This is a genomic window from Cryobacterium zongtaii (assembly GCF_002909375.1).
Lineage (GTDB): Bacteria > Actinomycetota > Actinomycetes > Actinomycetales > Microbacteriaceae > Cryobacterium > Cryobacterium zongtaii.
Window position 1 is genome coordinate 113,574 of record NZ_PPXD01000007.1, and the last position, 56,494, is coordinate 170,067.

The 56,494-nt window shown below is 67.4% G+C and carries 53 protein-coding genes and 1 tRNA gene (2 of these 54 only partly in view); 24 read left to right on the forward strand and 30 right to left on the reverse strand.

What is annotated here, in order from left to right; genetic code table 11:
• On the reverse strand, positions 1-852 hold the 5' portion of the coding sequence (locus C3B61_RS05290; protein ID WP_103431829.1) for a tRNA (adenine-N1)-methyltransferase. It extends 150 nt beyond the left edge of the window; only the first 852 of its 1,002 coding nucleotides appear in the window; it begins with the start codon at positions 850-852; the stop codon falls past the left edge of the window.
• A complete protein-coding gene (locus tag C3B61_RS05295; protein WP_279628283.1) occupies positions 849-1,580 on the reverse strand; it encodes an HAD family hydrolase in 732 nt (243 codons plus the stop codon). The genes C3B61_RS05290 and C3B61_RS05295 overlap by 4 nt, the downstream gene beginning before the upstream one ends.
• A gap of 83 nt (positions 1,581-1,663) precedes the next feature.
• On the opposite strand from C3B61_RS05295, the gene C3B61_RS05300 reads away from it, so the two are divergent.
• Positions 1,664-2,605 (forward strand): proteasome assembly chaperone family protein, encoded by a 942-nt coding sequence (locus C3B61_RS05300; RefSeq protein ID WP_103459788.1) that lies wholly within the window; start codon positions 1,664-1,666, stop codon positions 2,603-2,605.
• A 20-nt stretch (positions 2,606-2,625) separates the two neighbouring features.
• Here the strand turns inward: C3B61_RS05300 and mshC are convergent, their stop codons facing one another.
• The 3 genes from mshC to C3B61_RS05315 are packed head-to-tail and all read right to left on the reverse strand — an operon-like array spanning position 2,626 to position 6,160.
• Positions 2,626-3,915, reverse strand: a complete 1,290-nt coding sequence (mshC, locus tag C3B61_RS05305; protein WP_088456205.1) for a cysteine--1-D-myo-inosityl 2-amino-2-deoxy-alpha-D-glucopyranoside ligase — start codon at positions 3,913-3,915, stop codon at positions 2,626-2,628.
• A gap of 13 nt (positions 3,916-3,928) precedes the next feature.
• Complete coding sequence (locus tag C3B61_RS05310) at positions 3,929-4,783, reverse strand: undecaprenyl-diphosphate phosphatase (protein ID WP_103459789.1); 855 nt, start codon at positions 4,781-4,783, stop codon at positions 3,929-3,931.
• Positions 4,784-4,834: 51 nt separating this feature from the next.
• Positions 4,835-6,160 carry a M20/M25/M40 family metallo-hydrolase gene (locus tag C3B61_RS05315; RefSeq protein WP_103459790.1) on the reverse strand — a complete coding sequence of 442 codons (1,326 nt, stop codon included), beginning with the start codon at positions 6,158-6,160 and terminating at the stop codon, positions 4,835-4,837.
• Between the two features lie 105 nt (positions 6,161-6,265).
• Between C3B61_RS05315 and C3B61_RS05320 the strand changes: the two genes are divergently transcribed.
• Positions 6,266-6,350, forward strand: a tRNA-Leu gene (locus C3B61_RS05320).
• Between the two features lie 134 nt (positions 6,351-6,484).
• Here C3B61_RS05320 and C3B61_RS05325 read toward each other — a convergent pair.
• Positions 6,485-6,922, reverse strand: a complete 438-nt coding sequence (locus C3B61_RS05325) for a hypothetical protein (protein WP_103459791.1) — start codon at positions 6,920-6,922, stop codon at positions 6,485-6,487.
• 250 nt (positions 6,923-7,172) lie between these two features.
• Between C3B61_RS05325 and C3B61_RS05330 the strand changes: the two genes are divergently transcribed.
• Together C3B61_RS05330 and C3B61_RS05335 are read left to right on the forward strand one after the other, a co-directional pair.
• On the forward strand, positions 7,173-9,644 hold the full coding sequence (locus C3B61_RS05330) for a glycoside hydrolase family 94 protein (protein ID WP_103459792.1): 2,472 nt from the start codon (positions 7,173-7,175) through the stop codon (positions 9,642-9,644).
• Positions 9,645-9,679: 35 nt separating this feature from the next.
• Complete coding sequence (locus C3B61_RS05335) at positions 9,680-10,396, forward strand: hypothetical protein (protein ID WP_103459793.1); 717 nt, start codon at positions 9,680-9,682, stop codon at positions 10,394-10,396.
• Positions 10,397-10,460: 64 nt separating this feature from the next.
• Here the strand turns inward: C3B61_RS05335 and C3B61_RS05340 are convergent, their stop codons facing one another.
• Positions 10,461-12,056 (reverse strand): ABC-F family ATP-binding cassette domain-containing protein, encoded by a 1,596-nt coding sequence (locus C3B61_RS05340; protein ID WP_103459794.1) that lies wholly within the window; start codon positions 12,054-12,056, stop codon positions 10,461-10,463.
• Positions 12,053-12,433 carry a hypothetical protein gene (locus C3B61_RS05345; RefSeq protein WP_103459795.1) on the reverse strand — a complete coding sequence of 127 codons (381 nt, stop codon included), beginning with the start codon at positions 12,431-12,433 and terminating at the stop codon, positions 12,053-12,055. Before C3B61_RS05345 ends, C3B61_RS05340 begins: the two co-directional genes overlap by 4 nt.
• A gap of 65 nt (positions 12,434-12,498) precedes the next feature.
• Between C3B61_RS05345 and C3B61_RS05350 the strand changes: the two genes are divergently transcribed.
• Entirely contained in the window at positions 12,499-13,389 is an 891-nt protein-coding gene (locus C3B61_RS05350; RefSeq protein ID WP_103459796.1) for a hypothetical protein, read from the forward strand.
• On the opposite strand, the gene C3B61_RS05355 is transcribed toward C3B61_RS05350, so the two are convergent.
• On the reverse strand, positions 13,386-14,312 hold the full coding sequence (locus C3B61_RS05355; RefSeq protein ID WP_103459797.1) for a J domain-containing protein: 927 nt from the start codon (positions 14,310-14,312) through the stop codon (positions 13,386-13,388). The two genes, C3B61_RS05350 and C3B61_RS05355, sit on opposite strands and share 4 nt — an antisense overlap.
• A gap of 125 nt (positions 14,313-14,437) precedes the next feature.
• On the opposite strand from C3B61_RS05355, the gene C3B61_RS05360 reads away from it, so the two are divergent.
• Entirely contained in the window at positions 14,438-15,085 is a 648-nt protein-coding gene (locus tag C3B61_RS05360) for a DUF1345 domain-containing protein (RefSeq protein WP_240632461.1), read from the forward strand.
• A gap of 28 nt (positions 15,086-15,113) precedes the next feature.
• On the opposite strand, the gene C3B61_RS05365 is transcribed toward C3B61_RS05360, so the two are convergent.
• The 3 genes from C3B61_RS05365 to C3B61_RS05370 all read right to left on the reverse strand — a co-directional run bounded on the left by C3B61_RS05365 (position 15,114) and on the right by C3B61_RS05370 (position 17,006).
• A complete protein-coding gene (locus tag C3B61_RS05365; RefSeq protein ID WP_103459798.1) occupies positions 15,114-15,962 on the reverse strand; it encodes an SMP-30/gluconolactonase/LRE family protein in 849 nt (282 codons plus the stop codon).
• Between the two features lie 62 nt (positions 15,963-16,024).
• Complete coding sequence (locus tag C3B61_RS19630; RefSeq protein ID WP_165789110.1) at positions 16,025-16,189, reverse strand: hypothetical protein; 165 nt, start codon at positions 16,187-16,189, stop codon at positions 16,025-16,027.
• 91 nt (positions 16,190-16,280) lie between these two features.
• Complete coding sequence (locus tag C3B61_RS05370) at positions 16,281-17,006, reverse strand: SOS response-associated peptidase (RefSeq protein ID WP_103431841.1); 726 nt, start codon at positions 17,004-17,006, stop codon at positions 16,281-16,283.
• A gap of 83 nt (positions 17,007-17,089) precedes the next feature.
• Here C3B61_RS05370 and C3B61_RS05375 point away from each other — a divergent pair, with 83 nt between their 5' ends.
• The 5 genes from C3B61_RS05375 to cspE all read left to right on the forward strand — a co-directional run bounded on the left by C3B61_RS05375 (position 17,090) and on the right by cspE (position 24,244).
• Positions 17,090-17,836 carry a hypothetical protein gene (locus C3B61_RS05375; protein ID WP_244285843.1) on the forward strand — a complete coding sequence of 249 codons (747 nt, stop codon included), beginning with the start codon at positions 17,090-17,092 and terminating at the stop codon, positions 17,834-17,836.
• Entirely contained in the window at positions 17,833-19,452 is a 1,620-nt protein-coding gene (locus C3B61_RS05380) for a DNA polymerase Y family protein (protein ID WP_103459799.1), read from the forward strand. The genes C3B61_RS05375 and C3B61_RS05380 overlap by 4 nt, the downstream gene beginning before the upstream one ends.
• Before the next feature lie 86 nt (positions 19,453-19,538).
• Entirely contained in the window at positions 19,539-22,940 is a 3,402-nt protein-coding gene (locus tag C3B61_RS05385; RefSeq protein WP_103459800.1) for an error-prone DNA polymerase, read from the forward strand.
• A gap of 10 nt (positions 22,941-22,950) precedes the next feature.
• The gene (locus C3B61_RS05390) at positions 22,951-23,790 is read left to right on the forward strand and encodes a DUF3097 domain-containing protein (protein WP_194087780.1); all 840 of its coding nucleotides are present in this window, start codon (positions 22,951-22,953) and stop codon (positions 23,788-23,790) included.
• Positions 23,791-24,040: 250 nt separating this feature from the next.
• On the forward strand, positions 24,041-24,244 hold the full coding sequence (gene cspE, locus C3B61_RS05395) for a transcription antiterminator/RNA stability regulator CspE (RefSeq protein WP_035840308.1): 204 nt from the start codon (positions 24,041-24,043) through the stop codon (positions 24,242-24,244).
• A gap of 183 nt (positions 24,245-24,427) precedes the next feature.
• Here cspE and C3B61_RS05400 read toward each other — a convergent pair whose 3' ends face one another.
• Both C3B61_RS05400 and C3B61_RS05405 read right to left on the reverse strand, forming a co-directional pair.
• Entirely contained in the window at positions 24,428-24,907 is a 480-nt protein-coding gene (locus tag C3B61_RS05400; protein ID WP_066595420.1) for an Lrp/AsnC family transcriptional regulator, read from the reverse strand.
• A 187-nt stretch (positions 24,908-25,094) separates the two neighbouring features.
• Positions 25,095-26,906, reverse strand: coding sequence for a DEAD/DEAH box helicase (locus C3B61_RS05405; protein ID WP_103460022.1), 1,812 nt, complete (start codon positions 26,904-26,906; stop codon positions 25,095-25,097).
• Positions 26,907-27,088: 182 nt separating this feature from the next.
• On the opposite strand from C3B61_RS05405, the gene C3B61_RS05410 reads away from it, so the two are divergent.
• A complete protein-coding gene (locus C3B61_RS05410; protein WP_103459801.1) occupies positions 27,089-27,916 on the forward strand; it encodes an SGNH/GDSL hydrolase family protein in 828 nt (275 codons plus the stop codon).
• On the opposite strand, the gene C3B61_RS05415 is transcribed toward C3B61_RS05410, so the two are convergent.
• Positions 27,913-29,136, reverse strand: coding sequence for a D-alanyl-D-alanine carboxypeptidase family protein (locus tag C3B61_RS05415; RefSeq protein WP_103459802.1), 1,224 nt, complete (start codon positions 29,134-29,136; stop codon positions 27,913-27,915). The two genes, C3B61_RS05410 and C3B61_RS05415, sit on opposite strands and share 4 nt — an antisense overlap.
• Positions 29,137-29,199: 63 nt before the next feature.
• The gene (locus C3B61_RS05420) at positions 29,200-30,003 is read right to left on the reverse strand and encodes a TrmH family RNA methyltransferase (RefSeq protein WP_103459803.1); all 804 of its coding nucleotides are present in this window, start codon (positions 30,001-30,003) and stop codon (positions 29,200-29,202) included.
• 162 nt (positions 30,004-30,165) lie between these two features.
• Between C3B61_RS05420 and C3B61_RS05425 the strand changes: the two genes are divergently transcribed.
• The gene (locus tag C3B61_RS05425; RefSeq protein ID WP_088456220.1) at positions 30,166-31,020 is read left to right on the forward strand and encodes a Sir2 family NAD-dependent protein deacetylase; all 855 of its coding nucleotides are present in this window, start codon (positions 30,166-30,168) and stop codon (positions 31,018-31,020) included.
• A 44-nt stretch (positions 31,021-31,064) separates the two neighbouring features.
• A complete protein-coding gene (locus C3B61_RS05430; protein ID WP_244285844.1) occupies positions 31,065-31,634 on the forward strand; it encodes a histidine phosphatase family protein in 570 nt (189 codons plus the stop codon).
• 71 nt (positions 31,635-31,705) lie between these two features.
• Here the strand turns inward: C3B61_RS05430 and C3B61_RS05435 are convergent, their stop codons facing one another.
• Both C3B61_RS05435 and C3B61_RS05440 read right to left on the reverse strand, forming a co-directional pair.
• Positions 31,706-32,791, reverse strand: coding sequence for a glycosyltransferase family 4 protein (locus tag C3B61_RS05435; RefSeq protein WP_088457998.1), 1,086 nt, complete (start codon positions 32,789-32,791; stop codon positions 31,706-31,708).
• Between the two features lie 20 nt (positions 32,792-32,811).
• On the reverse strand, positions 32,812-33,741 hold the full coding sequence (locus C3B61_RS05440) for an alpha/beta fold hydrolase (RefSeq protein ID WP_103459804.1): 930 nt from the start codon (positions 33,739-33,741) through the stop codon (positions 32,812-32,814).
• A 145-nt stretch (positions 33,742-33,886) separates the two neighbouring features.
• Here C3B61_RS05440 and treS point away from each other — a divergent pair, with 145 nt between their 5' ends.
• Positions 33,887-35,584 carry a maltose alpha-D-glucosyltransferase gene (gene treS / locus C3B61_RS05445; RefSeq protein ID WP_103459805.1) on the forward strand — a complete coding sequence of 566 codons (1,698 nt, stop codon included), beginning with the start codon at positions 33,887-33,889 and terminating at the stop codon, positions 35,582-35,584.
• Positions 35,585-35,649: 65 nt separating this feature from the next.
• On the opposite strand, the gene C3B61_RS05450 is transcribed toward treS, so the two are convergent.
• The 3 genes from C3B61_RS05450 to glgA all read right to left on the reverse strand — a co-directional run bounded on the left by C3B61_RS05450 (position 35,650) and on the right by glgA (position 38,039).
• Positions 35,650-35,901, reverse strand: a complete 252-nt coding sequence (locus tag C3B61_RS05450; RefSeq protein ID WP_066595443.1) for a type B 50S ribosomal protein L31 — start codon at positions 35,899-35,901, stop codon at positions 35,650-35,652.
• Positions 35,902-36,034: 133 nt separating this feature from the next.
• The gene (locus tag C3B61_RS05455) at positions 36,035-36,817 is read right to left on the reverse strand and encodes an ABC transporter ATP-binding protein (protein WP_103459806.1); all 783 of its coding nucleotides are present in this window, start codon (positions 36,815-36,817) and stop codon (positions 36,035-36,037) included.
• Between the two features lie 40 nt (positions 36,818-36,857).
• On the reverse strand, positions 36,858-38,039 hold the full coding sequence (gene glgA / locus C3B61_RS05460; RefSeq protein ID WP_088456225.1) for a glycogen synthase: 1,182 nt from the start codon (positions 38,037-38,039) through the stop codon (positions 36,858-36,860).
• Between the two features lie 81 nt (positions 38,040-38,120).
• On the opposite strand from glgA, the gene C3B61_RS05465 reads away from it, so the two are divergent.
• Both C3B61_RS05465 and serB read left to right on the forward strand, forming a co-directional pair.
• Positions 38,121-39,365: a glucose-1-phosphate adenylyltransferase gene (locus C3B61_RS05465; RefSeq protein WP_088456226.1), complete on the forward strand. Its 1,245-nt coding sequence runs from the start codon at positions 38,121-38,123 to the stop codon at positions 39,363-39,365.
• Positions 39,362-40,009, forward strand: a complete 648-nt coding sequence (gene serB / locus C3B61_RS05470) for a phosphoserine phosphatase SerB (RefSeq protein ID WP_103459807.1) — start codon at positions 39,362-39,364, stop codon at positions 40,007-40,009. Before C3B61_RS05465 ends, serB begins: the two co-directional genes overlap by 4 nt.
• A 54-nt stretch (positions 40,010-40,063) precedes the next feature.
• Here serB and fabG read toward each other — a convergent pair whose 3' ends face one another.
• Entirely contained in the window at positions 40,064-40,774 is a 711-nt protein-coding gene (gene fabG, locus C3B61_RS05475; RefSeq protein ID WP_088456228.1) for a 3-oxoacyl-ACP reductase FabG, read from the reverse strand.
• Positions 40,775-40,951: 177 nt separating this feature from the next.
• Here fabG and C3B61_RS05480 point away from each other — a divergent pair, with 177 nt between their 5' ends.
• Genes C3B61_RS05480 through C3B61_RS05490 form a run of 3 tightly spaced genes read left to right on the forward strand, consistent with a single transcriptional unit; the run spans position 40,952 to position 42,371 of the window.
• Positions 40,952-41,305, forward strand: a complete 354-nt coding sequence (locus tag C3B61_RS05480; protein WP_240632174.1) for a DUF3099 domain-containing protein — start codon at positions 40,952-40,954, stop codon at positions 41,303-41,305.
• Positions 41,302-41,532 (forward strand): hypothetical protein, encoded by a 231-nt coding sequence (locus C3B61_RS05485; RefSeq protein WP_103459808.1) that lies wholly within the window; start codon positions 41,302-41,304, stop codon positions 41,530-41,532. Before C3B61_RS05480 ends, C3B61_RS05485 begins: the two co-directional genes overlap by 4 nt.
• Positions 41,529-42,371: an SURF1 family cytochrome oxidase biogenesis protein gene (locus C3B61_RS05490; protein WP_103459809.1), complete on the forward strand. Its 843-nt coding sequence runs from the start codon at positions 41,529-41,531 to the stop codon at positions 42,369-42,371. Before C3B61_RS05485 ends, C3B61_RS05490 begins: the two co-directional genes overlap by 4 nt.
• A gap of 70 nt (positions 42,372-42,441) precedes the next feature.
• On the opposite strand, the gene C3B61_RS05495 is transcribed toward C3B61_RS05490, so the two are convergent.
• The 7 genes from C3B61_RS05495 to sufB all read right to left on the reverse strand — a co-directional run bounded on the left by C3B61_RS05495 (position 42,442) and on the right by sufB (position 49,140).
• Positions 42,442-44,040, reverse strand: coding sequence for an ABC-F family ATP-binding cassette domain-containing protein (locus tag C3B61_RS05495; protein ID WP_088456231.1), 1,599 nt, complete (start codon positions 44,038-44,040; stop codon positions 42,442-42,444).
• Positions 44,041-44,160: 120 nt separating this feature from the next.
• Positions 44,161-44,811 (reverse strand): TetR/AcrR family transcriptional regulator, encoded by a 651-nt coding sequence (locus C3B61_RS05500; RefSeq protein ID WP_165791123.1) that lies wholly within the window; start codon positions 44,809-44,811, stop codon positions 44,161-44,163.
• Between the two features lie 171 nt (positions 44,812-44,982).
• A complete protein-coding gene (locus C3B61_RS05505) occupies positions 44,983-45,312 on the reverse strand; it encodes a metal-sulfur cluster assembly factor (protein WP_088456233.1) in 330 nt (109 codons plus the stop codon).
• Between the two features lie 4 nt (positions 45,313-45,316).
• Positions 45,317-46,081 (reverse strand): Fe-S cluster assembly ATPase SufC, encoded by a 765-nt coding sequence (sufC, locus tag C3B61_RS05510; protein WP_088456234.1) that lies wholly within the window; start codon positions 46,079-46,081, stop codon positions 45,317-45,319.
• A gap of 84 nt (positions 46,082-46,165) precedes the next feature.
• A complete protein-coding gene (locus C3B61_RS05515; protein WP_088456235.1) occupies positions 46,166-46,492 on the reverse strand; it encodes a non-heme iron oxygenase ferredoxin subunit in 327 nt (108 codons plus the stop codon).
• 2 nt (positions 46,493-46,494) lie between these two features.
• Positions 46,495-47,721 carry a Fe-S cluster assembly protein SufD gene (gene sufD, locus C3B61_RS05520; protein ID WP_103459811.1) on the reverse strand — a complete coding sequence of 409 codons (1,227 nt, stop codon included), beginning with the start codon at positions 47,719-47,721 and terminating at the stop codon, positions 46,495-46,497.
• Entirely contained in the window at positions 47,722-49,140 is a 1,419-nt protein-coding gene (sufB, locus tag C3B61_RS05525; RefSeq protein ID WP_088456237.1) for a Fe-S cluster assembly protein SufB, read from the reverse strand.
• 285 nt (positions 49,141-49,425) lie between these two features.
• Between sufB and C3B61_RS05530 the strand changes: the two genes are divergently transcribed.
• Positions 49,426-50,367 carry a COX15/CtaA family protein gene (locus C3B61_RS05530; RefSeq protein ID WP_103459812.1) on the forward strand — a complete coding sequence of 314 codons (942 nt, stop codon included), beginning with the start codon at positions 49,426-49,428 and terminating at the stop codon, positions 50,365-50,367.
• 236 nt (positions 50,368-50,603) lie between these two features.
• Here C3B61_RS05530 and C3B61_RS05535 read toward each other — a convergent pair whose 3' ends face one another.
• Positions 50,604-51,527 (reverse strand): heme o synthase, encoded by a 924-nt coding sequence (locus C3B61_RS05535; protein ID WP_103459813.1) that lies wholly within the window; start codon positions 51,525-51,527, stop codon positions 50,604-50,606.
• Between the two features lie 294 nt (positions 51,528-51,821).
• Between C3B61_RS05535 and tkt the strand changes: the two genes are divergently transcribed.
• The 3 genes in view from tkt to C3B61_RS05550 are tightly spaced (at most 43 nt apart) and all read left to right on the forward strand, a layout consistent with a single transcriptional unit that may run on beyond the window.
• Entirely contained in the window at positions 51,822-53,915 is a 2,094-nt protein-coding gene (tkt, locus tag C3B61_RS05540) for a transketolase (RefSeq protein ID WP_088456240.1), read from the forward strand.
• A gap of 43 nt (positions 53,916-53,958) precedes the next feature.
• Positions 53,959-55,071, forward strand: coding sequence for a transaldolase (gene tal, locus C3B61_RS05545; protein WP_103459814.1), 1,113 nt, complete (start codon positions 53,959-53,961; stop codon positions 55,069-55,071).
• On the forward strand, positions 55,068-56,494 hold the 5' portion of the coding sequence (locus C3B61_RS05550) for a glucose-6-phosphate isomerase (RefSeq protein ID WP_103459815.1). It continues 181 nt past the right edge of the window; the window shows 1,427 of its 1,608 coding nt (coding positions 1-1,427); it begins with the start codon at positions 55,068-55,070; the stop codon falls past the right edge of the window. Before tal ends, C3B61_RS05550 begins: the two co-directional genes overlap by 4 nt.

Genomic DNA, 56,494 nt, shown 5'->3' on the forward strand with positions numbered 1-56,494 from the left:
TGAAGGGCGACGCTTGAGCTCGGGCAGGATCGTGTCCGGTGCGAGACGGCGGGCGGTGATGAGGAAACCGGTGTGACCGATCATCCGGTGGTCGGGGCGAACCGCGAGGCCTTCCACGTGCCAGCCGCGCACCATCGTCTCGTGTGAATCGGGGTTGGTGTAGTTGCCGGTGGCGCGGATGGCCTCCGCGACGCGGGACAGCTGGGTGACGGTGGCCACGTAGCAGAGCAGCACTCCCCCGGGCTTGAGCGCGTCGGAGACGACATCGATGCACTCCCACGGGGCGAGCATGTCGAGCACGACCCTGTCGACCGACTGGGCCGGCATGGTCTCCGGCAGCGTGTCGGCGAGGTCGCCGAGCGTGATGGACCAGTTCTGCGGGTCGCTGCCGAGGAAGGTGGCGACGTTGGCGCGGGCCACGTCGGAGAATTCCTCCCGGCGTTCGAAGGAGGCCAGGGTGCCGGCCGGGCCGATGGCGCGGAGCAGCCAGAGGGACAGCGCCCCGGAGCCGACGCCGGCCTCGACCACCGTGGCGCCGGGGAAGATGTCGGCCTGGGCGAGGATCTGGGCGGCATCCTTGGGGTAGATGATGGCCGCGCCGCGGGGCATGCTCATGACGAAGTCGATGAGCAGCGGACGCAACGCGAGGTGTTCGACGCCCACGTTGTTGGTGACGACGGACGCGTCGGGCAGGCCGATGATGTCGTTGTGCTCGAGGATGCCCCGGTGGGTGTGGAACGTCTTGCCCGGTTCGAGGGTGATGGTGTTCAGCTTGCCCTTGGGGCCGGTGAGCTGCACTCTGTCGCCGGCGCGGAACGGACCGCTGTTCTGGATGACCTGGTTGTCGCTCATGCGCGTGTTGCGTCCTCGGTGTGGGTAACGGTGCGGGTGGATGGGGAAGATCGTCGGTTCAGGTAGAGCTTGGTCAGGGTCGCCAGTGAGCTGCCGGTCAGGCTCTGCACCAGCGTGTAGTGCTCGCTCTCCTCGAGGGGAACCATGTGCGGAACCGCAACGACGACGGCGCCGGAGGCGACGGCCGCTGCGACGCCGGGCAGGGAGTCCTCGATCGCGACGGAGTGCCTGGGGTCGACGCCGAGGATGCCCGCAGCGGTGAGGTAGGCCTCGGGGTGCGGCTTGCTCTGCTGCACCATGTCGCCGGAGACGATGGTGGCGAAGGCGTCGAAGCCGACGAGGTCGGCGATCTGGCGGGCCATCCTGTGTTCGGACATTGTCACCAGGGCCATCGGCATCCCGGCGCCGTGCAGCTCGGTGAGCAACTCGTGGGCCCCGGGGCGCCACGGGATGCCGGCGGAACCGAGCTGCTCCTGAACCCGGGTGGTGAGCACCTCGACGATGGCCGCAGCGGCGAGGTTCACCCCGCGGTTCTGCAGGATGGCGGCGGAGCCGAGCAGGCCGGAGCCCACCAGGAGCATGGCGTCTGCGTGCGTCCAGACGCCGCCGAAGGACTCCACGAGCTCGTGTTCGGCTCGCATCCAGTACGGTTCGGTGTCGACCAGGGTGCCGTCCATGTCCCAGAGAACGGCGGCGGGTGGGGACGAGAATGCGGGGATCAGTGTCACGGGGTTCAAGTTTAGGGGGCACGGCCTATCCTTGAAGGAGGCCACCCAGTCGTGGTGGCCGGAATACACGAGGTTTCACTCAAGTGACAGACGGCAATGGGTTCCTCAGCGGACGTCTCCTGGTGGTCGCCTTCGAAGGGTGGAACGATGCGGGTGAAGCCGCAACGGGCGCCGTCAGCACGCTGAAAGAGCTCCTCGATGTCGAAGAGGTCAAGCGGATCGACCCCGAACTCTACTTCGACTACCAGTTCAACCGCCCCAGCATCTCCACCAATGAGGACGGCCACCGGGTCATCGAGTGGCCGAGTGCGGTCATGTACGGTCCCGTCGTTCCCGGGGCCAGCGGGGTTCCGTTGGCCGAAGACGCCCAGCTCAAGGTCAGCGGCACCAACGCCGGAAACATCTACCTGCTGGTCGGAACGGAGCCCTCGCGCAGCTGGAAGAGCTTCACGGCGGAGATCCTGGACTCCGTGCTCGCCGCGGATGTGAGCGGGATCGTTTTCCTCGGCGCGATGCTGGCGGACGTGCCGCACACCCGGCCGATCTCGATCTTCGTCTCGAGCGACAATCCCGAGGTGCGTGCCGAGTTGCAGATCGAGCGCAGCAGCTACGAGGGGCCCGTGGGCATCCTCAGCGTGCTGGCCTCGGCGGCCGAGACCGTGGGTATCCCGAGCCTGTCGATCTGGGCATCCGTGCCGCACTACGTGCACAACGCTCCGTCGCCCAAGGCCATGCTCGCCCTGATCGACAAGCTCGAGGAGATCATCGACGTTGTGATCCCCCGCGGCGACCTGGTTACCGACGCCTCCGAGTGGGAGACGGGCATCGACGCCCTCGCCGCCGAGGACGAGGAGATGGCAGCGTACATCGGTCAGCTCGAGCAGGCCAGGGACACCGTCGACTCACCGGAGGCCAGCGGAGAGGCGATCGCCCAGGAGTTCGAGAAGTACCTGCGCAAACGCGGAGACGGCGGCCGGGACGGCTGGGCCGACGGCCGTCAGGGCCCGGAGCCCCGCCAGCCCTAAGGTGGACCAGCCAGGGTGGGCTAGAGCTTGACGCCCAGGAGCGCGTCGATCGCCGCGGCGACGAGGGCACGGTCGTCCACGCCGGCCGCCACAGCAGCGTCCACAGCGTCCAGGGCACCCCGGGTGTCGAGATCGTCGACCAGCGCGGCGCGCATCCGCTCGACAACCGCCGCAGCGCTCTCGAACGCCGAGACTGCAGCGCCGGCCGCGGAGTCAACGGGGTCGACGGGGCCGAAGGCCGACGTCCACGCCGCCAGGCGAGCCTCTGCATCAACCAGCTGCTGCGCGGTCCACTCCCAGTCGGTGCGGTAGTGCTGAGCGAGCAGGGCCAGGCGGATGGCGCGTGGGTCGGTGCCGCCGGCCCGAAGGCGGGAGACGAGAACCAGGTTGCCCAGCGACTTGCTCATCTTCTCGCCCTGGTAGGCGACCATGCCGGTGTGGCTGTACACCTGGGCCAGCGGATGCCCGGACAGCGCGGCGGCGTGGCCGGCGCTCATGTCGTGGTGCGGGAAGATCAGGTCGCTCCCGCCGCCCTGCACGGTGAAGTCGGTGCCGAGCTCGGCGAGGGCGATGACCGAACACTCGATGTGCCAGCCGGGGCGGCCGGCCCCCACGGGTGACTCCCAGGAGGGCTCTCCCGCGCGGGCGGCGCGCCAGAGCAGCGGGTCGAGCCTGTCGCGCTTTCCGGCCCGGTCGGGGTCTCCGCCGCGCTCGGCGAACAGGGTGAGCATGGTGCTCTGATCGAGGTTGCTCTCCTCGCCGAGGGCCCACGGCGCCTGGCGCTCGGCCGCCCGGATGTCGAAGTACAGGTCGGCGCCGGGTCCGTCGGGCGTGGGCAGCGCATCCGGTGTCGGCACCTTGTAGGCCAGCGCGGACTGGCGCAGTGCCAGCACCGCGGCGCTGATGTCGTCGATGACGTCGGTCACGGCCACAAAATCGTCGGGCGGGATGATGCCCAGGGACTCCATATCGGCCCGGAACAGGTCGGTCTGCTCCACGGCGAGGTCACGCCAGTCGACGCCGGTCGCGGTGGCACGTTCCAGCAGCGGGTCGTCGACGTCGGTCACGTTCTGGGCGTAGTGCACCCGGTAACCGCCGTCACGCCACACCCGCTGCAGCGTGTCGAAGGCGAGGTAGGTGGCCGCGTGGCCGAGGTGGGTGGCGTCGTAGGGCGTGATGCCGCAGACGTACAGCCTGGCCACGTCGGTCGGTTTGGCTTCGACGATCGAGTCCGTCGCGGTGTCGTGCAGGCGCGGGGCCTGTGAGAGTCCCGGAATCGACGGGATGACGGGGTGTGACCAGGCGCGCATACTTCCAGCCTAACTACGCCGTGATGGTGTTCGTGCCCAGCAGGATCATCACGACGATGCCCAGCGCAATGCGGTAGACCACGAACGGCATGAAACTGCGCTTGGAGATGTAGTTCATGAAGAAGCCGATTACGAACAGCGCCACGACGAACGCCACGACGGTGGCGACGAGGGTTTCCAGCGGGCCGAACAGTTCGGGCGTGCAGTTCGCGGCGGCCACGACGCAGGGTTCCTTGATGGACTTGTAGACCTGGTAGAAGCCACTGCCGAGAACGGCGGGGATCGCGAGCAGGAACGCGTATCGGGCGGCGGCGGCCCGCTCGTAGCCGAGGAACAGGCCGGCCGTGATGGTGCCGCCGGAACGCGAGACCCCGGGGATGAGCGCCAGCGCCTGGGCGAAACCGAAGATGACGCCGTGCCCGACGGTGAGGTCGTCCAGTTTGCGGCGCTTGGCACCGACATAGTCGGCGACACCCAGGAGCACGCCGAACGCGATGAGCATGATCGCGGTGACCCATAGGTTGCGCAGGCTGGTTTCGATCTGGTCCTGGAAGAGCAGGCCCAGGATGACGATGGGCAGGGTGCCGAGGATGATCAGCCAGCCCATCCGGGCATCCGCGTCGCTGCGCGGTACCTTGCCGACCAGGGACTTCGCCCATTGGCCGATAATGCGCACGATGTCGCGCCAGAAGAAGATCACCACGGCCGCCTCGGTGCCGATCTGGGTGATCGCCGTGAACCGGGCGCCGGGGTCCTCACCGGTGCCGAGGAACTGACCCACGATGCTGATGTGGGCGCTGGAGGAGACCGGCAGGAATTCGGTCAAGCCCTGGACCAGGCCCAGGATGACCGCGTTGAGGAAGTCCACGTGATACTCGTTTCGCTTGTGCGGTGTGCTGGCCGCTAGCGCTTCAGCGGGCTAGTACGTCGTCAGCAGATCGGTCAAAACCGTCCTGCCAAACACTAATGCGTCCAGTGGCACACGCTCATCAACGCCGTGGAACAGCGCCGGAAAATCCAAATCGGCTGGGAGTTTCAGCGGGGCGAAGCCGTATCCTTTGATGCCCAGTTTGCTCAACGCCTTGTTGTCGGTGCCGGCAGGCATGAGGTACGGGAGCACCGGAGCGCCCGGGTCGTGGGTGCCGAGGGTCTGGACGATCCGGTCGATCAGCGGGCCGGCGAACTCGGTCTCCAGCCCCACGTCCTGGTGCATCACCACGATTTCGATGTCCGGGCCGACCAGCTCGGCCAGTTCGGCCAGCACGGCGTCTTCCTCGCCGGGCAGGGAACGCACGTCGATGAGGGCCTCGGCGCGATCGGGGATGACATTGTGCTTGTAGCCGGCTTGCAACACCGTCGGGTTCATGGTGGTGCGCAGGCTCGCCTGGATGAATCCGGATGCTGTGCCCGTCGCCAGGGCCAGCTCGTCCGGACCCATGGACTGCGGCTCCACACCGAGGATCCGGGCGATCTCCGAAAGCAACTGCCGGGTGGTGTTCGTCAGGCGGATCGGCCACTGCCGCCGCCCCACCTTGGCGACGGCCTCGGCGAGCCGGGTGATGGCGTTGTCCGTGACCAGCCGGGAACCGTGGCCGGCCGGGCCGTGCGCCACGAGCTTGAGCCAGATGAGAGCCTTCTCACCGGTTTGGAGCAGGTAGGCCCGCTGGCCGCCGATGCTGATCGAGTAGCCGCCGACCTCGCTGATGGCCTCGGTCGCTCCCGCGAACAGGTCCGGGCGGGTGTCGACGAGGTGGTGCGAGCCGTACACTCCCCCGGCCTCCTCATCGGCGAAGAACGCGATGACGAGGTCCCGCTCTGGCTGGCCACCCTGGTCGAGCACATCCGTGAGGGACGCCAGGATCATTGCGTCCATGTTCTTCATGTCGACGGCGCCGCGCCCCCACAGCATGCCGTCCTTGATCTCGCCGCCGAACGGATCCACCGACCAGTTCGCCGGGTCGGCGGGCACCACATCGAGGTGGCCGTGTACGACCAGTGCGCCCTTGCTGCGGTCGCGGCCGGGTACCCGGGCGACCACGCTGGTGCGACCCGGCTCCGAATCGAACAGCTCCGGCGCCAGGCCAAGGGCGCGCAGCTTCTCGGCGACGTACTCCGCGGCATCCGTCTCGCCGTTGGAGCGCCCCTCGCCATAGTTCGTCGTGTCGAACCTGATGAGGTCGCGGGCGATCTCGGTGGTGAGGTCGAGAGCATTGGCCGAAGCGGGGCTGGTGGCGGGGGCTGTCATGCAGTTCACGCTACCGGGCGTGGAACCCACCGGTGTCCGGAAGTGGTTTGGATCCGTGCTAAGTTATTCCCCGGCAGCAAAACATAACTGCGGCCAAAACATCCAGTCCGGGTGGCGGAAATGGCAGACGCGCTAGCTTGAGGTGCTAGTGCCCGTATAGGGCGTGGGGGTTCAAGTCCCCCCTCGGACACGGAGATTGTTGGTAAGACAACGATCAACGGGAACTGGTTGAGACAGTTCACGGGCCGGATCTTAGGATCCGGCCCTGTCTCGTTAACGCGCGTCAACAGGTTCTCCAGGGTGCCCCGGTAAAGGTTGACTGGATCAGTGGGACGTCGATCCGGATGGGTGCCCGAAGCTCGCCAGCGTGTAAATCACCCCGTCGAGTTCGACCCGGGCAAAGCCCTCCGGTCTGGAATCACCATCGTAAATATCACCGAAAACCAGAAGAGCTTCGGTGGCCAAAAGCTTGTACGTGCGCCGCTCGACAGGAGACGTGATCACGTACGGCGCTACACCCCTCAATCCGGCGGCCGGAGAGAGCCCGAAAGCGACGAACCGAGTCAGTTGGTGCGCGGCACCGTCCGCATCTTCGATGTAGTCGCGTTCGGTTTCAAACGGAATAACCGTCTCCCCGACGACCAGCTTGAACACGTGGCCACGGGATAGCCCCCGGGAGCCCAGGAACTGTATCCACACGCCCCGCTCGTCGTCAATGATCTTGTGATCACTCGCGCTAGCAGCTCTCTCGATACGGAACATGTTCTCGATTTCAGTGAATGGCGCCGGTGTTGACCTGCGAGGCGCACGCCTCTATCTGCTGAACCCTATCCACCCCCGCACGCCAGCGGCACGACTCCCCTAGCGTGTGGTGGCTCCGCGGTCCTGATGCTAGAGTCATCCCAGGCGCTCGTGAGAGCGCTCTCACAGAGACCAGGCCCGGCTGCGCCGGCGGATTCAGAACGATGAATTCCCCGCGACACCCGGTCCCTTGAACCGAAAAGGTGCACGCATGAAGTTCGGCCACTTCGACGATGAAGCCAGGGAATATGTCATCGAGACCCCGTTGACTCCCTACCCGTGGATCAACTATCTCGGCAGTGAGGACTTCTTCTCGCTGGTCTCCCACACGGCGGGCGGGTACACCTTCTACAAGGACGCCAAGATGCGTCGCCTGACCCGCTACCGCTACAACGACGTGCCCACCGACTCCGGTGGACGCTACTTCTTCATCAAGGACGGCGACGACGTCTGGACGTCCAGCTGGCTGCCGATGAAGAAGGACCTCGATTTCTTCGAAACCCGGCACGGCATGGGTTACACCCGCATCACCGGCGAACGCGGCGGCCTGCGGGTCTCCACGCTGTACTTCGTTCCACTCGGTGAGACGGCGGAGGTGCAGAAGGTCACGATCACCAACACGTCGGATGCGGTCAAGACCTTCTCCCTGTTCTCCTACCTGGAGTTCTGCCTGTGGAACGCCCAGGACGACCAGACCAACTACCAGCGCAACCTTTCCATCGGCGAGGTCGAGGTCGACGGCAGCGCGATCTACCACAAGACCGAATACCGGGAGCGCCGCGACCACTACGCCGTGTACGGCGTGAACGCCGAGATCGCCGGCTTCGACACCGACCGCGAAACCTTCGTCGGACTCTACGAAACCCTCGCGGAGGCCAAGGTCCCGCACTCCGGCGCCGCGGCGAATTCGATGGCCTCCGGCTGGTACCCGATCGGCTCCCACCAGGTCGACTCGACCCTGCAGCCCGGGGAAAGCCGTGACCTGGTCTTCGTTCTCGGCTACGTCGAGAACAACGCCGAGACCGGCGAGGAGAAGTGGGCCGACGACGCCAAGCAGGTCATCAACAAGACCCGGGCCCAGGCCCTCCTCGCGCGTCTGTCCACCACCGAGGCCGCGGATGCCGCCTTCGACGCCCTCGGGGTCTACTGGACGGACCTGCTTTCCGCGTACACGGTGACCTCGCCCGACGACAAGCTCAACCGGATGGTAAACATCTGGAACCAGTACCAGTGCATGGTGACCTTCAACATGAGCCGCTCGGCGTCGTACTTCGAGACCGGCATCGGTCGCGGCATGGGCTTCCGGGACTCGACCCAGGACCTGCTCGGTTTTGTGCACCTGATCCCGGACCGCGCTCGCGAACGCATCCTGGACATCGCCGCGACCCAGCTGCCGGACGGGTCGGCGTACCACCAGTACCAGCCCCTCACCAAGCGGGGCAACAACGAACTCGGGTCCGGCTTCAACGACGACCCGGCCTGGCTGATCATCGGGGTGGACGGCTACCTCAAGGAGACCGGCGACTACACGATCCTCGACGAGGTGGTGCCGTTCGACAACAACGACGCTCTCGCCGAGACCCTGTACACCCACCTGACCCGGTCGTTTGAGTTCACCCTGAACAACCTCGGTCCGCACGGGCTGCCGCTGATCGGGCGCGCCGACTGGAACGACTGCCTGAACCTGAACTGCTTCTCGACAACGCCGGGCGAGTCGTTCCAGACCACCGAGAACCAGGCCGGCGGGGTCGCGGAGTCCACCTTCATCGCCGCGCAGTTCGTGCTCGCCGCGGGCCAGTACGCCACCATAGCCGAACGCGGTGGGGACACCGTGCAGGCGAACAAGGCCCGCAAGGCCGCCGCCGACATGAGCCAGGCGCTGTTGACGCACGGCTGGGACGGCGACTGGTTCCTGCGTGCCTACGACTTCTACGGCAACAAGGTCGGCACGGCCGAGGATACCGAGGGTCAGATCTGGATCGAGCCGCAGGGCTTCGCGGTCCTCGCCGGCGTCGGCGTCGAGCACAACAGCGACGGCACCCCGGTCAAGACCAGTCCCGCGTTCCGTGCCCTCGATTCCGTGGACCGGCTGCTCGGCTCCGAGCACGGCCTGGTGCTGCAGTACCCGGCGTACAAGAGCTACCGCATCGAACTGGGCGAGGTCTCGACGTATCCCCCGGGCTACAAGGAGAACGGTGGCATCTTCTGCCACAACAACCCGTGGGTGATCATCGGCGAGACCGTGATCGGCCGCGGCGCGAAGGCGTTCGACCACTACCGGAAGATCACCCCCGCGTACCGGGAAGACATCTCCGAGGTGCACCGCACCGAGCCCTACGTGTACGCCCAGATGATCGCCGGCAAGGAGGCCTCCAGGCACGGCGAGGCCAAGAACTCCTGGCTGACCGGCACGGCGGCGTGGAACTTCGTGACCGTTTCCCAGTACCTCCTGGGCGTGCGCACCGACTACGACGGTCTCGTGGTCGACCCGCAGATCGGACCGGACGTCGCGGAGTTCACCGTGACCCGGCAGGCCCGCGGTGCGACGTACGTCATCACCGTGGCCAACTCGGGCCGTGAAGGCTCCCGCGCCAGCCTCGAGGTCGACGGTGTTGCCATCGAGGGGCGCACGGTTCCGTACGCGCCCGCCGGCGCAACAGTGCAGGTGCGCGCGACCCTGTAGGGGAACCAGTTGCGGCCGGCCGGATACTAGTGAGTATGGACGTCTACCGAACAGCCCGCGCACGGGCCTGGCAGCTGTGCGTCGCCGTTGCGTGCGTCGGTGTGCTGATCACCGGATGCGGCCACGGCGACGCCACGGCTCCGTCCGCCGCCGGCCCGACCATGGAGTCGGCGCCGGCCGGGCCCAGCGCTGACGAGGTCTTCACCGCGTGCGGCTCACCGGGGATCGTGGACTACGACCCGATCGAGTCACTGGCGGTGCTGGCCCGGGACAGCACCGTGGTGATCATGGGCGAGATCGCTCGGATCCAGGCGGGCCGCGACAGCACCTACACCGCATCGAAGGAGACATCGACGACGCGAAGCGCGGTGATCGTCGTGTCGAACGTCACGGTTGTGCACGGGACACTGGACCCGGCCGTTAACGGCAGCGTGTACATCGAATTCGCTTCGGCCGGCCCGGACGAGTGCTCGCGGATTGTGCCGGCCGGAACGGCCATCGTCGCTTATCTGGAGCCGGCCTGGGATGGCGCCCGCAGCTACGTCGACGAGGACCCGGCCTCCGAGTACACGGAAATCCAGGAGCCCGGCGCCGGGCGGCCCGCCGGCCAGCCGCTGTACCAGGCATCCGCGCTCGAGGGTCTGGTCTGGCAACTACCGGGCAGCGCCGAGGTGATCTGGCCGCTCTACCTGGGCACCGGTCCCGGGTCGATACGTGAGGCCCTCCCGGACGGCACCCTCGCCGGCCCCTAGCGATCCTGAGGGGTCGCAAGAGCAGCCCCACACCCGCGGGCCGCGCCGGCAGGCGGTCAGGCGGTCAGGCGACGGCGACCTCGACCTCGCCGGGGTCGGCACCGAGCTGTCCGAAGATCAGCCGACGGTTGGCGATCTTGTCGGTGAAGAACCTGTCGTGGCTGACCACGACCACGGCGCCGGGGAAGTGCAACAGGGCCCGCTCCATCACCTGGGTGCTGGACATATCCAGGTGGTTGGTTGGCTCGTCCAGGAGCAGCACCGACGCACCGGAGAGCAGGCACTGGGCCATGGCCACCCGGGCTTTCTGGCCGCCGGAGAGGTTGCCGATCTTCTGCTTGAGGTCGGCCTCGGAGAACTGGAACATGGTCAGGAACCGGTTCACCGACTTGCGGGTCGCCGTGAACGCCAGGCTGCCTTCGAGCGCGTTGACCGCGTGGCTGACGGTGTCGGTGTCGTCCAGTTCGGCGAGTACCTGGTTGTACGACACCATCCCGGCGCCCTTCGCCCAGTCGACCTCGCCGTGATCCGCGGATTCCTCACCCGTGAGCACCCGGAGCAGGGTGGTCTTGCCGCTGCCATTGGCACCGAGCACCACGATGCGGTTGCCGCGGCGGATTTCGAAGCTCAGGTCGTTGAAGAGCACCTTCTCGCCGTAGGCCTTGCTGAGCATCTCCACCCGGCAGAGCACATCCTTCACGTGCAGACCGCCGTAGATTTCGGTGATGATCTTGTCGACCGGCCGCGGCGTGCGGGACTTCTTGATGGTGGCCAGCTGGCTGCCGAGCTTGCGGCTGGCGTTCTTCTGGGCCTCGCGCCGGTCGGCGATGCCTTCGGATTCGAAAGCGAGCAGTTCGGACTCGTGCACAAACTGCTGCTCGAGGGTCTTCAGCCGGAACTGCTTCTGAACCACGTACTCGCCGAAGTTGCCCGGGTACTCGTGTAGGTGGAAGTTCTCCAACTCGATGATGCGGGTGACGACGGCGTCGAGGAAGGTGCGGTCGTGCGACACGATCACGGCGGCGCCCTTGAAGTCGCGGAACCAGCCCTCCAGCCACTCCACGCCGGCCACGTCGAGGTAGTTGGTGGGCTCGTCGAGCAGGAGCACGTCCGGTGCCTCGAGCAGGATCTTCGCCAGGGCCGCGCGGTTGCGCCAGCCGCCGGAGAGTTCGTCGATCGCACAGCTGCGGTGCGCTTCGTCGAAGCCGAGGATGGTCAGGGCAGCGTCGATCCGGCGCGGGTAGTCCCAGCCGTCCAGCCGGTCCATGTCCTCGAACAGTTCGGACTGGCGGTGGATCAGCCTGTCGAGCTCGGCGCTGGCCGAGGAGTCGGCGGCGATGGCAACGTCGATGGAGGCGAGTTCGGCCTCGACGGCCTTGATCTCCACGAACAGGGCGTCGAGGACCTCGGTGATGGTGGACTCGCCGTTCAGCTCGGAGAACTGGGAGAAGTAGCCGATCTTCACGCCGTCGTCGACGGTGACGGTACCGGTGTCCGGCGTCACCTGACCGAGGATCAGCTTGATGAGGGTGGTTTTGCCCGACCCGTTCCGGCCGATCATGCCGACCCTGTCGCCCGGCTCAAGCCTGAAGAAGGTCTCGCGGAGCACCTGGGTGTTTTCGAAACGCACGGTGACGTCGTTCAGCCGGATCAGGCTCATGAGTCCTGCTCCCCCTGCTCGGATGCGTCGACGATGCCGATGAACCGGCTGCCGATGCCGTCGACTTCGCGGCGGCTGAGGCCGGCCGCGGCGGCCGGGAGCTCGTCGTAACCGTGGTGGTCGCAGCTGAGGTAGGTGAACGTCGGCCACCATTTCTTCGGCCGCGCCGCCTCGGTGAACCCGCACACGCTGCAGGTGAGTTCGATCCAGACGGGCTTCTTGCCGGTGCGGTTCGCACGGGACTGCACGAGCCAGGCCGGCGGGTTCTTCTCGATCTCGGCGAGCTGGGCTTCGGTCATGCGGCTGGGAAGGTCGTGGCGCTGCGCCATCTCGAGGGGAATGTCGAGGCGGAGCGCTGCTTCTCGTCTGGTAATCATCAGGTTCAACGATAGGTGCTGCAACGGGCGCCAACGCCCCGGGGCGGGAACTGGTTCAATGAAGCATGCCTGAAACTGTTTCCCCGCTCGGCCTGCTGCTCGATGTGGATGGTCCGATCGCCAGCCCGGACACCCGCACCATCGCCACACCGAGCATCATCACCGACCTCATCACCCTGGCCGGCGCGAACGTACCCATCGGTTTCATCACCGGTCGGTCGGCGCAGTTCATCAGTGAGCAGGTGGTGGCCCCACTGGTCGCCGCGGGCCTGCCGCGCGAGATGCGCATGTACGGGGTCTGCGAGAAGGGCGCCGTGTGGTTCCCGATCACCCAGACCGGCATGGGCGAGGTCGTCGTCGACGCCAGCGTCGCCCTGCCTGACCCCGTCGTGAGCCGCATCCGCGAGCTGGTCGCCGCCGACTACGCCGACACCATGTTCTTCGACGAGACCAAGCTCGCCATGGTCTCCGTTGAACAACGCACGGATGTCGACCGGGCTGCCTACCACGCCGCTCAAGCGTCGTTCGAGGACGCCGCGTACACGATCATGATCGACCACGGACTGGGCGTGCGCTTCGGCGACAGGGTTTCCCCCGACGCCGAGGGAACGGTCCCGTTCCGCATCGACACCACCATCATTTCCACCGACATCGAATCGGTCGACCTTGACAAGGACCACGCCGCCAAGCGAGCCCTGGCCTTCTTCGCCGAGGGCGGACCGCTCCCCCGGCTGTGGCGCTCGGTGGGCGATTCCCGCAGCGACTACCTCATGGCCGACCACCTGCACGCCGCCGGCTACGAGGTGGCACACGTGGACGTGCGCCCGGCCGACGGCATCCTGGAACGGCCGTACCCGGTGATCGTGGAGGGCGACCTCATCCACGATGAGGCCGGCGCCGCATTTCTGGGCTACTGGGTGCAGAAGCTCGGTCTCGGCGCGGCCGCGCCCGCCTAGTCTTCGACGAAGCGGATGCCGTTCTGCAGGGTGCTGCGCAGCTCGAACACCTTCTCGAAGCTGCCCCGTTCCATCCCGGCGATGCCGTCACGCAGCACCCCGACCAGGCGGGACCGCGGGATCACGACCACCATCGGCCGCCTGCCCCGGCTCGGCAGCGACACGGGTTCTGCCACGAGCTGATCAGGCACTACCACGACCAGCGCGGTGAAGCGCACCCGTAGGGACTTGGCGAGGATGCGTGCCGCGGACGCGAACTCGTCCAGCGGCTCCTCGCCTGGCGCCAGGCCATCGCCGACGAGTTCGCCGCGCTTGAGTTGAACGGGCGTCCCCCAGTCCTCCGAGAGGATGGCGAATAGTCCGGCCGGGCCGAGAACGACGTGGTCGATCTTCTCGACGTCCTCGCGGGTGGCGATGTCGTGCCAGGCGGTGTAGCCGATGCCCAGGCCCGAGATCAGCTGGGCTGTGCTTTCCTCGGCGAGGGCCTTGGCCAGCCGGTGTCGGATCTCCCGTGGCGCCGATCGCACCAGATCGGGGGCGTACGGGTCATCGATGACGGTGCCGCGACCGGCCCATTCCCGCAGCATCGCGAGATAACGCTGGCGGGAGTGGCCGCCGGGGTGCCCGTGCATCCTGGCCTTCATCCCGGTCGAGGTGGGCCTGCTTGACGGGCGTGACGCGGTGCTCGCGCCGGAGTATGCGGTCTCCGGATAGCGGGCCCCGTCGTAGGCGGCCCGGGACTCCGGGCTTCCGATGCGTTCCCAGGCGATCTGCACGGCGTGGAAGGACGCCGCACTGCCGCCGACATCAGGGTGGGATTGCCGCAGCTTGAGGCGGTACGCGCGTCGCAGCTCTTCGTCGGTCACCGACGGGCTCACGCCGAGCACCTCGTAGGGGCTGGCTGCGGCCGGACTCTCTGACATTCGGGCGGTCTCTTTCGGCCTGGAACGGGTTGGGTCGTACGTCTCCCAGCCTAGCCAGCGTTGCTGGTATCCCGCCGACACCGTGTGGCGCCCGCGCAGCGATCGATTTGTGCAACGATCAGCGAGTGAAGACCTCAACTCCGGTTCCCCGGGTGCACCGATCGAGCACCCGGTTCATCGTCATGGTGACCGTCGGCATCCTCGCGGGTCTGGCGTCTGGCCTGCTGGGCAACTGGTTGCTGGCGCCGGCGATCGGCTGGGCGGTCGCGGCTGTGCTCTACATCGGCTGGGTGTGGGTCAGCGTCGCTCCGCTGGACGCCGCCACCACGGCAGCCCACGCCACCAGGGAAGACCCGTCGCGGGGCATCACCGACCTGTTGTTGATCCTGGCGAGTCTGGCCAGCCTCGGCAGCATCCTCATTGTGCTGGTGCAGGCACGCGCCGCTGAGGGGGCGGGCCAGGGCCTGCTCGCCGCGCTGGCGCTGGTCGTCGTCGCGCTGTCCTGGGTGCTCGTGCACACCCTGTTCGCCCTGCGGTACGCCTCGCTCTACTACGCGGATGATGACGGCGGCGTCGATTTCAACCAGCTGGAGCCGCCCAGGTACGCGGACTTCGCGTACCTGTCCTTCACAGTGGGGATGACCTTCCAGGTATCGGACACGTCACTGACGTCGTCGACCATTCGTGCGGTGGCCTTGCGGCACGCGCTGATGTCGTTCCTGTTCGGCTCGATCATCCTGGCAACACTGATCAACCTCGTGGCCGGCCTCTGAGCCGTGGCCGCGGCGCCGTGCCGGGCCGCTAACCGGCGAAGGGCGCTTCCGCCAGTCCCGCGACCCCGGGGGTCACCGTGAAGACCGAGCCGGCCAGCGGGTCCTCTTCGGGGGCGAGACCTTCGCGGGACGTGGTGATGTACAGCCGGCGAAGGTCGTCGCCGCCGAAGGTGCACGCCGTGACCCGCTGCGCGGCCACCTCGATGACCTCGTCCAGGGTGCCCTCCGGCGAGTAGCGGCGCACCGCCCCACCGGCGTACAGCGCGACCCAGACGCCGCCCTCGCTGTCCACGGTGAGGCCGTCGGGGTAGCCGTCGGCGGAGGGGATGTCGGCGAAGGGGCGCAGCCCGGTCAGTCCGGTCTCCGGGGTCCAATCGAAGACCCCGATCCGGCCGGTCGGGGTGTCGTTGTAGTAGGCCAACGAGCCGTCCGGGCTCCAGGCGAGACCGTTGGAGATCGTCACACCGGCCAGGGCCAGCTCCACGGAGCCGTCCGGTGCGAGCCGGTAGAGCGATCCGGCGCCGGTGCGCTGGTCATACGCCATCGAACCGCAGTAGAACGAGCCGTCCGGAGCGGCGCCCCCGTCGTTCATCCGCACGCTCGGATCCGCCCAGACCTCCGGCAGTCGGGTCAGGGTGCCGTCGGCGTCCTCGAGGGCGAAACCGCGTTCGAGGGCGATGACCGCACCGCCGCCCACGCGCGGTCGCAGGGCCGCGGCGATGCTGTCCACGTGCCGCCGGGTGACCGTGCCGTCGGCGGCCAGGGACAGAACGTCACCGGCGAACAGGTCGACGAGGCGCAGTCCGCCCCAGGACTGTGCGAAGACCGGACCCTCACCGTGAAAGGTGATCGGGTCGGTGAGCTGTTCGGCGCGCATGGGTTCCTCGTGGCTGGGCTGGGCTGGTCGGGCCGGGTGCCGGCCCGGCATCATCGGGCGGGCTAGTTGCGCAGTGCCCGCATCGGGATGGCGACGGCCGCGCTGACGGCCAGGATGCCGGCGAAGAAGATCGCGCCCTGCCAGGCGGTCACGGTGAAGGCCAAGCCGAACAGCCACAGGCCCAGGACGAAAACGGCCATCGCGACGACGAAGGTAAGAATGGGCATGGAATGTTCCTCTCAACGGTGCCGCGAAAGCATATCCGGGCTCATTTCGAGAGTACTAGTTCGCCGGGCACGGCGTGGAGCTGCGGGCCGGTCAGGCGCTGTACCCGACCTCACGCTCCGGGCCGAGCGGGTCGATGAGGTCCGGCGCATCACCGGAGACCGGCGCCACCTGATAAAACGCCAACCCGGCAGCCGCATCCGAGGAGGCCTCTACCGCCGCGTCGACGAGGGCCTGATCGCCATCGGCGTGCGGGTCCAACCAGCGGTCCCAGCACTCTTCAGGCAGCACAACGGGCATCCTGTCGTGGATCTCGGCGAGGGCGCCCTGGGCGGCTGTCGTGAGGATGGTGGCGGTCAGCACCCATCGGGCCGGGTCGTCGGGACCGAGAGCGGGATTGCGCCACCACGAGTACAGTCCGGCCAGCGCCAGTGGCAGGCCGTCTTCGGAGTGTACGAAGTACGGCGTTTTCGTGGTTCCCACGGTGTGCCATTCGTAGTAGCCGGTGACCGGCACGATGGCCCGGGTTTTGGCCAGGGCGGTGCGGAATGTCGGCTTCTCGGCGACGGTCTCGGCCCGTGCGTTAAAGGTGGCGAACGCGGCGGTCAGCTCCGGAGAGAATGTCGGCACCAGCGACCAGCGCGCCGGTTCCAGCCGGCGAACGACCGGATCGGATTTCATCGATTCGAGCACAATGGCGATCTGCTCGGTCGGTTTCACGTTCCAGGACGGCTCCGGCAGCTCTCCGGCCTCGTGCTCGATGTCGAACATGGCGGCGAGGTCAGGCGCCGAATCGGTAATGATGAATCGCCCACACATAGGCTCAGGTTACCGTGCCCCGCAGGAGGACCCGGTTATCCACACGGGTTGACGAAATCGAATCTATGTTCGAAAATTAGAGGGTGTCCATTCCGTTGACCTCCGTAGCGCACGCAGCCGGCGCTCCCGCCGCCTCCGCGGCCGAGCGGGTCAGCGAGCTCCAGGCGCGCATCCACGGAATGCAGCGCGACCGCTGGGATGCCGGTGGGCGGCCCGTCTCCGGGGTCCTCGCCGGGCTGCTTCCGGACGGGATCCTGCGCACGGGTGTTGTCTACACGGTCGACAACTCGACGTCCCTGATCATGGCCGTGCTGGCCGCGGCGACAGTGGACGGCGGCTGGGGCGCCGTGGTGGGTCTGCCCGATTTCGGCGCGGAGGCGGCGATCGGGTTCGGAATCGACCTCGAGCGAATCGTGCTGGTTCCCTCCCCCGCCGATCAGTGGTTGGCCGTGACGGCGGCGCTGGTGGATGTGCTGCCCGTCGTTGTCGTGCATCCTCAGCGCGCGGTCGGCGACGCGGAGGCGGCCAGGCTCGCCGCGCGGCTGCGGCAGAGCGGCTGCACCCTGATCGTCGCCGGGACCTGGCCCCAGGGTGAGGCCGCACTTCGGGTCACCGACACCCGCTGGGACGGCCTGGGCGCCGGACACGGCTACCTGGCAGGTCGAGATGTGACGGTACACGTCTCCGGGCGGAACGGCTCCGGGCGACGGCGTTCCACGCTCGTGCACCTTCCGGAGGTCGCCACCCCGGGCGAAGCCGCTGGCCCGCGCCTGGACAGCGGCCGAGGCGGCCGGGCCCGGGCCGGCATCCGGCAGCGGGCTCAGTCATGAACCGCGAACGCACCATCGTCGTGTGGTGCCCGGACTGGCCGGTGCTCGCCGCTCGGTCGGCCACCGGTCTGCCCGAGGACGCCCCGCTGGCTCTCATCGAGCACGGGATGGTGTTCGCGTGTTCGCCCGAAGCGCGCCGTCTGGGCGTCCGGCGCGGACTGACCGTTCGGGAGGCCCAGTTCCGGTGCACAGACCTCGTCGTGCTGCCCTATGACCACGCGCTGGACCGGCGGGCCTTCGACCCGATTCTGGATGGCCTGGAGGACATCACGCCCGGTGTGGCCGTGCTCCGGCCCGGCACCTGCGCGATCCGCGCCCGCGGACCGGTGCGGTACTACGGCAGCGAGGCCGCCGCGGCGCGGGCCATGCTCGGATACCTGCACGCCGCCGGACTTCCTGAGGCCAGGGTCGGAATCGCCGACGGCCCCTTTGCGGCCGAGCAGGCGGCGCGGGCGGTCGGTCCTGGTGGTGTCGGGCCTGAACCTCGGGTTCACATCGTCCCGCCCGGCGCCTCCGCCGCGTTCCTGGCACCGCTACCCGTGTCGGCAGTGGCTGAGGCCGGGCTCGGCACCCTGCTGGCCCGGCTCGGGGTGCACACCCTCGGCCAGCTCGCCGCCCTGCCCGCCCTGGACGTGCATCGTCGTTTCGGTGCTGCTGCGGCGCAGGCGCACGCCAGGGCGTCCGGGCACGAGCACGAGGAGGTCGTGCCCCGTACCCCCACCCCGGTGTTCGACCGCGGCCAGGAGTTCGAACCGGCGCTGGATCGCATCGACCAACTCGCCTTCGCGCTGCGCAGCACCGCCGACGCCTTCGTGCAGGGTCTGCGGGAGCAGACCCTGGTCTGCACGGCCGTCTCGATCCTGGTCAGCACCGAGGACGGTCTGTTGACCGAACGGACCTGGCGGCATCCCCGGTGGTTCTCTGCCTCCGAGCTGATCGACAGGGTGCGGTGGCAGTTGCAGGGTGAGGGGCGGGCCGACTCCGGCCTGGCCGCCGGCGTCGTCCGGGTGGTCTTCTCCCCCGATCGGGTCGACGCAGTGGCGAACCACGAGGACGGCCTGTGGGGAACGGGGCCCGACGAGCGGATCCACCATGCCCTCACCCGGGTGCAGGGCCTGGTCGGCCACGCGGGCGTCGTCACGGCGGCCATCGGCGGTGGGCGGATGCTCGCCGACCGTCAACTTTCCGTGCCCTGGGGCGATGACGGTGCCGTTTCGTCGGGCCGTGGTCTGAGCAGCAGTCCAGGCGGCAGTCCGGCCGGTGCCGCCAGGCCCTGGTCGGGAAGTCTCGACGGGCTGCTCCCCGCCACGGTGTACCGGGAACGCCATTCGGTCGCCCTCGTCGCCGACGACGGCCGGTCCCTGCGCGTCGATGACCGCGGCGCGTTCGATGGTGAGCCGGCGCGGTTCTCGGCACCTCGGTTCCTCGAGGGCCCCAGCGGGGCCCAGCCGAGTCGGGTGCTGGCCTGGGCCGGCCCGTGGCCGGTGCGAGAACGCTGGTGGGACTCGGCGGCCGCGCGCACTGTGCACCGGGCGCAGATCGTCGACGAGCGCGACGGCGCGTGGCTGCTGGCACTGGACGAGGACGGCTGGCGCGCCGAGGCCCGATATGACTAGGCCCGATATGACTAGGCCCGGCATGACTCGGCCCGGGCAGACCACGCCCGGGCCGACCAGCAGAACAGAGAGGACGGGCCACCCCGATGGGATTCAATAACCCGCCCATTCCCTGGTCGGAACTGGAGCGCCGGCTCTCTGACCGGCGCCCCGGCGGCCCGCCCCCCGAGGCCGACGGCGGCGACAGCCCGGCCTGGTCCAGGCACCGCCAGCCCTACGCGGCCCAGACCCCGCAGCGTCCGCCGGCCGAGACTGTCGTCGGCTACGCGGAGCTGCACGCCCACTCCAACTTCAGCTTCCTCGACGGCGGAAGTTCTCCGGAAGACCTCCTCGAGGAAGCCGGTGCGTTGGGCCTGCACGGCCTGGCCCTCACCGACCACGACGGATTGTACGGGGCCGTCCGGCTGGCCGAAACCGCGGAGAGCTACCCGGACGTCCGCACCGTCTTCGGCGCAGAACTGTCCCTCGGGCTGACCCGTCGGCAGAACGGGGTGCCAGACCCAGAGGGAAGCCACCTCGTGGTCCTGGCCAGGGGCCAGGACGGCTATCACCGGCTGGCGGCGGCGCTCACCCACGGTCAGCTCGCCGGCGGCGAGAAGGGGCGACCCGTCTACGACCTCGAGGAGCTCGCCGAGGCATCCGGCGGGCACTGGAGCATCCTGACCGGGTCTCGGTCCGGCGCGGTGCGCCAAGCCATGCAGCAGGATGGTGACCTGGCGGCGGCCCGGGAGCTCGACCGCCTGATCGCCCTGTTCGGCCGTGACAGTGTGAACGTCGAACTGGTCGACCACGGCCGACCGCAGGACTCTGTGACCAACGACAGGCTGGCCGCACTGGCCGAACGGGCAGGCCTACCCGTGCTCGCCACCAACAACGTGCACTACGCCCAGCCGGCCGACTTCCGGCTGTTCTCCGCGCTGGCCGCCGTGCGCGCCCAACGCAGCCTGGACGACATGGACGGCTGGCTGCCCGCGGCGCCCACCCAGCACCTGCGGAGCGGCGCCGAGATGGCCGCCCGATTCAGCCGGTATCCGGGGGCTGTCGCCCGAACGGTGCCCCTCGCTGACGAGCTCGCCTTCTCGTTGCGCCGGGCCAGGCCCCGGCTCCCCCGTCAGCACGTTCCGGACGGGCACACGCCCATGAGCTGGCTGCGTCAGCTGGTCTGGGACGGTGCGGAACGCGCGTACCCCGGCTACAACGCGAATGTGCGGGAGCGCCTCGAGAAGGAGCTCGCCGTAATCGAGGCAAAGGACTTCCCGGGCTATTTCCTGATCGTGCACGACATCGTGCAGTTCGCCCGGCGTTCGGGCATCCTCTGCCAGGGCCGGGGGTCCGCAGCGAATTCGGCGGTCTGCTTCGTGATCGGCATCACCGCTGTGGACTCGATCTTCTATCGCCTGCCCTTCGAGAGGTTCCTCTCCAGCCTGCGGGAAGAAGAACCCGACATCGACGTGGACTTCGACTCGGACCGGCGGGAGGAGGTGATCCAGTATGTCTACGAACGCTACGGTCGCCTCAACGCCGCCCAGGTGGCCAACGTGATCACCTATCGGCCGAAGTTCGCGGTTCGCGACATGGCCAAGGCCCTCGGCTACAGCACCGGACAGCAGGATGCCTGGTCCAAACAGGTGGAACGCTGGGGTTCAGCGGTGTCGAGCCCCGATCACGACATCCCCGACCAGGTCGCCGACCTCGCGTCTCAGGTACTCGGATTCCCTCGCCACCTCGGCATCCACTCCGGCGGCATGGTGCTCACCGACCGACCCGTCGGCGAGGTCTGCCCCATCGAACACGCCCGCAAGGAGAACCGGACGGTTCTGCAGTGGGACAAAGACGACTGCGCCTGGATGGGCCTGGTCAAGTTCGACCTGCTCGGCCTCGGCATGCTCGCCGCCCTGCAGTACACCTTCGACCTGGTCAAGGACGCTCTCGGCGAGGATTGGAGCCTGGGGAGCATCCCTCGGGAGGAAGCCGGGGTGTACGACATGCTCTGCCGCGCCGATTCCATCGGTGTCTTCCAGGTGGAGAGCCGCGCCCAGATGGGGACCCTGCCGCGCCTGCAACCGCGCCGCTTCTACGACCTTGTGGTCGAGATCGCGCTCATCCGTCCCGGCCCGATCCAGGGCGGTGCCGTGCACCCGTACATCCGACGCAAGCTCGGCCAGGAACCGGTCAGCTACCTGCACCCCAAGCTCGAGCCGGTGCTCGAACGCACCCTGGGTATCCCCCTGTTCCAGGAGCAACTCATGCAGATGGCCATGGCCGTGGGCGGCTGCAGCGGCGAGGACGCCGATCTGCTCCGCCGGGCGATGGGCTCCAAGCGCGGGGTCGAGAAGATCTCCTCCCTGCGCGCCACCCTGTACGAGGGCATGGCCGGCAACGGCATCACCGGCGACCTGGCCGACGAGATCTACGAAAAGATCGAGGCCTTCGCCAACTTCGGCTTCGCCGAGAGCCACTCGATCAGCTTCGCCCTGCTCGTTTACGCCAGCGCCTGGCTGAAGCTGCACTACCCCGGCGCCTTCCTCGCCGCGTTGTTGCGCGCCCAGCCGATGGGCTTCTACTCGCCGCAATCCCTGGTCGCGGACGCCCGCAGGCACGGTGTGCAGGTTTTGCGCCCCGATGTCCAGCTCTCCGGCACCGCCGCGTTGCTCGAGGCGCTGGCCGACGGGTCGGGCGAGCCTGCGGGCCGCCCGGGCTGTCTGGATCACGAGCAACCCGCGGTGCCGGACTACGACAGGACCCTGCCCGTGGATGATCGGGGCCACCGCAGGGACGGCGCCCTCGCCGTGCGGCTCGGTCTCGCCGATGTGCGCTCCATCGGCCAGGCGGTGGCCGAGCGGATCGTCGCCGACCGGGACAGATTCGGGCCGTTCCGGTCCATGAACGACCTGGCCCGGCGGGCTCGGCTGAACACCGAACAGCTCGAATCCCTGGCCACCGCCGGAGCCTTCGACGGGCTGGGCCTCGAACGCCGACAGGCCCTGTGGTCGGCCGGGGAGGCGGCCCAGGAGACCGACGCCCACCTGCGCGGCTCCTTCGAGACCGTGCAACCACCCCTCCTGGCCCTGATGACGCCTGTCGAGCAGGTGGCCTACGACCTCTGGGCCACCGGGGTTTCCACCGACGACCATCCGATCCGACACGCCAGGCCGGTCCTCGCCGCCAGGGGCGCGCTGGCCGCGAACCAGCTGGCCACCAGCGAGAACGGTCGCCGGATCGAGGTCGGTGGTGTGGTCACCCACCGGCAGCGACCGGCCACGGCGAACGGTGTCACCTTCATCAACCTGGAGGACGAGACCGGCAACGTCAACGTCGTGGTGAGCGTCGGGGTCTGGACCCACTTCCGCCGGATCGCCCGGGAATCCCCCGCCCTGATGATCCGCGGCATCCTCGAACGTTCGCCGGAAGGCGTCGTCAACCTCATCGCCGATCGATTCGAACCCCTCACCGTGGCGGCCCACACGTCGTCGCGGGACTTCCGCTAGCGTCGATCCAGTGAATGAAGACCGATACTCCAATGACGTGCTCGCCGCCGGATGGCGGGAGGCCGGCCGCCGTGTCGTCCCCCAGCAGGAAGCCGTGCGGGACCTGGTTGTCGAGGAGGTCGCCACCGGGTTCTGCGGTGCGGTGATCAGGGTCGAGAAGAAGGTCGTCACCCTGGAGGACCGGCACGGGAAGCTCCGGCTGTTCCCGCTCGGCGGTGGATTCCTGGTCGACGGCGAGCCCGTCGTCCTGGTGCCGCCCCGGGCAGCCGCCCCGGCCAGCCGGGGACGCACGGCGTCCGGGTCTCTGGCGGTGGCGGATGCGCCGGCGCGGGTGGCCAGGGCCAGCCGCATCTTCGTGGAAGGCCGCCACGACGCCGAGCTCGTCGAAAAGGTCTGGGGCGCCGACCTCCGCATCGAGGGTGTCGTCGTGGAGTACATCGAGGGTGTGGACAACCTCGCCGAACTGCTGGCGGAGTTCAAGCCGGGTCCGACACGCCGCGTCGGTGTTCTCGTCGACCACCTGGTACCCGGATCCAAGGAGAGCCGCATCGCCGAGGCCGTCGCCCGCGGTCCGCACGGCCGGCACGTCCTGGTGGTCGGGCATCCCTACGTGGATGTCTGGCAGTCGGTGAAGCCGGCCCGACTGAATCTGCCGGTCTGGCCTCAGATTCCGCGCAACATCGAGTGGAAGCACGGCATCTGCGCTGCCCTCGGCTGGCCGCACGACGACCAGGCCGACATCGCCAGGGCCTGGCAGCGGATCCTGGGCCAGGTGCGCACCTACGCCGATCTTGAGCCGGCATTGCTGGGCCGGGTCGAACAGCTGATTGATTTCGTCACCGTCGATTAGCGCCGTCACCGGCACACTTTGAGCATTTCTGTCAGAATTCGTAACACTTTGATCGTTTTTTCGCACAGATCTTCACGCAGACCGAGCGATGTGGGCTAGTGTTGTCGAAGTAGTTGTAGTGCTTGCACGTCTAAAAAACGTATCGACCCCGGTCGGTGCGGGCTTATTCCTTTCGGAAGCGGACGACGAATACCGCGACGAACGGCCTCGAAAGTCGGGGCCTTTCTAACACTCCTGGAGGAGTTTCATAATGGCAACAGGTACCGTGAAATGGTTCAACGCTGAAAAGGGCTTCGGATTCATCGCTCCCGACGACGGAAGCGCCGATGTCTTCGCGCACTACTCCGCGATCGCTTCGAACGGCTACAAGTCGCTCGACGAGAACCAGAAGGTCGAGTTCGAGGTAACCCAGGGCCCCAAGGGTCCCCAGGCCGAGAACATCCGCGCCCTCTAAATAGAGCTGCGGCAGCTCTCTAAAGCTGCTAACAACGCCCCCGCTTCGGCGGGGGCGTTGTTTTTTTAAGCCGCACACCCAACACAACTGTTCCCCATCCGGACACGTGCGCCCGGCATAACGGGTGCAGTTGTCCGCACGGGGAACAGTTGGTGCGGTTGGGCGGCGAAGCGGGCCGTCGTGCTACTTGACCAGGTCCTGCCAGCCGTCACCGTCGACGTACTCGAAGATCAGGTTGGTCTCGGTGTGCGCCACCGCCGGATGCTCCGCCAGGTGCTCGAGGACGAAGTCGCGCAGGTCGGAAGCATCCGCCGCGGCCACGTGCAACAGGTAGTCGTCGGCGCCGGCGGTGTGGAACAACCCGATCACGCCGGGCCAGTGTGGCGCTGCGCTGCGGAAGTCATCGATCTGCTCCCGAGCGTGCTTCGCCAGCCGCACCGAAATCAGGGCCTGCAGCGAAGCCCCCAGGGCGGCCAGATCGATATTGGCCCGGTAGCCGCGGATGTGGCCGAGCTGCTGGAGCCGGCGCAGCCGGAGGGACACCGTGGACTCGGCAACGCCGATCTCGGCGGCCAACGCGGCGCCGGACGCGCGAGCGTTGACCGAGAGCGCGCGGAGCAGCGCCCGGTCGACGCGGTCCAGGTCGGCTTTCTTGGAATCCATACACGCTCTCTTTCGTTTGAGCGCAAGTTTATCGACCGATCTTCGACAGCGACACCCGCCCCTGCATCAACTGCGTCACAGTGGGGTTTCCGGCCGATGACGCCGGTGAAGCTGCGACCCGGCCGTGAGCCTCCGCACAGCGGCGGTCGAGCGCGTTGTCAGCTGCGGCGGATCAGCTGCGGCCGGGTCAGCTGCGGCCGAGGCGGCGGCGGAGCAGGTCGATGCGCTTCTGGATCTGGGTGACGCTGGCCTGAGCGACCGCGGGCCCCCCGCACAGGCGGCGCAGCTCGGCGTGCACCATCGCGTGCGGCTCCCCCGCCAGCTTCGACCACATGCCCACGAGGCTGCCCAGCAGCGCCCGCTGCTCCTTGAGCGTGCGATACAGGGGTATCGGCTCCTCCGGTGCCCCCTCGACCGCGGCGGCCGCTGTGCGCCGCTCAGAGCCGCGCTTGGCCTGGCGTTGCTGCCGCTGGCGCAGCAGTTCGGAGACCTGCTCGGGCTCGAGCAGCCCGGGGATGCCGATGAAGTCGAACTCCTCGTCCGTTCCGGGTTCGGCCAGTTCACCGAACTCGTCACCGTTGAACATCACCATGTCGAAGGTGGCCTGGGAGTCCAGCGCCTGCCAGGTGAATTCCTCTTGGCCGAGGTCGTCCGAGGCCTTGTCGGACTTATTGGCGGCCGCCACCATGGCGTCCTCGGGGTTGTACATACCGTCGTCGCCGTCGTCACGGTTGCTGCGATCCAGCGCGTGGTCGCGTTCGAGTTCCATCGCATTGGCGAGGCTCAGCAGTCCGGGAACGTTGGGCAGGAAGATCGAGGCGGTCTCACCGCGACGTCGGGCGCGCACGAACCGGCCGATGGCCTGCGCGAAGAACAGCGGCGTTGAGGCGCTGGTCGCATAGACGCCGACGGCCAGGCGGGGAACGTCGACGCCCTCAGACACCATCCGCACCGCAACCATCCAGCGCCGGGTGTTGTGCGAGAACTCGTCGATCCGGTCGCTGGATTCCTTCTCGTCGGAGAGCACCACGGTGGCCGGTTCGCCGGAAATCTCCTCGAGGATCGCTGCGTAGGCCCGTGCCGTGGTCTGGTCCGTGGCGATGACCAGGCCGCCGGCATCCGGGATGCCGTGCCGCACCTCGGTGAGGCGAGCGTCAGCGGCCCGCAGGACAGCGGGAATCCACTGACCGCTGGGTTCCAGCGCGGTCCGCCAGGCCTGTGAGGTGATGTCCTTGGTATTGCCCTCGCCGAGCTTGGCTTCCATCTCGTCGCCGGTGCGGGTGCGCCACTTCATGTGCCCGGCGTAGACCATGAACATCACCGGGCGCACGACGCCGTCTTCCAGCGCCCTGCCGTAGCCGTAGTTGTAGTCGCTCTGGGACAGCCGGATGCCCTGCTTGTCCGGCAGGTAGGTCACGAACGGGATGGGTGAGGTGTCCGAGCGGAACGGGGTGCCGGTGAGCGAGAGCCGCCGGGTGGCCGGGTCGAAGGCCTCGCGGATGGCGTCGCCCCAACTCAGCGCGTCACCGCCGTGGTGCACCTCGTCGAGGATCACCAGGGTGCGGCTGGCCTGGGTGAGTTCGCGGTGCAGCGCCGCGCGGGTGGCCACCTGTGCGTAGGTCACGGCGATGCCGTGGAAATGGCTGCCGTAACGGCCGTGGGCGTTCTTGAAACCGGGGTCCAGGCGGATACCGGCGCGGGCGGCCGCGTCCGCCCACTGGCGTTTGAGGTGCTCGGTCGGCGCGACCACGGTGATGCGGTCGATCACCCGGCGGGCCCGAAGCTCGGCGGCCAGGCGCAGCGCGAAGGTGGTCTTGCCGGCGCCCGGGGTGGCCGCGGCGAGGAAGTCGCGGGGCTGGTGCTGGAAGTACGCCTCGAGGGCCTCGGCCTGCCAGGCGCGGAGCTTGCTCGCGGTGCCCCAGGCGGCCCGTTCGGGGAAAGCCGGGGAGAGGTGCTCCGCGGCGCTGGTGCCTGCAGGCCCTCGAGCCGGCCCGAACACGGGCGGGGTATCGACGGTGTCGGCGAGAACGCTGTCACGGTCAGGCAGGGCGAACAATCCGGGTTCAGTGGTCTCCCGGTGCGAGGGTTCCCGGAAAGCGGATCCGAAGTCAGGTGGAGTAGTCACTTCATAAGAGATTACCAACTCGCGCCGACATCTGCCCGACGGTGCAGACTGACAGCATGTCGAAACAGCAGCATCCGTGGTCTCGCTACGTCGCTCTCGGCGACTCCTTCACCGAGGGTGTCGGTGACCCGGAACCGGCCAGCCCGGGCGGAAACCGCGGCTGGGCGGATCGTGTCGCCGAGATGCTCAGTCTGGGCTCAGACGAATTCGCGTATGGCAATCTTGCGGTCCGCGGCAAGCTGATGAACCAGGTCCTGGCCGAACAGGTGGGTCCCGCGTTGTCCCTGCACCCTGATCTGGTCACGATCTCTGCCGGCGGCAACGACGTGCTGCGGCCGGGCAGCGACCCGGATGCCATCGCGGCGCGGCTCGACGACGCGGTCAGCCTGCTCGGGTCCGAGGGCGCCACGGTGGTGGTCTTCACCGGAACCGATGTGCGCTTCTCCCCCGTGCTGCGGGGTCTGCGAGGCAAGGTGGCCATCTACAACGAGAACATCCGCGCCATCGCCACCGCCCGAGACGCCATCGTGGCGGACATGTGGTCCCTGACCGAGATCCAGGACGCCCGGATGTGGGCCCCCGACCGTCTGCACCTCAACCCGCTCGGCCATCACACGGTGGCCAGGATGGTGCTGGACGCGCTCAACGTGGTCAATCCGCTCGAGCCGCAGCTGCCGGAGCCGATGCCCGGTATCACCTGGCGCCAGGCGCGCACCGAAGACCTCGCCTGGGCGAGGGAGTATCTGGTGCCCTGGGTGCTGCGCCGGGTGCGTCACCAGTCCTCGGGAGACAACATCCTGCCCAAGCGTCCGGACGCGGACCCGGTGACCAGACTCGACCAGGCGGCGGAAACCGAACCCGAACCCGAACGCGGAATCGGTTAGATCTCGCCGGGGTTCGTCCAGCGCCAGAGCGGCCCCGGATCGGTGATGGTCTGATCGAGGACAAGCGGAACCGAGACGGTGTTCGTCCCGACGGTCACGTCGACGCTGCCGACGGAATCGCCCTTCTCACCCAGGGTCACCGGTGCGACATCGGCGGTGCTCTCGATCGGGGTGTCCGACCACACCACGGCGGACTCGGACGTCTCGGCCACAGCCTGCGCCGACTGGCCCCAGGGGGTCGTGTAGGTACCGAAGGGGGTGCCGGCCTCGACCAGTGTCACCGTGCGAAATCCGGGGCTCACGCTCTCGATGAGGCTCAGGATGCTCTCGTTGAGTTCGCTGTGAGTGTCCCCGCCGAGCACGACGCCCACGAGGGTGACCGAGGTGTCGCCGACCGGCACGTCGACCGCGAAGAGCAGGCAGGCTCCGGCCTCGTCCGTGGTGCCGGTCTTGATGCCGTCGACGCCGTCGACGCCGAGCAGCTTGTTCGTATTGGTCACGGTGCCCACGGTCGGGATCACGGCGCTGGGCATGGCCACGATGCTCGCCAGAGCGGGATCGGCCATCACGAGCTTGCCGATGGTCACCAGATCGGCGGGACTGCTCACGCTCTGGGCGGAGATCCCGCTGGTGTCTGCGACGACGGTGCCGGTCAGGCCGTTCGCGGCCAGGTAGTCCGCCGCGGCGACCAGGTACGCGTCAACGGAACCGAACGCCCACACGGCCAGGGAGACGCTGTAGTTGTTCGCGGACGGGATCAGCATCGTTTCGAAGGCTTCGCGCTGGCTGAGCACCTGACCGGCTGAGACGGGCGCCACGGAGCCGTTCTCCGCGATGGCGTCGTAGTAGATGTCGACGTCATCGTCGGTGAAGGTGATGTCGGGACCCGGCTCGTCGCCGGTCAGCGGCTTGGCCTCGAGGATCACCAGTGCGGTGACCATCTTGGTGATGCTGGCGATGGGCATCGAGGCCTGGTCACCGGTGGAGCCCAGAACCCCGTCAAAGCCGACGGCGCCGATGGCGCCGGCCCCCTGGCCGGGCCAGGTGGGTTCGACGGCCGCCTGGCTGAGCGCGGGCGGCTCGGTGAGGGTCGCGGCCGTACTGGAGACGGGGGCGAGGCCCGTGCTGGTGAGGTAGGCGCCGGATGCGAGGATGACGGCGAGCACGCCGAAGAAGGCGAAACGCCGACGGCGGTAGACCTGGCGACGGGAGTTAGACATTCGATGATTCTAACCACGGCTGCCGTGCCGGGTTGGCAGGGTCGCCGCGCGCCAGTGAAACGTCTAGGCGCGCAGCGCGTACAGGGCCACGGCGCTGGCCGAGGCCACGTTCAGCGAATCCACTCCGTGCAGCATCGGGATCGTGACCACGGTGTCTGCCGCGGCCAGCGCGGTGTGGCTCAGCCCGTCGCCCTCGGTACCGAGAATCAGAGCCACCCGGTCCGGCGGGTCGTTCGCGAAGACGTCCAGGGAGACGGCATCGTCGGCCAAGGCCAGCGCGGCCAGGTGGAAGCCGTGCTCGTGCAGAACCGTCGCGGCCTCGTCCCATTCGGGCAGGCGGGTCCAGGGCACCTGGAGCACGGTCCCCATGCTCACCCTGACGCTGCGCCGGTACAACGGGTCGGCACAACGTGGGGTGATCAGCACGGCGTCGGCGCCGAGCCCCGCGACCGACCTGAAGATCGCGCCGACATTGGTGTGGTCGACGATGTCCTCGAGTATCACGATGCGCCGGGCACCGCGGATGATGTCGGCCACCGACGCCAGGTCGGGGCGGTGCATGGCCGCCAGGGCGCCACGGTGCAGGTTGTAGCCGGTGAGCTGCTCCAGGAGTGCCGCCGAGCCCACATAGATCGGGACATCCGGCCAGTCCGCCAGCAGACGCTGGGCATCCGGCAGCCACTGCTCCTGCACGAGAACCGAACGCGGCCGATGCCCGGCGGCGAGGGCCCGGCCGATGACCTTGGCCGATTCGGCGATGTACAGGCCGTTCGCCGGTTCGGACACGCGGCGCAGGGCCACGTCGGTCAGGCGCGAGTAGTCGGCGAGGCCGGGCGCATCGAGGTCGGTAATCGGGACGATCTGCACGAAAGTCGCCGCCTTTCTGGGTGTTGTCTGATGCCGGCTGCCGGCGTCGGAACCTCGAACCGTAACACAGCCGAAAACTGACCAGTTTAGACTCAGAGGACATCGGCGCCACGCCAGCTCCCCCGGGGCCCGGCCGGCGGCGACGGACGAGGATGGAGCATCATGACGGCCGAGACTGTCCTGACGACGTCGGCGGCGGCCGGAGAAGACCTCGACGCCGTGGCCGCGATCCTGCGCGGCCGGCGCACGGCGGTCCTCACCGGAGCCGGGGTGAGCACCGATTCCGGAATCCCCGACTACCGCGGGGCGGGCGCCCCGGTGCGAGTGCCGATGACGTTCCAGACCTTCCTCGCCGACGAACGGGCGCGCAAGCGGTACTGGGCCGGCAGCCACCTGGGCTGGCACCGGTTCCGGGCGGCCGAACCCAATCTGGGGCACCGGTCCCTCGTCGCCCTCGAAACGGCCGGCCTGGTCAGCGGCATCATCACCCAGAACGTCGACGGCCTGCACACCCGAGCCGGGTCCCGGCACGTCGTCGACCTGCACGGATCCATGGACCTGGTCGTCTGCCTCTCCTGCGGGCAGGCCTTCGGCCGGGACAGCATCGCCGCCCGCCTGGAGACCCACAACCCGGTGCTTGCGGACCCTGACCAGGTCGAGATCGCACCGGACGGCGACGCCATCGTGGTTGACATCGACAATTTCATCGTGCCTGACTGCTCGGTGTGCGGCGGACTGCTCAAACCCAATGTGGTGTTCTTCGGTGAGCTGGTCCCGACCGGGAAGTTCACCGCGGCGGCCGCGTTGGTGCGGGCGGCGGACGCCCTGATCGTGGCGGGCTCCTCACTCGCGGTGAATTCGGGGATCCGGCTGCTCGAGCAGGCCAGGCGCCGCAAGCTGCCCATCGTGGTGATCAACCGCGGGCCGACCAAGGGCGACGGGCGCGCCCTGGTTAAACTGGAGGCAGGCACGTCGGAGACGTTCGCCGGGTTGGTGAGCAGACTCACCGACCTCTAGCCGGCCAGCCGCCGAGCAGCACCCGTCCAGCAGAAGGCAGCGTTGTGATCACCAAGTTCGCGATTGTCAGGCACGGCCAGACCGACTGGAATCTCGAAAGACGGATCCAGGGCAGCACTGACATCCCGCTGAATTCTACGGGCCGGGCTCAGGCGGCGGAAACCGGTCTGCGGCTGAGCCGTCGCCACTGGGACGCTGTCGTGACCAGTCCTCTGCTGCGTGCGCACGAAAGCGCCAGGATCATCGCCGGTGAGCTGGACCTCCCGGCGCCGCTCGTTGTTCCCGAGCTGACCGAGCGTCACCACGGCCAGATCGAGGGGCTGACCTTTGCCCAACGCCAGGCGCGGTTCCCGGACGGTTCCTCGGTGCCGGGACTCGAAACCCGCCAGGCCGTGCTCGACCGGGTGCTGCCGGCGTTGGAAGACGTCGCCCAGACCTACGCTGGGCGGGAGGTGGTCGTGGTCTGCCATGGCGGTGTGATCGGCACGCTTCTCCGCTACGCCACGGAGGGCACCAGGCCGGCCGCGGGTGAGCTCATCCCGAACGGTTCGATTCACGAGTTCCGCTGGGAGAGCGGCCGGCTCCAGCTTGAGGACGTCGTTTCGGCGCGCTGAAAGACCGCGCTGGGAGACCGCGCTGGGAGACCGCGCTGGCAGACCGCGCTGTACCGCGCCGTAAACCGCGGTCAGCGTCGGCGGGAGGCCGCCTGGGTGCTCTGCAGCACCCGGAGCAGCCGTTCGGCGGACTCGGCCCAGGTGAAACGCCCGGCCTGAATCACGGAGAGCCGTGAACGGCTCAGCCACTCCCCCGGCGCCTCGAGTCCGCGCACCGCGGCCGCCAGCGCATCCGGGTCCAGCGGCGGGACATAGCCGGCCGCATCGCCGCCGATCTCCCGGAAGATGGGGATATCGCTCACCAGCACCGGAATGCCCAGGCTCATCGCCTCGACCAGGGGGATGCCGAAGCCCTCGTCGAGGGACGTCGTCACCAGGGCCGTGGCGCTGGACAGCAGGGAGACGTATTCCTCGTCACTGACTCCGTTGTGGAAGACCAACGTCGCCTGAGGGGCGAGGGCGGTCAGCCGGGCGCGTTCGGCGTCACCGACGCGGCTGAGCAGGTGCAGCTCATACCCGGGCAGGGCCGCGGCTGCTCGCACCAGGGTGTCCACGTTCTTGTAGGGCATGAACGAACCCATGTAGATCAGGCGTGTGGTCTCCGGTCCGGATCGCTCACTCGGCGCCGCCGCCGCGGCGACGGAATCGGCCGCGTTGGGCACCACGGAGACCGGCCGGCGGGTGAGCCGGTGGCGGTTGATCAGCGCGCCGGTGGTTTCGGACACCGTCACGACGCCGTCGGACCGGTTCAGCAGCATCCGTTGGGGCACCCAGGACAGGTGGTACAGCCGCCAGAGCAGGCGGATACCGATGGAGAAGTCTCGCGGCGGGGTGCGATTGCGGTAGTAGATCAGGTCGTGCACGGTCAGCACCAGCTTGTAGCGCCTGCCCCACGAACCCATTGTCTGCATCGGGCTGAACACGATGTCGGGGGCCAGCCTGTTCACGGTCAGGGCCACCAGCGGTTCCAGCAGGCTGGTGGGCGAACGCACGAGTTGCCACGGCAGCGCCGGCAACATTGCCAGCTGCCGGTGGTCGCTGATCAGCATCGTCACCGGATGCAGTCGGCCCAGTTCGGTGACCAGACCGGCGGTGTACCGGCTGATGCCGTCGTGCCGGTCGATCCGGGTGTAGCGGCAGTCGAAGACTATCCGCAGGGGGCGAGAGGCCGAGGCCGTCACGACGCGGCTGCTTCGGGTGCGCCGGCCGGGCGGACCGGATCGAGGAAGGCACGCAGGGCTTGCGCCGCGTCCTCCGGAACCTCGTAGTGGATGAGGTGGCCTACCCCGGGCAGGACGTGCAGCCGGGCATCCGGGAACTGGGCGCGCAGCCGAACCTGGGCGGGCACCGGGGTGATGTCATCCTTCTCGGCGGCGATCAGCAGGGTATGGGTATCGATGGCGGCGGCGTATTCGCTGACGTCGTGGCTGACGGATGCCGTGAACGCCTCCAGCACGACCGTCCGGTCCGCGAAAGCGGAGAAGTACCTGTCGTGCTGGTTGTGGATCCAGCGTCGCCGTTGCCGACTCCGGGTTTTGGCCATGGTGATGCTCATCACCCGCACGATCACCCGGTTGCGCAGGAGCGCGAACCCGAGCCGTTCGGGAAGCTTGGACGCCAGCCAGTAGTAGAAGACGGCAAGCCGGGTCAGGATGCCCCGGGGCCCGGACAGGGCGGGGGCGGCGATCGGGTTGACCAGTACCAGTTCCTGGGCGGGCAGGCCGCCTGGTGCCGCGGCGGCCGCGGCGGCGACGATCGACCCGAACGAGTGGCCGAGGACCACGACCCGGCCGGGCAGCGCCAGGAGGCGCAGGAACTCGGCCAGCCAGGCGGCATAGGAGTCGATGGAGTGCGGTGCCGTGTCGAATGCCGCCGATTCGCCGAAACCGGGTAGGTCCGGCGAGATGATGCGCAGGCCCTGGAGCTGGGCGACGACGGCTTCAAGGCCGTGGTGGTCGCCGCGGAACCCGTGCACCATCACGATTGTCGTCGGGCTTCTGGGGTCTCCGTACTCCCAGTAGCGGGTGTCGCTGCCCAGCACGGCGAGGGTGTGGGCGCGCGCGTCCATGAGGGTGAGCAGGTCGGCGTAGGGCGAAGGAACGATCATCGCTCCCAGTTTAGGCTGGCGGCGAGCGAGTGGCCCGACCGAAGTTGCACCGATCGACCTAGAATCGGTCGTATCTGCACCATCCACATCCGCGTCGGGTGGTGGCCGCCCCGGCCACGGCCGCGTCAGGGACGGAAGGAACGCCGTGAGCTTCACCGCACCCATCCAGCTGCCCGGGTTGACCCTCGATCCAAGGTGGTACCGTCGCGCGGTGTTCTATGAGGTGATGGTCCGGTCATTCCTCGACAGCAACGCGGATGGCACCGGGGACCTGTCCGGGCTGATATCGAAGCTGGACTACCTGCAGTGGCTGGGTATCGACGCGCTGTGGATCCCACCGTTCTTCACGTCCCCGCTGCGTGACGGCGGCTACGACGTGGCCGACTACCGCACGATCCTGCCTGAGTTCGGCACACTCGACGAGTTCAAGGAACTCGTCACGAAGGCGCACGAGCGCAACATGCGCATCGTCATCGACCTGCCGCTCAACCACACCTCCGACCAGCACCCGTGGTTCCAACAATCCAGGCAGCAGCCCGACGGAGAGTTCGGTGACTTCTATGTGTGGAGCGACGACGACGGCAAGTACCCGGACATCCGGATCATCTTCACGGACACCGAGGACTCGAACTGGGCTTTCGACTCCGTCCGGCGTCAGTTCTACTTCCACAGGTTCTTCTCCCACCAGCCCGACCTGAACTACGACAACCCGGCCGTGCACGACGCAATCCTCGGCGTGGTCCGGTACTGGCTGGACCTGGGCGTTGACGGGTTCAGGTTGGACGCGATCCCCTATCTGTACGAGTCGGACGAGGGCAACGGCGAGGGCGAGCCGCTGACGCACGAGTTCATCAGACGGCTGCGGGCCATTGTGGACCGGGACTATCCGGGGCGCATCATGATCGCCGAAGCCAACCAGTGGCCGCGGGAGGTGGCCGCCTTCTTCGGTACCGAGGATGAGCCGGAGTGCCACATGGCCTTCGACTTCCCGGTGATGCCCAGGATCTTCTATTCGCTGCGCTCCCAGCGCGCCGATGAGCTCGTGCGGGTGCTCTCCGAAACGACCGACATCCCCGAGGGCGCCGGCTGGGCGGTATTCCTGCGCAACCACGACGAACTCACCCTGGAGATGGTCAGCGAGCAGTACCGGCAGGCGATGTACGGCTGGTACGCCTACGACCCACGCATGCGCGCCAATATCGGTATCCGCCGTCGCCTGGCACCGCTGCTGGACAACAGCCGCTCGGAACTCGAACTGGCCCACGCCCTGCTGTTCTCCCTGCCGGGGAGCCCGTTTTTGTACTACGGCGATGAGATCGGGATGGGCGACAACATCTGGCTGCCCGACCGGGACAGCTCCCGCACGCCGATGCAGTGGACACCGGACCGCAACGGCGGGTTCTCGGCGGCGGACCCCGGCAAGTTGTACCTGCCGGTTGTGCAGTCACTGGTCTACAACTTCGGCCAGACCAACGTCGAATCCCACCTCGCGCAGTCCGGTTCGCTGCTGCACTGGATCCGCAACGTCATCCACGTACGCACCAACCATCCAGCGTTCGGGTTGGGGTCGCTCACCGTGCTGTCCACCGATCACGAGTCCATCCTGGCGTTCACCAGGGTGTACGCCGGTTCGGGGTCGAGCTTCGGCGACCAGCCGGAGACCCTGCTCTGCGTGTTCAGTTTCGCGCACAACCCCGTCGCGTTCCGGATCCAGGAACCCGACCTGGCGGGCACCCGGCTCTACGACATCTTCGGCGGGGCCGTGTTCCCCTCCTTCGACGAGGAGGGCGGGCTCACCCTCACCCTGGGTGCGCAGAGCTTTTACTGGTTGCACTGCGGCTGACCGGAGGGCGCAAAAAAAGGGCGACCTGCCTCAGCAGGTCGCCCTTCAGGCGTAATGCGGCGTGGTTACTTGCCGAAGCCCTTGTAGCGCGAGTTGAACTTCTCCACGCGTCCGGCGGAGTCCATGATGCGCTGCTTGCCCGTGTAGAACGGGTGCGACTCGGAGGAGATTTCCACGTCGATGACCGGGTACGTGGTGCCGTCTTCCCACTCGATGGTCTTCGAGCTGGAGACCGTCGAACGGGTAAGGAACGTCGCACCCGACGCGAGGTCGCGGAAGACCACGGGAGCGTATGTGGGGTGAATGTCAGACTTCATGGAGACTTCCTTGTTGCGTTTCGATGGGTGGGATCTGGCTCGCCGGTTGCGGCAGAAAAGTGTATCGGTCACGAGGACCAGCTACCGAGTTTAGCAGAATCTTGAGGCCGGGAGTGGCCAGACGCTGGAAAGCTCAGATTGCGCGTGCCGCGTAGCGTCCGTCGGTCTCGGTGAGTTCGATCGGGAGACCGAACGCCTCGGTGAGAGTGTCGGAGGTCAGCGCCTCGGCCAGGGGGCCCGCGCTGACGACCTTGCCGCCGGCAAGCAGCAGCACGTGGGTGAATCCACGCGGGATTTCCTCCACGTGGTGGGTGACCATGATGATGGCCGGGGAGTTGGGCTCGCTCGCGTATCCGCTGAGCAGGCGCAGCAGTTCTTCCCTGGCACCGAGGTCGAGGCTGGCGGCCGGTTCGTCCAGAAGCAGGATCTCCGGGTCGGTCATGATGGACCTGGCGATCTGCACCCGCTTCTGCTCGCCGTCGCTGAGGGTGCCGAACTTACGGTCGGCGAGGTGATCCAGCTTCCATTCGCCGAGGACGCGCTGGGCGCGACGCTCGTCGATCTCCTCGTATTCCTCGTTCCAGCGGCCGGTGACCGAGTATGCGGCGGTCATCACCACGTTCAGAACGGTCTCACCGGCGGGCACCCGGCGGGCCATGGCGGTGGACGCGAAGCCGATCCGCGGACGCAGTTCGAACAGGTCGCTACCGCCCAGCGGCTCTTCGAGGACCTCGGCCGTTCCCTGGGAGGGATGGATGAGCGCGGCCGCGATCTGCAGCGTGGTGGTCTTACCGGCACCGTTGGGGCCCAGGATCACCCAGCGCTGATCGCCGTCGACGCTCCAATCCACTGAGTCCAGGATGGTTGTGCCACCCCGGACGACGGAAACTCCGGTGAAGTGAAGAACGTTGACCATACAGCCATGTTATCGGGCGCCGCCCGGGCCCCCGGTCACGCTAGAGCAGCGCGGCGTAAATCTCCCGAGTGCTCGCGGCGATCTGACCCCAACTGAACATTTCCTCAGCACGCACTCGGCCGGCGCGGCCCATCTGCGCCGCCAGGGCGGGGTCGGCCAACACCTCGGTGAGGGTCCGGGCCAGATCGGACACGAAGATGTCAGGGTCGGTCGGGGTGCCGGTGCCGTCGGTGAGCTGGTTGATCGGTACCAGACGTCCCGTCACGCCATCCGCCACGACCTCGGGGATGCCGCCGGTTGCGGTGCCGACGACGGGCAGACCGCAGGCCATGGCTTCAAGGTTAACGATGCCCAGCGGCTCGTACACCGACGGGCAGACGAAAACGGTTCCGGCGGTGAGCACGGCCGACAGTTCGTGCTGCGGAAGCAGCCTGTCGATCCACACCACACCGGAACGTTCGCGTTGCAGAGCCTCGACCAGCTCGGTCACCTCGGCGAGGATGCCGGGGGTGTCGGGGGCGCCGGCACACAGCACGAGCTGCACCTCCGGCGGCAGCAGGGCGGCCGCACGCAACAGGTACGGCAGACCCTTCTGGCGGGTGATCCGGCCGACGAACACGACGGAAGGCCGGTCGGGATCGATCCCCAGGGCGCGAACGACGTCATCGTCGGTGGTCGGCTTCCACCGGTCGAGGTCGATGCCGTTGTAGACAACGTGCACCCGCGACTCATCCAGCGCCGGGTAGCTGCGGAGGATGTCGGCGCGCATTCCGCCGCTGACAGCGATGACGGCATCCGCCGCCTCGAAGGCGGTCTTCTCGATCCAGCTCGACACGCGGTAGCCGCCGCCGAGCTGCTCGGCCTTCCACGGGCGCAGCGGTTCGAGGCTGTGCGCCGTGACGACGTGGGGCACGCCGTGCAGCAGCTTGGCGATGTGGCCGGCACCGTTGGCGTACCAGGTGTGCGAGTGCACCACATCGGCGCCCTGCACGTCCTGGGCCATCTGCAGGTCCACGCCGAGCGTGGTCAGTGTGGCATTGGCGTCGGCGAGTTCGGCCGGGACGCCGTAGGCGACGGTGTCGGCTTCGGCCCGCTGAGCACCGAAACACCGCACGGTGACATCGATGTCGGTACGGAGGGCCTTGACCAGCTCGGCGACGTGGACGCCGGCTCCTCCGTAGATCTCGGGCGGGTATTCCTTGGTAAGCAGATCGACGCGCATGCAGTAAAACTAGCGCAGGCTGAACGACGGACACACCCCCACCCGCTGGTCGTTCCCCCCGTATGGCCCTACTGTGAAGGTATGAAGGCCAAGAAGATCTTTGGAATCGTTCTCGCAGGCGGCGAGGGGAAACGGCTGATGCCGTTGACCGAAGACCGCGCTAAGCCAGCTGTACCGTTTGGAGGGCATTACCGTCTGATCGACTTCGCGCTGTCGAACCTGATCAACTCCGGTGTCACCCAGATCGTCGTGCTCACCCAGTACAAGTCGCACAGCCTCGACCGCCACGTCTCGCAGACTTGGCACGTGTCCGGGGGCCTGTTCAACTCTTACATCGCCTCGGTCCCGGCCCAGCAGCGGCTCGGTAAGCGCTGGTTCAGCGGCTCGGCCGACGCCATCCTGCAGAGCCTGAACCTCATCCACGATGAGAAGCCCGACATCGTCGTCGTGGTCGGTGCCGACCACGTCTACCGGATGGACTTCTCACAGATGATCGAGGCGCACATCGCGTCCGGTGCGCAGGCGACCGTCGCCGCCATCCGCCAGCCGATCGGCCTGGCCGACCAGTTCGGCGTCATCGAAGTGGATGCCGCCACCCCGGACCGGATCAAGGACTTCCTGGAGAAGCCCAAGGACGCCGTCGGGCTCGCCGACGCGCCGCACGAGGTCTTCGCCTCGATGGGCAACTACGTCTTCAACGCCGATGCCCTGATCGAGGCCGTGCGCCGCGACGGCGAACGCACCGATTCCAGCCATGACATGGGTGGCGACATCGTTCCCGACTTCGTCTCACGTGGTGAGGCCGGTGTATACGACCTGCAGCGCAACGACGTGCCGGGGTCGACCGACCGCGACCGCTATTACTGGCGCGACGTGGGCACCATCGACTCGTTCTTCGAGGCCCACCAGGACCTGATCTCCGCCCTGCCGGTGTTCAACCTGTACAACCAGAGCTGGCCGATCTTCAGCCAGCAGCTGAACTCTCCGCCGGCCAAGTTCGTGCGCGACAGCAAGGGCTCCCTCGGTACCGCCATCGACTCCATAGTGTCGCTGGGCTGCGTCATCTCCGGCGCGCACCTGGAACGCAGCGTCGTCGGCCCGTGGGCCGTCATCGACTCCGGCGCCCACGTGGTGGACTCGATCGTGTTCGACAGGGTGCAGATTCGTCCGGGCGCCGTCGTGCACCGCGCCATCCTCGACAAGGACGTCATCGTTGCGGAGGGCGCCGCCATCGGCGTCGACCGGGACCGTGACCTCGCGCGGGGCTTCAGCGTCACCGAATCCGGGATCACCGTGGTCGGCAAGGGCGTGCACGTCCACCCGTGATCCCTGCAGCCCGATTCCTGGTCGTCCTTGATGCCGATTCGACCCTCATCGAGAACGAAGTCATCGAGCTTCTCGCCGACGCGGCCGGTTCCCTCGCCCTGGTGGCCGAGGTGACCGACCGCGCCATGCGCGGCGAGCTTGATTTCGCGGCGAGCCTGCGGCAGCGGGTGGCCACCCTGGCCGGCCTGTCGACCGATGTCTTCGCCGAGGTGGGCACACTCATCCGCCCCACCACCGGGGTGCACGCGCTCATCGACGGTTTACACGCCGGCGGTAGCCGGGTCGGGGTCGTCTCGGGCGGCTTCCACGAACTGCTGGACCCGCTGGCCGAGACCCTGGGCCTCGACCACTGGCGGGCCAACCGTCTCGAGGTGCGGGACGGCCGGTTGACCGGCGGTCTGATCGGTCCGATCATCGATGCCACGGCCAAGGCGCACGCGCTCACCGAATGGGCGGCCCTGGACGGCATCGACCTGTGCGGGACCGTCGCCGTCGGGGACGGTGCCAACGATCTCACCATGATGCGGGTGGCCGGCCTGGGAGTCGCTTTCAACGCCAAACCCGTGGTCCGCCGCTCGGCTGACCTGGTCATCGACACCGCCGACCTCAGCCAGATACTGCCGCTGCTGGGTCTGCGCGGCTGACCCGACCCGGGGTTGCCCGGGTCGGTCCAGTCGTCTGTAGTCCGCGGCTACGGCCTAGTGGCCCATGCCCAGTCCACCGTCGACGGGGATCACGGCGCCGGAGATGTACGCCGCGTCGTCACCGGCGATCCAACTGACCACCCGGGCGACCTCGCTCGGGGACGCGAACCTGCCGGCCGGGATGTTGCGCTTGTACTCGGCCTGCTGTGCCTCGGGCAGTGCGGCCGTCATATCGGTCTCGATGAAACCGGGGGCGACGACGTTCGCGGTGATGCCGCGGGCACCGAGTTCGCGGGTGACGGACCGGGCCAGGCCGACCAGGCCGCTCTTGGACGACGAGTAGTTGACCTGTCCGGCGGAACCGTAGAGGCCCACGACGCTGGAAATCAGCACGATCCGGCCGAACCTCGCCTTGAGCATGCCCTTCGAGGCCCGCTTCACCACCCGGAACGCTCCGCTGAGGTTGGTGTCGATGACCGAGGTGAAGTCCTCCTCCGACATACGCATCAGCAGGGTGTCCTTGGTGATTCCGGCGTTGGCCACGACGACCTCCACGGGGCCGTAGGCGGCCTCGATTTCGGTGAAGGCGGCGTCGATGGAGGCGTAGTCGGTGACGTCTGCACGCACGGTGAGGCTTCCGGCCGGGCCTTCGCCCGAGCGGGCGGTGATGGCGACCCTGTGGCCCTTGGCGAGGAATTCCTCGGCGATGGCGTAGCCGATGCCGCGGTTGCCTCCCGTTACCAGAACTGTTCGTGCGGTCGCCATGGCGCGGTCCTTTCAGTGGGAACGCCCGCCGATCGGCGGGCACAGATTCATTTAGCTTAGAGCGTCCCGTGATCGGACCCGGGGAACGGACAGTGGACGTAGTCTTGAATCAGCGCGCAGACAGGCGTAATGGGACCCCGGACGGTTGAGATCGTCACCGTCAGTTGAGCGATGGGCATGATGAAGCAGCAGCAGCAGTCGATTACGACGCTCCCTCTGTCGCCGGAGGAGGAGCGGCGACGCCGCATGATCCGGTACACCGTGACCATGGGTATCCGCATGGTGTGTATCGTGATGATGCTCTTCGTTCAGGGCTGGTGGTTGGTGGTCTGCGCGCTCGGGGCCATCCTGCTGCCGTACTTCGCGGTCATCGCCGCGAACGTGCATGGCGACCAACGGTCCCAGACCGTGCTGCGTCCCGGCGCGGTGGCCGTGCTCCCCCGCCCCGGCGCGACTGGTCCGGATGACAGCAGCACAGACGACAGCAGCGCAGACGACAGCGCTCCACACGACAGCAAGGACCCCCGGTGATTGGATTCGGCGCAGCACCGGAAACGACCAGTTGTTCCCGCGCCGGCTGCCGGGACACCGCGCTCTGGCGCCTGGACTGGCGCAATCCCCGCATCCACGCGGAGGACCGGGTCAAGACCTGGCTGGCCTGCGACGAGCACCTCGAGTTCCTGCGCGACTTTCTCTTGACCCGCGATTTCCCGCTCCGGGTGAGCGCTCTCACTCCCGATGAAGCGGAACCGGCGTGAACGGCTGGCGATTCCTGCTCTCCAGGCAATGGGCCGGCTACCTCGCGCTCACGATCGTGTTCGCCGTCGTGTGTTCGGGGCTGGGCACCTGGCAGCTCGCCCGCCGTGCGGAGGCGCAGGCCGAGATCAGCCGGGTGGATGCGAACTTCGACGCCGAGGGGGTGCCCATCACCGAGGCCCTGCCCACGCTGGACTCCTTCGAGGAATCCCAGAAGTGGTTGCCCGTCACACTGACCGGAACCTATCTCACCGACGAGGAACTCCTCGTGCGCAACCGGCCGCTGAACATCAACCCGGGATTCGAGGTGCTCACTCCCCTGCTGCTGACCAACGGCGATGTCTTCATCGTCAACCGCGGCTGGATTCCCACCGGCGAAAACCAGAACGCACCGGACGCCGTGCCCCAGGCCCCCTCCGGTGAGGTCACCGTGATCGCCCGCCTTAAGCAGGGCGAGCCGTCATTGGCGGGGCGCAGCGCCAGCGGAAACCAGATCGCCACGATTAACCTGACCGAGATCGCCGACCGCCTCGGCACCGAGACCTACACCGGCGCGTACGGCCTGATGAAATCGGAGGACCCGGCTCCAGCCGACCGGCCGACGGCCGTCACTCGCCCGGTCCGCGATGAGGGCCCGCACCTCTCCTACGCCTTCCAGTGGTTCGTCTTCGCCCTGATGGCCTTCATCGGTCTCGGCTGGGCCGCCCGGCAGGAGTATCGCACCGTCAACGCCGACGTCCCGGAGGAGCAGGACCGGGCCGCTGAGCGTGCCCGTCGCCAGGCGGCCAGGCCGCGCAGCGATGCCGAGATCGAGGACGAGCTGATCGATCAGCGCCCTTAGCCTGGTCAGCTCGCCGGGAAACGAAAAAACCCGCCGCCCCGTGAGGGACGGCGGGTTTTCTTGTGCTGCATCAGGCCAGCGTGATCAGGTCCAGGTAGTCCTTGTTCCAGTGGTCCTCCGTGCCGTCGGGCATGATGAGCACCCGCTCGGGGTTCAGCGCCTCAACAGCACCCTCATCGTGGCTGACCAACACCACAGCGCCGGTGAAGTGCGCCAGGGCATCCAGGATCTCTTCACGGCTGGCCGGGTCCAGGTTGTTGGTGGGTTCGTCGAGCAGCAGCACGTTGGCGCCGGAGACCACGATCATGGCCAGGGCCAGACGGGTCTTCTCTCCGCCGGAGAGAACCCCGGCAGGCTTGTGCGAGTCGTCGCCGGTGAACAGGAACGAACCGAGCACCCGCCGGGCTTCCATCTCGGTGATGTTCGGGGAGGAGGAGATCATGTTCTGCAGCACGCTGCGCTTCACGTCGATGGTCTCGTGTTCCTGGGCGAAGTAACCGATCCGCAGGCCGTGACCTGGCACGATTTCGCCGGTGTCGGGCTTGTCCACGCCGGCGAGCATCCGCAGCAGGGTCGTCTTACCGGCACCGTTGAGGCCCAGGATGACAACTTTGGAACCACGGTCGATGGCGAGGTCGACGGCCGCGAAGATCTCCAACGAGCCGTAGCTCTTCGAGAGGTCGGTAGCCATCAGCGGGGTACGACCGCACGGGGCAGGCTCGGGGAAGCGCAGCTTGGCGACCCTGTCGACTGCGCGCACGGCGTCGAGGCCGGAGAGCAGCTTCTCGGCGCGGGCAACCATCTGGTGCGCGGCGGCGGCCTTGCTGGCCTTGGCGCCGAACTTGGCGGCCTGCAGCTGCAGGGTCGACGCCTTCTTTTCGGCGTTGGCGCGTTCCTTTTTACGACGGTCGGCGTCGGCGACGCGCTGGCGCTGGTAGTTCTTCCAGTTCATGTTGTAGATGTCGATGACCATACGGTTGGCATCGAGGTAGAACACCCGGTTGACGGTGTCGCCGACGAGTTCGATGTCGTGGCTGATGATGATGCAGCCGCCACGGTAGTTCTTCACGAACTCGCGCAGCCACACCACTGAATCGGCGTCCAGGTGGTTAGTGGGCTCGTCGAGGATCATGGTCTCGGCAGCGGAGAAGAGGATGCGGGCCAGTTCGATACGACGGCGCTGGCCACCGGAGAGGGTGCGCAGTGGCTGGTCGAGGATCCGGTCGGGCAGGTTCAGGTTGCTGGCGATCGACGCCGCTTCGGCCTCCGCCGCGTAGCCGCCGAGCGCGTTGAACTCGTCCGTGAGGGTGCCGTAGCGCTTCATCGCCCGTTCGCTGGTCTTGCTGTCGGTCGAGCCCATCTCGATGCCGGCCTGGGTGAGACCGAGCGAGATGGTGCCGAGCCCACGGGCATCGAGGATGCGGGTGCGCGCGAGCATGTCGGGGTCGCCGGAGCGGGGGTCCTGCGGCAGGTACCCGATCTCACCTGACCGCTCGATCTTGCCCTTGGTCGGCATAGTCTCCCCCGCCAGGGTCTTCGTCAGCGTGGTCTTGCCTGCGCCGTTCCGGCCGACCAGGCCGATCTTGTCGCCGGCGGACACCCGGAAGCTCACGTCCTCCATGAGGACGCGCGCCCCAACTCGGATTTCGAGATCTTGCACACTGAGCACAGCAATAGTCCATTCAGAGGGGAGTCGTGGGAGACGGCCGAACGTGGCCAATGCACCAGTATATTTGCTCGCGCGCCGTTTCTGAGCCGAAGTGTCGGAACCGATACTGCCGAGGCGGGTTTACCGGGCCGGCAACCGCCCGCTCGGCAGCACTCCGGGCAGCGCGGATCGCAGCCAGGCCGTGTAGGTTTCCCGCGACCAGCCCAGCCCGACAACCAGGGTGTGAAACACCTGAGGGTGACCGAGCGCCCAGATCGACGTCGCCGCCTCGTGGTCGCTCAGGCCGGACCGCAGGCCCAACTGCGCGCGGAGGGCACCGACGGCTTCGGCGTAGGCGTGCAGACTCCGGGCGGCCATGGTGACTTCGAGTTCGTGGATTTCAGGGTCGGTTCCGGCGGCCTCGTTCACCACCCGGTAGAGGGGCGCCGCCCGTTCGTTGTCGGCCGCGATCCAGCCCGCCAAGGCCCCGACGGCCGCGGCCGGCGTTGCGGCCCCGCTGATGCCGGCGGCGAGCTCGGCCACGGAACGTCCGGCGGCTCTTGATGCGGTATTGGCCGCGGCGAGAACCGCGGCAAGCACATCCACCTTTGAGCCGACGGTGTTGTAGATGGTTTGGACGGCCACGCCACCGCGTTCGGCGATGGCAGCGATCGACGTGCCCGCATAGCCGTGTTCCCGCATCAGGTCGGCCGCGGCCTTGACGATATCCCCCCGGGTGCCCGCCGTCTGAAGGTCTCGGCGGATTTGGCTGCGTGTGCGTGGGGTTTCCATCAGAATAGAATACCCCTCCATTCTTTGGCATGATGTTCCAAAGACCGATTCGGCGCGGCACCAGCCCCCTGGATTGCGCGGCGACGCTGGTTAACGCACGAACCGCGCCGGGTCACGGATGCGGTGGCATCCGTCCCGGCGCGGGACAGGTAGTGCGGGTGCTGAGGTCGGTCAGATCGCGAAGCCCAGGGCTCGCATCATGTCGCGGCCGTCGTCGGTGATCTTCTCCGGACCCCACGGCGGCATCCACACCCAGTTGATACGGAACTGCTCCACGACGCCGTCCAGCGCCTCTGCGGTCTGTTCCTCGAGCACATCGGTGAGCGGGCAGCCGGCCGAGGTGAGAGTCATGTGGATGATGAGCGCATCATTCTCGTCGTCCCAACCGAGGTCGTAGATGAGCCCGAGGTCCACGACATTGATGCCGAGCTCCGGGTCCATGACGTCCTTGAGGGCCTCTTCGATCTCGTCGAAGCGCGCCGGGGTGAGTGTCGAAACCATGGCTCTAGCCTACGGGCGTCTCGGCGAGGAAGCGATCGTAGCCTTCGTCTTCCAAACGGTCGGCAAGCTCCGGGCCACCCTGCTCGGCGATCCGTCCGTCAACGAACACGTGCACAAAATCAGGCTTGATGTACCGCAGGATGCGCGTGTAGTGCGTGATCAGGAGCAGACCGAGGCCGGTGTTCTCCTTGGCGCGGTTCACGCCCTCCGACACGATCTTCAGGGCGTCGACGTCGAGGCCCGAGTCGGTCTCGTCGAGGACGGCGAACTTGGGCTTGAGCAGTTCGAGCTGCAGGATTTCGTTGCGCTTCTTCTCGCCGCCGGAGAAGCCCTCGTTGACGTTGCGCTCGGCGAAGCTCTTGTCCATGCGCAGCTTGGCCATCGACTCGCGGACATCCTTGATCCAGGTGCGGATCGCCGGCGCCTCGCCGTCGATGGCGGTCTTGGCCGTGCGGAGGAAGTTGGTCACCGTGACGCCCGGAATCTCGACGGGGTACTGCATGGCCAGGAAGAGGCCCGCGCGGGCGCGTTCGTCGACCGTCATTGTGAGCACCTCGGCGCCGTCGAGCAGGATCGACCCGCTGTCGACGTGGTACTTCGGGTGACCGGCGATCGTGTACGCCAGGGTGGACTTGCCGGAACCGTTCGGTCCCATGATCGCGTGGATCTCGCCCTCGTTGATGGTGAGGTTGACGCCGCGCAGGATCTGCTTGGTGCCCTGGTCGGTCTCGACGCTGACGTGCAGGTCTTTGATCTCAAGAACAGACATTTTTCAGTATCTCTTTCGTTGTCCGCGTGGTGCGGGCTTCAGTGTGTGGGGCCGGGTGCGGCTGTGCCTATTCGGCGGGGCGCATCAAACGGCGATGGTGACCAGAGGATCGATGAAGACGTCGCCGTCGATCAGGTCGACCTTGTAGACGGGAACGGGCTCGTAGGCCGGCAGGGTCAGTGGACGCCCGGTCTGCAGGGAGAACTTCGAGCCGTGCGCCCAGCATTCCAGGGTGTCGCCCTCAACGAAACCCTCCGACAGCGAGATGTCGCCGTGGGTGCAGGTGTCCCCGATGGCGAAGACGGCGCCGTGGGAGTCACGGACGACGGCGATGTTCACGCCGCCGATCTCAACCTTGATGGCCTCGTTGGGTTCGAGTTCGTCGAGTGCACAAATCTTGGTGGACGCCATGTTCAGTTGCCTTCTGTTCCGCGGAGCTCGTCTTCGATGGCGCCCTGCAGGCGCTCCTCGAGCGGCTTCGATCCGATGTGCTGCACGATTTCGCTGAGGAAGCCGCGGACGACGAGGCGTCGTGCCTCGATTTCTCCGATGCCCCGGGACTGCAGGTAGAAGAGCTGCTCGTCGTCGAAGCGACCCGTCGCGCTGGCGTGACCGGCACCGAGGATGTCGCCGGTCTCGATCTCCAGGTTGGGGATGGAGTCCGCCCTGGTGCCTTCGGTGAGGACCAGGTTGCGGTTCTGCTCGTAGCTGTCGGTGCCCGGCGCGGTGCGGCCGATCAGCACGTCGCCGATCCACACGGTTCGGGCGCCGGCGCCCTGCAGGGCGCCCTTGTAGGTGACCCGGCTGCGGCTGTTCGGTGCGTCGTGGTTGACGTACACCTGCTGCTCGAGGTGCTGTCCTGCGTCGGCGAAGTAGAGGCCGAACAGCTCGGTGTCGCTGCCCTGACCGGCGAGGTGGACCGACGGGTTGACCCGCACGATGCCGCCGCCGAGGGAGACGACGACGTGCTTGAGGCGGGCGTCGCGGCCGATGGTGGCGAAGTGGTTGGCCAGCTGTACGGCGTCGGCGTTCCACTCCTGCACGGTGACGACCGTGAGGTTCGCGGATTCGCCCACGATGATCTCGACGTTCTCGGAGATGCGGGCGTCGCCGGTGTTCTGCAGGATCACGACGGCCTGGCTGAACGGCCGGGCCTCGATGATGGTGTGCGCGGCACGGGGCGCGGAGCCGAGGTTCGCCCGGGTGAGCGTGATCTCCTTGGCTTCCTCGCCGCTGACGGTGATGGCCAGGGCCTTCTCGAAGGCGCTCCAGGCGTTGGCGGCGGCGCGTTCTTCCGGCGCGCCGGCGGTGCCGATGCGGGAATCCGTGCGGTCGACCCAGGAGACGTCGACGTCGGCGTGCGACGCCGTGTCGATGTCATAGGCCGAGCCGTCCAGAACCCCGCCGGTCAGGTCCGTGAACTTGGCGACCGGAGAGAGTTTCCAGACCGCTTCCCTGCCGGTGACGGCGGGGAAGTCGGCGACGTCGAAGCTCTTGAACCTGGCGGATCTGGTCTGCACGGGGACGAAGCCGAAGCGGCCGTCCGAGTGCTCCTTGATGCCGTGCTGTTCCGCGGTGGGCAGAGCCTCTGACGAGGTAGGTGAGGACGTGGGGGCTGTTGAAGTCGAGGCGGCGGACATTTAGCCGACGGATCCTTCCATGCCCATTTCAATGAGCTTGTTGAGTTCGAGGGCGTACTCCATCGGGAGCTCCCTGGCGATCGGTTCGATGAAGCCGCGCACGATCATGGCCATGGCTTCGTCTTCGGGCATGCCGCGGCTCATCAGGTAGAAAAGCTGTTCTTCGCTGACTCGCGAGACCGTGGCCTCGTGGCCGAGCTGAACGTCGTCGACCCGGATGTCGATGGCCGGGTAGGTGTCCGAGCGGGACTGGGTGTCGACCAGCAGGGCATCGCACCGCACGGTGTTGGCGGAGTGGTGCGCCGTGGCATCCACGCGCACCTCTCCGCGGTATCCGGCGCGGCCGCCGCCGCGGGCGATCGACTTGGAGACGATCGAGGACTGGGTGTACGGGGCCATGTGGATCATCTTGGCGCCGGCGTCCTGGTGCTGGCCGGGGCCGGCGAAGGCGACGGACAGGGTCTCGCCCTTGGCGTGCTCCCCCATCAGGTAGATCGACGGGTACTTCATGGTGACCTTGGAGCCGATGTTGCCGTCGATCCACTCCATGGTGGCGCCCTCGGCGGCTGTGGCGCGCTTGGTGACCAGGTTGTAGACGTTGTTCGACCAGTTCTGGATCGTCGTGTAGCGAACGCGGGCGTTCTTCTTGACGATGATCTCCACCACGGCGGAGTGCAGCGAGTCCGACTTGTAGATCGGGGCGGTGCAGCCTTCGATGTAGTGCACGTAGCTGCCCTCGTCGGCAATGATCAGCGTGCGCTCGAACTGGCCCATGTTCTCGGTGTTGATCCGGAAGTAGGCCTGCAGCGGGATCTCAACGTGCACGCCGGGCGGCACGTAGACGAACGAGCCGCCGGACCACACGGAGGTGTTCAGCGCGGCGAACTTGTTGTCACCGGACGGGATGACACTGCCGAAGTACTCCTCGAAGAACTCCGGGTGTTCCTTGAGCGCGGTGTCGGTGTCCATGAAGATGACGCCCTGGGCTTCGAGTTCCTCGTTGATCTGGTGGTAGACCACTTCGGACTCGTACTGGGCGGCGACGCCGGAGACCAGGCGCATGCGTTCGGCTTCGGGGATGCCGAGCTTCTCGTAGGTGTTCTTGATGTCGTCGGGCAGGTCTTCCCACGTCTGGGCCTGCTTCTCGGTCGACCGCACGAAGTACTTGATGTTGTCGAAGTCGATCTCGGAGAGGTCTGCTCCCCAGGTCGGCATGGGCTTGCGCTCGAAGAGGGCCAGGGCCTTCAGCCGGCGTTCCAGCATCCAGGCCGGTTCCTGCTTGAGGTTCGAGATGTCGGTGACAACCTCGGGCGAGATACCGCGGCGGGCGGAGGCGCCGGCAGCGTCGGAATCGGACCAGCCGAATTCGTAGACCCCCAGCCCGTCAAGCTCGGGTCGGTTCAGCAATACGTCAGACATCTTTACCTCTTCTCCTACCCACATCAACCCGGATATCAGTCCGGTCATTCCCGTACCGAGCGCATCGGCCGACCGTTTGGTCGGACGTGCACGGCGGTCCGCGCGTGAGTTGTGTGGATGGCTATGTTGCGTACCTAAGATGAACAGGGCCGGTCGTGCGGCGTTGGACGAGTGAACGTCGCGCGCACGGAGCCCGTGAAACACCTAATTCTACAGGCTAGTGATCGTATTAGTAGTGCGACCCGGCGTATTCACATACGCGCGCACCAGCAGGGAGCAGAACCCGTGAACCGGATTATCGAGTGGTTGCCCACCCAAGTGGACCGTCGCCTGAGGGTGCTCGGCTGGGTGTACCTCGCCGCGCAGATCTTCCTGGTCGGCACCGGTGGGCTCGTCCGCCTCACCAGCTCCGGCCTCGGCTGCCCCACCTGGCCCAAGTGCACCGCCGACTCGATCGTGAACACGCCCGAGATGGGCATTCACGGTGTGATCGAGTTCGGCAACCGACTGCTGGGTGTTCTACTCGGCCTCGTGGCGATCGCCGCGTTCGTTGCCGTGCTGCGGATGCGACGCAGCCGCCCGGATCTGTTCCGGCTCACCCTGCTGGCCGGTCTGGGCATCCCGGCCCAGGCCGTCATCGGCGGAATCAGCGTGCTCACCCAGCTGAACCCGTACGTGGTCGGGTTGCACTTCGTGATCTCCGTCGGCCTGGTCGGCCTCTGCACGGCCTTCGTCTACAGGCTGTACACCACGCCGGGGCCGCGCGAGCGGGTGGTCCCGCTCGGATTCCTGATCGTGACGCACCTCACCAGCTTCGCCGTGGCGGTCACCATTGCCGTCGGCATCCTCACCACCGGCTCCGGGCCGCACGCCGGCGACGCCGACGCGCCCCGCAACGGCCTGGACTCGGAGCTGCTGCAGCACGTGCACAGCTGGCCCGCTTACGTCACCGTGGCCCTGACCGTCGTCCTCGTCGTCTGGGCCGTCACCCGCCGCCTTCCGGTGCGCCGCTGGGTCGTGCTGCTCCTGGCGGTCGAGATCGCCCAGACCGCCGTCGGCCTCATCCAGGCGAACCTCGGCCTGCCCGCCATCCTCGTCGGCATCCACATGGTGCTGGCCTGCGTGCTCGCGTCGGCGATGACCGCCGTGGTGCTGAACCTCAAGCAGCCCGTGGTGTCGGACGCTCCCCCGGCGCCGAAGGCTCCCGCGGAGTCCCTCGCCCGCTGACCCGCGCCGCTCATGCGCTCCCCTGCGCTCCGGGACCCTCTCGAGAGCGTGAAGCGGTCACCTCGGCGTGCTCGAAGCAGCCACATCCCCGCTTTCGCGGCCAGCCCATCCCGCGAGAGCGGTGAAAGGGTCACCTCGGCGTGCTCGAAGCAGCCACATGCCCGCTTTCGCGGCCGGCGTGCCCCAGGCCGGCGTGCCCCAAGAGAGCGCGTGGCCCGGCTCGGAGCTGGGCCCGCTTAGAAGGGCAGCAGCGGGTCGACGCCCACGGCGACGAAGACCAGGGTGAGGTACGCGATCGAACCGTGGAACACCCGCATCGGCGACACGTGCTCGTGGCGGATGGCGAGGTTGTAGAGGCGGTGGGTCTCGTAGATGAACCAGGCACCCGAACCGACCGCTACCAGGGTGTAGAGCAGTCCCATTCCGGCGATGGGCACCAGCAGCAGCGAACACGCGACGGTGGCCCAGGCGTACAGGATGACCTGCAGGCCAACCTGCGCGCGTCCGCGCACCACTGACAGCATGGGCACCCCGGCGGCCTGGTAGTCGTCGCGGTACTTCATTGACAGCGGCCAGTAGTGCGGCGGTGTCCAGAGGAAGATGATCATGAACAGGATGAACGGCGGCCAGGACAGGTCGCCGGTCACGGCGGCCCAGCCGATCAGCACGGGCATGCAGCCGGCGACACCGCCCCAGACGATGTTCTGCGCGGTGCGGCGCTTGAGGATCATCGTGTAGAAGACCACGTAGAGCAGGATGGCGCCCAGTGACAGCGCCGCGGCGACCCAGTTGGTGAACAGGGCCAGCCAGGCGATCGAGATGCCGCCGAGCACCCAGGCGAACACCAGGGCCTGCCGGTCGGTGAGTTCGCCGGTGACCAGCGGACGGCCCTTGGTGCGGTTCATCAGGCGGTCGATGTCACGGTCGAGGTAACAGTTGAACGCACCGGCCGAGCCCGCGCTGAGCGCACCGCCGATGAGGGTGGCGAGCACCAGCCACAGGTCCGGGATGCCCCCGGTTGCCAGGATCATCGTCGGGGCCGTCACGACGAGTAATAATTCGACGACGCGAGGCTTGGTCAACGAAATGTACGCACGGATGGTGTTCCGGATCCGTTCGTTACGATCCGTCACCCCCTGTTCACGGGGGTTCTCGGCCATCTCGGGTGCTTCTCGTGCGCTTCGCATATTGCCGCAATTCTAGATCATCCTGCCGTCTCTCACGCCCGGGTCTTCAGTGCGACATCGCCGCAATGCTCGCGAAACAACGTCACCAAGCCGGGGTCCGTATACTTGAATGGCTCGCCAATCTAAGGTGCATGCATCCGTGAGCCACCTGAAACGGGCACTCTCTTGCGCACCTCGATGCCGATAACGACGTCGGCGGGCAATTACTCTCCAGCGGCGCGGGAAAATGAGCGTGCCGCCTTGACGGATTCAGAAGGGTCAGTTCACGTGGCAGCATTGCAGTGGGATTCCATCGACAACAGGGCAGTTGACACCGCCCGCATCCTCGCGGCCGACGCCGTGGAAAAGGTCGGGAACGGCCACCCGGGTACCGCCATGAGCCTTGCCCCGGCCGCGTACCTGCTGTTCCAGAAGGTCATGCGTCGCGATCCCGCTGACAACGAGTGGATCGGCCGCGACCGGTTCGTCCTCTCGGTCGGCCACAGCTCACTCACCCAGTACGTGCAGTTGTACCTCGGCGGCTATGGCCTCGAGCTCGACGACCTCAAGGCCCTGCGCACCTGGGGCTCCAAGACCCCCGGCCACCCCGAGTACGGCCACACCGACGGCGTCGAGATCACCACGGGTCCGCTCGGCCAGGGGCTCGCCTCCGCCGTGGGCTTCGCCTACGCCTCGCGTTTTGAACGCGGCCTGTTCGACCCCGAGGCCGCGGCCGGCACCAGCCCGTTCGACCAGTTCGTCTATGTCATCGCCGGCGACGGCGACCTGCAGGAGGGCATCACCGCCGAAGCGTCCTCGCTCGCCGGTCACCAGCAGCTCGGCAACCTCATCGCGATCTACGACTCCAACCAGATCTCGATCGAGGACGACACCAACATCGCCTTCACCGAGGATGTCGCGGCCCGCTACGACGCCTACCACTGGCACGTGCAGACGGTGGACTGGAAGAAGACCGGCGAATACGTCGAAGACGTCGCCGCTCTCAACGACGCCATCGAGGCGGCCAAGGCCGTCACCGACAAGCCGTCGCTGATCATCCTCAAGACCATCATCGGCTGGCCGAGCCCGAAGAAGCAGAACACCGGCAAGATCCACGGCTCCGCCCTCGGCGCCGAGGAACTCGCCGGCGTGAAGGAAATCCTCGGCTTCGACCCCGAGAAGACCTTCGAGGTGTCCGACGAGGTCATCGCACACACCCGCAAGGCCCTCGACCGTGGTGCAGAGCAGCACGCCGAGTGGACCGTGCGCTTCGACGCGTGGGCCGCAGCGAACCCGGAGCGCAAGATCCTGCTCGACCGCATCCTCTCCGGCGACCTGCCCGACGGTGTCGAGGCGGCCCTGCCCGTCTTCGAGGCCGGCACCGAGGTCTCCACCCGCGCGTCGTCCGGCAAGGTGCTCAACGCACTCGGCCCGGTCATCCCCGAGCTGTGGGGCGGCTCCGCCGACCTCGCCGAGTCGAACAACACCACCATCAGCAACTCCGCCTCGTTCATTCCGAGCGAGCACTCCACGGGTGAGTGGACGGGCAACCCGTACGGCCGCGTCCTGCACTTCGGCATCCGTGAGCACGCGATGGCCGCGATCCTCAACGGCATCGTGCTGCACGGAAACACCCGCCCGTTCGGTGGCACGTTCCTGATCTTCAGCGACTACATGCGCCCCGCCGTGCGTCTGGCCGCACTCATGAAGGCGCCGTCGATCTTCGTCTGGACCCACGACTCCGTCGCCCTCGGCGAGGACGGCCCCACCCACCAGCCGATTGAACAGCTCGCGTCACTTCGCGCCATCCCCGGACTCGACGTGGTGCGCCCCGGCGACGCCAACGAGGTGTCCTGGGCCTGGAAGACGATCCTCGAGCGTCGCAACGGCCCGGCCGGCATCGTCCTGACCCGCCAGAACATCCCGGTCTTCGAGCGCGGAGACGGTGACGCAACCGGCGACACCTTCGCCTCGGCCAAGAACGTCGCCAAGGGCGCTTACGTGCTCGCCGAAGCCCCGAACGGCACCCCCGATGTCATCCTGATCGCCACCGGTTCCGAGGTACAGCTCGCCGTCGCTGCCCGCGAAGCGTTGAAGGCTGACGGCATCAACGCACGGGTCGTCTCGGTACCGAGCCTGGAATGGTTCGAGGAGCAGTCCGCCGAATACCGCGAATCCGTTCTGCCCAAGGCGATCACCGCCCGGGTTTCGGTTGAGGCCGGAATCGCGTTGACCTGGCACAAGTACGTCGGTGACCGCGGCCGCAGCGTCTCGATCGAGCACTTCGGTGCCTCGGCCGACTACAAGACCCTGTTCCGCGAATTCGGCATCACCACCGAAGCCGTCGTCGCCGCCGCCAAAGAATCCCTCGCCGCGCTCTGAGCGCGACACCCATTAGCGCAGCATTCAAGGAGATTTGATTTTCATGACTGAAACCACCCCCACCGCCGCACTCTCGGCCGCCGGCGTCAGCATCTGGCTGGACGACCTGTCCCGCCAGCGCATCCAGTCCGGCGGACTGAAGACGCTCATCGCCGAAAAGAACGTCGTCGGCGTCACCACCAACCCGACGATCTTCGCCGGCGCGCTGAGCAAGGGCGAGGCGTACGCCTCCCAGGTGGCCACGCTGGCCGCCGCCGGCACCACCGTCACCGACGCCGTGTTCGAGATCACCACGGATGACGTCGCCGCAGCCTGCGACATCTTCCGCCCGATCTACGACGCCACCAAGGGCTTCGACGGCCGCGTCTCGATCGAGGTCGAGCCCGGCTTCGCCCACGACGCCGAGAAGACCCTCGCCCAGGCTCAGCAGCTCTGGAACAAGGTCAACCGTCCGAACGCGATGATCAAGATCCCCGCGACCATCGAGGGCCTCGAGGCGATCACCGAGACCATTGCCCTGGGCATCAGCGTCAACGTCACCCTGATCTTCAGCCTCGAGCGGTACCGCGCTGTCATCAACGCGTACCTCAGCGGCCTGGAGAAGGCCAAGGCTGCCGGCATCGACCTGTCGACGATCCACTCCGTGGCGTCCTTCTTCGTGTCGCGTGTCGACACCGAGATCGACAAGCGCCTCGCGGCCGTCGGCACCGATGAGGCCCTCGCCCTGCAGAGCAAGGCCGGCGTCGCCAACGCCCAGCTGGCCTACCAGGTCTTCGAGCAGTCCTTCACGACCGAGCGTGCCTCCGGGCTCCTCGCGGCCGGCGCCAACAAGCAGCGTCCGCTCTGGGCATCCACCGGCGTCAAGTCGGCCGACCTGCCCGACACCCTCTACGTGACCGAACTGGTCGCCCCCGAGGTCGTCAACACCATGCCGGAGAAGACCCTCGAGGCCACCTTCGACCACGGTGTCATCGTCGAAGGCGCCGTCACCGGCGCCTACGAGGCAGCCAACGCCGTCCTGGACGCCATCGCCGCGCAGGGTGTCTCCTACGACGACGTAACCCGCGTCCTCGAAGAGGAAGGCGTCTCGAAGTTCATCATCTCCTGGAACGAACTGCTGGACACCGTCACTGCAGCACTCGAGGCCGCCAAGTGAGCTTCCACATCTCGGTGAGCGGCGCGGCCGCGGAGGCCGTGCGCACCGTGGTGCCGACCCTCGTGGCCGACCTCGTCGCCTCCGGCATCACGTCACTGGACCCCGCCCTGTGGGGTCCGGAGGCCGAAGAAGAAGCCGGCAAGCGGCTCGGTTGGACCGAGTCCGTCGTGACCTCGCGTCCCCTCGTCGCCGAGGTCCTCGCCCTGCGCGAGGAACTGCACGCCAAGGGTGTCAGCCACATCGCGCTGGCCGGCATGGGCGGTTCGTCGCTCGCACCAGAGGTCATCACGCTCACCACCGGCGTGGACCTGACCGTGCTCGACGCCACCGACCCCGGCCAGGTGCTCGCGGCCCTCAACGACCGACTGGAGTCGACCGCCCTCGTGGTGTCATCCAAGTCGGGCGGGACCGTCGAGACCGACAGCCAGCGCCGTGTCTTCGAACGCGCATTCCGGGACCTCGGTATCGACCCCGTTGACCGCATCATCGTGGTCACCGATCCCGGCTCGCCTCTCGAGGCGTCCGCGACCGAGGCCGGCTACCGCGTTTTCAACGCCGACCCGACGGTCGGCGGTCGTTTCTCGGCGCTGACCGCGTTCGGCCTGGTGCCGTCCGGTCTGGCCGGCGTCGACATCGGACAGCTGCTCGACGAGGCCGAAGCGGTCTCGTTGGCGCTGGCGGTCGACTCCGTGGACAACCCCGGGCTGATCCTCGGTGCGGCCATCGCCTCGACCAGTCCCCGCCGGGACAAGCTGGCCATCGTTGCCGACGGCACCCACATCGTGGGTTTCGCCGACTGGGCCGAACAGCTCATCGCCGAGTCGACCGGCAAGATCGGTACCGGCATCCTGCCCGTCGTGCTCGATCTTGACGCACCGGAGCTCACCGCGGCGCTGCCCGACGTGCAGATCGTGCGCGTTGTGGCGGATGCCGGTGACGAGGTCTTCGTCGACCACGACGGTGCAGACGAGATCCGCGTCAGCGGAACCCTCGGCGCGCAGTTCCTGGTCTGGGAATACGCAACGGTCATCGCCGGCCGGTTGCTCGGGATCAACCCGTTCGACCAGCCGGACGTCGAATCCGCCAAGATTGCGACCCGGGGCCTCCTGGACTCGCGTCCGGAGCCCGAACCCGCGGCGTTCATCTCCGACGGCATCGAGGTTCGCGGCACGCCCCACGTGATCGGTGCCGCGAGCGACTTGGCCAGCGCCATCGACGCGCTGCTCGAGGAACTCGGCCCCGACGGGTACGTCGCCGTGCAGGCCTACGTGGACCGTCTGGCGCTCCCCCAGCTCGCCGAGCTGCGTGGTCTGCTCGCTACGCTGTCCAAGCGCCCGGTCACGTTCGGCTGGGGACCCCGGTTCCTGCACTCCACCGGTCAGTTCCACAAGGGTGGCACCCCCACCGGTGTGTTCCTGCAGAT

Excerpts from the sequence above, each read along its gene's own strand:
- C3B61_RS05535 (WP_103459813.1), bottom strand. The coding sequence starts at position 51,527 with ATGGCCGAGAACCCCCGTGAACAGGGGGTGACGGATCGTAACGAACGG.
- C3B61_RS05340 (WP_103459794.1), bottom strand. The coding sequence starts at position 12,056 with ATGAGCCTGATCCGGCTGAACGACGTCACCGTGCGTTTCGAAAACACC.
- C3B61_RS05410 (WP_103459801.1), top strand. The coding sequence starts at position 27,089 with ATGTCGAAACAGCAGCATCCGTGGTCTCGCTACGTCGCTCTCGGCGAC.
- C3B61_RS05355 (WP_103459797.1), bottom strand. The coding sequence starts at position 14,312 with ATGTCAGAGAGTCCGGCCGCAGCCAGCCCCTACGAGGTGCTCGGCGTG.
- mshC (WP_088456205.1), bottom strand. The coding sequence starts at position 3,915 with ATGCGCGCCTGGTCACACCCCGTCATCCCGTCGATTCCGGGACTCTCA.
- cspE (WP_035840308.1), top strand. The coding sequence starts at position 24,041 with ATGGCAACAGGTACCGTGAAATGGTTCAACGCTGAAAAGGGCTTCGGA.
- C3B61_RS05325 (WP_103459791.1), bottom strand. The coding sequence starts at position 6,922 with ATGTTCCGTATCGAGAGAGCTGCTAGCGCGAGTGATCACAAGATCATT.
- C3B61_RS05415 (WP_103459802.1), bottom strand. The coding sequence starts at position 29,136 with ATGTCTAACTCCCGTCGCCAGGTCTACCGCCGTCGGCGTTTCGCCTTC.
- C3B61_RS19630 (WP_165789110.1), bottom strand. The coding sequence starts at position 16,189 with ATGCCCATTCTTACCTTCGTCGTCGCGATGGCCGTTTTCGTCCTGGGC.
- C3B61_RS05330 (WP_103459792.1), top strand. The coding sequence starts at position 7,173 with ATGAAGTTCGGCCACTTCGACGATGAAGCCAGGGAATATGTCATCGAG.
- C3B61_RS05350 (WP_103459796.1), top strand. The coding sequence starts at position 12,499 with ATGCCTGAAACTGTTTCCCCGCTCGGCCTGCTGCTCGATGTGGATGGT.
- C3B61_RS05385 (WP_103459800.1), top strand. The coding sequence starts at position 19,539 with ATGGGATTCAATAACCCGCCCATTCCCTGGTCGGAACTGGAGCGCCGG.
- C3B61_RS05455 (WP_103459806.1), bottom strand. The coding sequence starts at position 36,817 with ATGGTCAACGTTCTTCACTTCACCGGAGTTTCCGTCGTCCGGGGTGGC.
- C3B61_RS05380 (WP_103459799.1), top strand. The coding sequence starts at position 17,833 with ATGAACCGCGAACGCACCATCGTCGTGTGGTGCCCGGACTGGCCGGTG.
- C3B61_RS05400 (WP_066595420.1), bottom strand. The coding sequence starts at position 24,907 with ATGGATTCCAAGAAAGCCGACCTGGACCGCGTCGACCGGGCGCTGCTC.
- C3B61_RS05500 (WP_165791123.1), bottom strand. The coding sequence starts at position 44,811 with ATGGAAACCCCACGCACACGCAGCCAAATCCGCCGAGACCTTCAGACG.
- C3B61_RS05425 (WP_088456220.1), top strand. The coding sequence starts at position 30,166 with ATGACGGCCGAGACTGTCCTGACGACGTCGGCGGCGGCCGGAGAAGAC.
- C3B61_RS05480 (WP_240632174.1), top strand. The coding sequence starts at position 40,952 with ATGATGAAGCAGCAGCAGCAGTCGATTACGACGCTCCCTCTGTCGCCG.
- C3B61_RS05505 (WP_088456233.1), bottom strand. The coding sequence starts at position 45,312 with ATGGTTTCGACACTCACCCCGGCGCGCTTCGACGAGATCGAAGAGGCC.
- C3B61_RS05345 (WP_103459795.1), bottom strand. The coding sequence starts at position 12,433 with ATGATTACCAGACGAGAAGCAGCGCTCCGCCTCGACATTCCCCTCGAG.
- C3B61_RS05440 (WP_103459804.1), bottom strand. The coding sequence starts at position 33,741 with ATGATCGTTCCTTCGCCCTACGCCGACCTGCTCACCCTCATGGACGCG.
- C3B61_RS05465 (WP_088456226.1), top strand. The coding sequence starts at position 38,121 with ATGAAGGCCAAGAAGATCTTTGGAATCGTTCTCGCAGGCGGCGAGGGG.
- tal (WP_103459814.1), top strand. The coding sequence starts at position 53,959 with ATGACTGAAACCACCCCCACCGCCGCACTCTCGGCCGCCGGCGTCAGC.
- C3B61_RS05515 (WP_088456235.1), bottom strand. The coding sequence starts at position 46,492 with ATGGCGTCCACCAAGATTTGTGCACTCGACGAACTCGAACCCAACGAG.
- glgA (WP_088456225.1), bottom strand. The coding sequence starts at position 38,039 with ATGCGCGTCGATCTGCTTACCAAGGAATACCCGCCCGAGATCTACGGA.
- C3B61_RS05335 (WP_103459793.1), top strand. The coding sequence starts at position 9,680 with ATGGACGTCTACCGAACAGCCCGCGCACGGGCCTGGCAGCTGTGCGTC.
- C3B61_RS05450 (WP_066595443.1), bottom strand. The coding sequence starts at position 35,901 with ATGAAGTCTGACATTCACCCCACATACGCTCCCGTGGTCTTCCGCGAC.
- C3B61_RS05365 (WP_103459798.1), bottom strand. The coding sequence starts at position 15,962 with ATGCGCGCCGAACAGCTCACCGACCCGATCACCTTTCACGGTGAGGGT.
- sufC (WP_088456234.1), bottom strand. The coding sequence starts at position 46,081 with ATGTCTGTTCTTGAGATCAAAGACCTGCACGTCAGCGTCGAGACCGAC.
- C3B61_RS05315 (WP_103459790.1), bottom strand. The coding sequence starts at position 6,160 with ATGACAGCCCCCGCCACCAGCCCCGCTTCGGCCAATGCTCTCGACCTC.
- fabG (WP_088456228.1), bottom strand. The coding sequence starts at position 40,774 with ATGGCGACCGCACGAACAGTTCTGGTAACGGGAGGCAACCGCGGCATC.
- sufB (WP_088456237.1), bottom strand. The coding sequence starts at position 49,140 with ATGTCTGACGTATTGCTGAACCGACCCGAGCTTGACGGGCTGGGGGTC.
- sufD (WP_103459811.1), bottom strand. The coding sequence starts at position 47,721 with ATGTCCGCCGCCTCGACTTCAACAGCCCCCACGTCCTCACCTACCTCG.
- C3B61_RS05370 (WP_103431841.1), bottom strand. The coding sequence starts at position 17,006 with ATGTGTGGGCGATTCATCATTACCGATTCGGCGCCTGACCTCGCCGCC.